The sequence below is a fragment of the Kribbella orskensis genome, assembly GCF_004342085.1.
Classification (GTDB): Bacteria; Actinomycetota; Actinomycetes; order Propionibacteriales; family Kribbellaceae; genus Kribbella; species Kribbella orskensis.
Genome location: NZ_SLWM01000020.1, coordinates 1 through 57,671, shown reverse-complemented (window position 1 = coordinate 57,671; position 57,671 = coordinate 1). Strand labels below are relative to the sequence as shown.

At 68.5% G+C, this 57,671-nt stretch carries 47 protein-coding genes and 2 pseudogenes (1 of these 49 running past the window's edge); 16 read left to right on the top strand and 33 right to left on the bottom strand.

Annotation, left to right across the window (positions count from 1 at the left end; all coding sequences use genetic code 11):
* Positions 1-570: the 5' portion of a ThuA domain-containing protein gene (locus tag EV644_RS34690; protein ID WP_241999208.1), read on the bottom strand. 72 nt of this gene lie to the left of the window's left edge; 570 of the gene's 642 nt are visible here — the first part of the coding sequence; it begins with the start codon at positions 568-570; its stop codon lies beyond the left edge, outside the window.
* A gap of 310 nt (positions 571-880) precedes the next feature.
* On the opposite strand from EV644_RS34690, the gene EV644_RS34685 reads away from it, so the two are divergent.
* Both EV644_RS34685 and EV644_RS34680 read left to right on the top strand, forming a co-directional pair.
* Positions 881-1,771, top strand: coding sequence for an MBL fold metallo-hydrolase (locus EV644_RS34685; RefSeq protein ID WP_132194272.1), 891 nt, complete (start codon positions 881-883; stop codon positions 1,769-1,771).
* Positions 1,772-1,855: 84 nt separating this feature from the next.
* Entirely contained in the window at positions 1,856-2,218 is a 363-nt protein-coding gene (locus tag EV644_RS34680; RefSeq protein ID WP_255511398.1) for a type II toxin-antitoxin system VapC family toxin, read from the top strand.
* Here the strand turns inward: EV644_RS34680 and EV644_RS44845 are convergent.
* Complete coding sequence (locus EV644_RS44845; protein ID WP_158293009.1) at positions 2,198-2,362, bottom strand: hypothetical protein; 165 nt, start codon at positions 2,360-2,362, stop codon at positions 2,198-2,200. The two genes, EV644_RS34680 and EV644_RS44845, sit on opposite strands and share 21 nt — an antisense overlap.
* A gap of 82 nt (positions 2,363-2,444) precedes the next feature.
* The gene (locus EV644_RS34675) at positions 2,445-2,786 is read right to left on the bottom strand and encodes a hypothetical protein (protein WP_132194276.1); all 342 of its coding nucleotides are present in this window, start codon (positions 2,784-2,786) and stop codon (positions 2,445-2,447) included.
* A gap of 170 nt (positions 2,787-2,956) precedes the next feature.
* Here EV644_RS34675 and EV644_RS34670 point away from each other — a divergent pair, with 170 nt between their 5' ends.
* A complete protein-coding gene (locus tag EV644_RS34670) occupies positions 2,957-7,171 on the top strand; it encodes an nSTAND1 domain-containing NTPase (protein ID WP_132194278.1) in 4,215 nt (1,404 codons plus the stop codon).
* A gap of 728 nt (positions 7,172-7,899) precedes the next feature.
* On the top strand, positions 7,900-8,724 hold the full coding sequence (locus EV644_RS34665) for a DUF3097 domain-containing protein (protein WP_132194280.1): 825 nt from the start codon (positions 7,900-7,902) through the stop codon (positions 8,722-8,724).
* On the opposite strand, the gene EV644_RS34660 is transcribed toward EV644_RS34665, so the two are convergent.
* Complete coding sequence (locus EV644_RS34660) at positions 8,699-11,284, bottom strand: DUF3376 domain-containing protein (RefSeq protein ID WP_132194282.1); 2,586 nt, start codon at positions 11,282-11,284, stop codon at positions 8,699-8,701. The two genes, EV644_RS34665 and EV644_RS34660, sit on opposite strands and share 26 nt — an antisense overlap.
* Positions 11,285-11,428: 144 nt before the next feature.
* Between EV644_RS34660 and EV644_RS34655 the strand changes: the two genes are divergently transcribed.
* Together EV644_RS34655 and EV644_RS34650 are read left to right on the top strand one after the other, a co-directional pair.
* Positions 11,429-12,019, top strand: coding sequence for a hypothetical protein (locus EV644_RS34655; protein WP_132194284.1), 591 nt, complete (start codon positions 11,429-11,431; stop codon positions 12,017-12,019).
* Entirely contained in the window at positions 12,012-12,845 is an 834-nt protein-coding gene (locus tag EV644_RS34650) for a hypothetical protein (protein WP_132194286.1), read from the top strand. The genes EV644_RS34655 and EV644_RS34650 overlap by 8 nt, the downstream gene beginning before the upstream one ends.
* A 7-nt stretch (positions 12,846-12,852) precedes the next feature.
* Here the strand turns inward: EV644_RS34650 and EV644_RS34645 are convergent, their stop codons facing one another.
* From EV644_RS34645 to hemW, 3 genes are all read right to left on the bottom strand, one after another.
* Positions 12,853-13,866 (bottom strand): LacI family DNA-binding transcriptional regulator, encoded by a 1,014-nt coding sequence (locus EV644_RS34645; RefSeq protein WP_132194288.1) that lies wholly within the window; start codon positions 13,864-13,866, stop codon positions 12,853-12,855.
* Between the two features lie 132 nt (positions 13,867-13,998).
* The gene (locus EV644_RS34640; RefSeq protein ID WP_132194290.1) at positions 13,999-15,321 is read right to left on the bottom strand and encodes an ABC transporter substrate-binding protein; all 1,323 of its coding nucleotides are present in this window, start codon (positions 15,319-15,321) and stop codon (positions 13,999-14,001) included.
* A gap of 334 nt (positions 15,322-15,655) precedes the next feature.
* Positions 15,656-16,867: a radical SAM family heme chaperone HemW gene (hemW, locus tag EV644_RS34635; RefSeq protein ID WP_132194292.1), complete on the bottom strand. Its 1,212-nt coding sequence runs from the start codon at positions 16,865-16,867 to the stop codon at positions 15,656-15,658.
* A gap of 47 nt (positions 16,868-16,914) precedes the next feature.
* On the opposite strand from hemW, the gene EV644_RS34630 reads away from it, so the two are divergent.
* Positions 16,915-18,930, top strand: coding sequence for an MDR family MFS transporter (locus EV644_RS34630; RefSeq protein WP_132194294.1), 2,016 nt, complete (start codon positions 16,915-16,917; stop codon positions 18,928-18,930).
* Positions 18,931-18,975: 45 nt separating this feature from the next.
* Here the strand turns inward: EV644_RS34630 and EV644_RS34625 are convergent, their stop codons facing one another.
* Together EV644_RS34625 and EV644_RS34620 are read right to left on the bottom strand one after the other, a co-directional pair.
* Positions 18,976-19,422, bottom strand: a complete 447-nt coding sequence (locus tag EV644_RS34625) for a TIGR03618 family F420-dependent PPOX class oxidoreductase (RefSeq protein ID WP_132194296.1) — start codon at positions 19,420-19,422, stop codon at positions 18,976-18,978.
* 13 nt (positions 19,423-19,435) lie between these two features.
* Positions 19,436-19,789: a UBP-type zinc finger domain-containing protein gene (locus tag EV644_RS34620; RefSeq protein ID WP_132194298.1), complete on the bottom strand. Its 354-nt coding sequence runs from the start codon at positions 19,787-19,789 to the stop codon at positions 19,436-19,438.
* 228 nt (positions 19,790-20,017) lie between these two features.
* Here EV644_RS34620 and EV644_RS34615 point away from each other — a divergent pair, with 228 nt between their 5' ends.
* Entirely contained in the window at positions 20,018-21,157 is a 1,140-nt protein-coding gene (locus EV644_RS34615; protein WP_132194300.1) for an alpha/beta fold hydrolase, read from the top strand.
* On the opposite strand, the gene EV644_RS34610 is transcribed toward EV644_RS34615, so the two are convergent.
* Positions 21,154-22,989, bottom strand: a complete 1,836-nt coding sequence (locus tag EV644_RS34610; protein WP_132194302.1) for an AMP-dependent synthetase/ligase — start codon at positions 22,987-22,989, stop codon at positions 21,154-21,156. The genes EV644_RS34615 and EV644_RS34610 overlap by 4 nt on opposite strands.
* Before the next feature lie 107 nt (positions 22,990-23,096).
* Between EV644_RS34610 and EV644_RS34605 the strand changes: the two genes are divergently transcribed.
* On the top strand, positions 23,097-24,722 hold the full coding sequence (locus EV644_RS34605; RefSeq protein WP_132194304.1) for a peptide-N4-asparagine amidase: 1,626 nt from the start codon (positions 23,097-23,099) through the stop codon (positions 24,720-24,722).
* On the opposite strand, the gene EV644_RS34600 is transcribed toward EV644_RS34605, so the two are convergent.
* From EV644_RS34600 to EV644_RS34590, 3 genes are all read right to left on the bottom strand, one after another.
* A complete protein-coding gene (locus tag EV644_RS34600; protein WP_132194306.1) occupies positions 24,710-25,309 on the bottom strand; it encodes a class I SAM-dependent methyltransferase in 600 nt (199 codons plus the stop codon). The two genes, EV644_RS34605 and EV644_RS34600, sit on opposite strands and share 13 nt — an antisense overlap.
* A gap of 57 nt (positions 25,310-25,366) precedes the next feature.
* The gene (locus tag EV644_RS34595) at positions 25,367-26,392 is read right to left on the bottom strand and encodes an aspartate-semialdehyde dehydrogenase (protein WP_132194308.1); all 1,026 of its coding nucleotides are present in this window, start codon (positions 26,390-26,392) and stop codon (positions 25,367-25,369) included.
* 126 nt (positions 26,393-26,518) lie between these two features.
* Positions 26,519-26,704 carry a tautomerase family protein gene (locus tag EV644_RS34590; protein ID WP_132194310.1) on the bottom strand — a complete coding sequence of 62 codons (186 nt, stop codon included), beginning with the start codon at positions 26,702-26,704 and terminating at the stop codon, positions 26,519-26,521.
* Between EV644_RS34590 and EV644_RS46805 the strand changes: the two are divergent.
* The 3 genes and pseudogenes from EV644_RS46805 to EV644_RS34575 all read left to right on the top strand — a co-directional run.
* Positions 26,619-27,020 (top strand): annotated as a pseudogene (locus tag EV644_RS46805) (5-deoxy-glucuronate isomerase); the annotation flags it as partial. The gene EV644_RS34590 and the pseudogene EV644_RS46805 overlap by 86 nt on opposite strands.
* Positions 27,021-27,171: 151 nt before the next feature.
* Entirely contained in the window at positions 27,172-27,963 is a 792-nt protein-coding gene (locus EV644_RS34580) for an SDR family oxidoreductase (RefSeq protein WP_132194312.1), read from the top strand.
* Positions 27,964-28,037: 74 nt separating this feature from the next.
* Positions 28,038-28,793: an IclR family transcriptional regulator gene (locus EV644_RS34575; RefSeq protein ID WP_132194314.1), complete on the top strand. Its 756-nt coding sequence runs from the start codon at positions 28,038-28,040 to the stop codon at positions 28,791-28,793.
* Between the two features lie 31 nt (positions 28,794-28,824).
* Here the strand turns inward: EV644_RS34575 and EV644_RS34570 are convergent, their stop codons facing one another.
* The 4 genes from EV644_RS34570 to lepA form a co-directional block, all read right to left on the bottom strand.
* Positions 28,825-30,045 carry an MFS transporter gene (locus EV644_RS34570; protein ID WP_255511401.1) on the bottom strand — a complete coding sequence of 407 codons (1,221 nt, stop codon included), beginning with the start codon at positions 30,043-30,045 and terminating at the stop codon, positions 28,825-28,827.
* 46 nt (positions 30,046-30,091) lie between these two features.
* Positions 30,092-30,718 (bottom strand): MOSC domain-containing protein, encoded by a 627-nt coding sequence (locus EV644_RS34565; RefSeq protein ID WP_132194318.1) that lies wholly within the window; start codon positions 30,716-30,718, stop codon positions 30,092-30,094.
* A 135-nt stretch (positions 30,719-30,853) separates the two neighbouring features.
* Positions 30,854-31,765, bottom strand: a complete 912-nt coding sequence (locus EV644_RS34560) for an aminoglycoside phosphotransferase family protein (protein ID WP_132194320.1) — start codon at positions 31,763-31,765, stop codon at positions 30,854-30,856.
* The gene (gene lepA, locus EV644_RS34555; RefSeq protein WP_199240160.1) at positions 31,765-33,654 is read right to left on the bottom strand and encodes a translation elongation factor 4; all 1,890 of its coding nucleotides are present in this window, start codon (positions 33,652-33,654) and stop codon (positions 31,765-31,767) included. The genes EV644_RS34560 and lepA overlap by 1 nt, the downstream gene beginning before the upstream one ends.
* A gap of 194 nt (positions 33,655-33,848) precedes the next feature.
* Between lepA and EV644_RS34550 the strand changes: the two genes are divergently transcribed.
* Positions 33,849-34,751, top strand: a complete 903-nt coding sequence (locus tag EV644_RS34550; protein WP_132194322.1) for an aminoglycoside phosphotransferase family protein — start codon at positions 33,849-33,851, stop codon at positions 34,749-34,751.
* 59 nt (positions 34,752-34,810) lie between these two features.
* Here the strand turns inward: EV644_RS34550 and EV644_RS34545 are convergent, their stop codons facing one another.
* The gene (locus EV644_RS34545) at positions 34,811-37,858 is read right to left on the bottom strand and encodes a S8 family peptidase (RefSeq protein WP_132194324.1); all 3,048 of its coding nucleotides are present in this window, start codon (positions 37,856-37,858) and stop codon (positions 34,811-34,813) included.
* Between the two features lie 348 nt (positions 37,859-38,206).
* Between EV644_RS34545 and rpsT the strand changes: the two genes are divergently transcribed.
* Complete coding sequence (gene rpsT, locus EV644_RS34540) at positions 38,207-38,467, top strand: 30S ribosomal protein S20 (protein ID WP_132194326.1); 261 nt, start codon at positions 38,207-38,209, stop codon at positions 38,465-38,467.
* Positions 38,468-38,588: 121 nt separating this feature from the next.
* On the opposite strand, the gene EV644_RS34535 is transcribed toward rpsT, so the two are convergent.
* Complete coding sequence (locus EV644_RS34535; RefSeq protein ID WP_132194328.1) at positions 38,589-39,230, bottom strand: SCO6745 family protein; 642 nt, start codon at positions 39,228-39,230, stop codon at positions 38,589-38,591.
* A gap of 172 nt (positions 39,231-39,402) precedes the next feature.
* On the opposite strand from EV644_RS34535, the gene EV644_RS34530 reads away from it, so the two are divergent.
* Entirely contained in the window at positions 39,403-40,188 is a 786-nt protein-coding gene (locus tag EV644_RS34530) for a phytanoyl-CoA dioxygenase family protein (RefSeq protein ID WP_132194330.1), read from the top strand.
* A gap of 103 nt (positions 40,189-40,291) precedes the next feature.
* On the opposite strand, the gene EV644_RS34525 is transcribed toward EV644_RS34530, so the two are convergent.
* The 5 genes from EV644_RS34525 to EV644_RS34505 form a co-directional block, all read right to left on the bottom strand.
* The gene (locus tag EV644_RS34525; protein ID WP_158293007.1) at positions 40,292-41,218 is read right to left on the bottom strand and encodes a DNA glycosylase AlkZ-like family protein; all 927 of its coding nucleotides are present in this window, start codon (positions 41,216-41,218) and stop codon (positions 40,292-40,294) included.
* A gap of 47 nt (positions 41,219-41,265) precedes the next feature.
* Positions 41,266-42,264 carry a DNA polymerase III subunit delta gene (gene holA / locus EV644_RS34520; RefSeq protein WP_241999211.1) on the bottom strand — a complete coding sequence of 333 codons (999 nt, stop codon included), beginning with the start codon at positions 42,262-42,264 and terminating at the stop codon, positions 41,266-41,268.
* Between the two features lie 91 nt (positions 42,265-42,355).
* Complete coding sequence (locus tag EV644_RS34515; protein WP_241999212.1) at positions 42,356-44,416, bottom strand: ComEC/Rec2 family competence protein; 2,061 nt, start codon at positions 44,414-44,416, stop codon at positions 42,356-42,358.
* A 397-nt stretch (positions 44,417-44,813) separates the two neighbouring features.
* Complete coding sequence (locus tag EV644_RS34510) at positions 44,814-45,554, bottom strand: ComEA family DNA-binding protein (RefSeq protein ID WP_241999213.1); 741 nt, start codon at positions 45,552-45,554, stop codon at positions 44,814-44,816.
* Positions 45,555-45,787: 233 nt separating this feature from the next.
* Positions 45,788-46,630: a DegV family protein gene (locus EV644_RS34505; protein WP_132194336.1), complete on the bottom strand. Its 843-nt coding sequence runs from the start codon at positions 46,628-46,630 to the stop codon at positions 45,788-45,790.
* Positions 46,631-46,682: 52 nt separating this feature from the next.
* Here EV644_RS34505 and EV644_RS34500 point away from each other — a divergent pair, with 52 nt between their 5' ends.
* On the top strand, positions 46,683-47,195 hold the full coding sequence (locus tag EV644_RS34500; protein WP_132194338.1) for a pyridoxamine 5'-phosphate oxidase family protein: 513 nt from the start codon (positions 46,683-46,685) through the stop codon (positions 47,193-47,195).
* Positions 47,196-48,006: 811 nt separating this feature from the next.
* Here the strand turns inward: EV644_RS34500 and EV644_RS34495 are convergent.
* The 9 genes and pseudogenes from EV644_RS34495 to EV644_RS34455 form a co-directional block, all read right to left on the bottom strand.
* Positions 48,007-50,568, bottom strand: coding sequence for an ATP-binding protein (locus EV644_RS34495; RefSeq protein ID WP_132194340.1), 2,562 nt, complete (start codon positions 50,566-50,568; stop codon positions 48,007-48,009).
* A gap of 195 nt (positions 50,569-50,763) precedes the next feature.
* Entirely contained in the window at positions 50,764-51,003 is a 240-nt protein-coding gene (locus EV644_RS34490) for a hypothetical protein (protein WP_132194342.1), read from the bottom strand.
* 117 nt (positions 51,004-51,120) lie between these two features.
* Positions 51,121-51,540, bottom strand: a complete 420-nt coding sequence (locus EV644_RS34485) for a YjbQ family protein (RefSeq protein WP_132194344.1) — start codon at positions 51,538-51,540, stop codon at positions 51,121-51,123.
* Positions 51,541-51,552: 12 nt separating this feature from the next.
* Entirely contained in the window at positions 51,553-54,042 is a 2,490-nt protein-coding gene (gene leuS / locus EV644_RS34480) for a leucine--tRNA ligase (RefSeq protein ID WP_132194346.1), read from the bottom strand.
* A 308-nt stretch (positions 54,043-54,350) separates the two neighbouring features.
* The gene (locus EV644_RS34475) at positions 54,351-55,208 is read right to left on the bottom strand and encodes a trypsin-like serine protease (protein WP_132194348.1); all 858 of its coding nucleotides are present in this window, start codon (positions 55,206-55,208) and stop codon (positions 54,351-54,353) included.
* 90 nt (positions 55,209-55,298) lie between these two features.
* Positions 55,299-56,207: a helix-turn-helix domain-containing protein gene (locus EV644_RS34470; RefSeq protein WP_132194350.1), complete on the bottom strand. Its 909-nt coding sequence runs from the start codon at positions 56,205-56,207 to the stop codon at positions 55,299-55,301.
* Positions 56,204-56,968, bottom strand: a complete 765-nt coding sequence (locus tag EV644_RS34465) for a phytanoyl-CoA dioxygenase family protein (RefSeq protein ID WP_132194352.1) — start codon at positions 56,966-56,968, stop codon at positions 56,204-56,206. The genes EV644_RS34470 and EV644_RS34465 overlap by 4 nt, the downstream gene beginning before the upstream one ends.
* A gap of 99 nt (positions 56,969-57,067) precedes the next feature.
* Positions 57,068-57,331, bottom strand: coding sequence for a hypothetical protein (locus tag EV644_RS34460; RefSeq protein WP_199240159.1), 264 nt, complete (start codon positions 57,329-57,331; stop codon positions 57,068-57,070).
* A 152-nt stretch (positions 57,332-57,483) separates the two neighbouring features.
* Positions 57,484-57,671 (bottom strand): annotated as a pseudogene (locus EV644_RS34455) (hypothetical protein); the annotation flags it as partial.

Here is a 57,671-nt window from a genome sequence, read left to right as displayed (position 1 = left end):
GTGGCCCGGCGTGCAGACGAACACCCTGCCCTCGCCCCAGGTGCGGGTCCAGACGGCCGGCATCGTCGCGCCCTCGATCCACGGGAAGTCCGGGTGCGCCCGGAAGGTGGTGGTCGCGAGCACGTTGTTGGTCGGGTCCGCGTGCACGTAGTACTGCTCGGTGTGCAGGTCGAAACCGGTGATGCCCTCGACGATCGGGTCGTCGGCGACGACCTCGATCCGGTGGTCCACGAAACCGTCCGGGTGCGAGACGAACTGGCCGCCGGTCATGAAGCTGTAGTCGCTGTTGCTGCGGAACGAGTCGACGATGCCGCCGTGCCAGCCGGCCAGCCCGGTGCCCGCGCGCACCGCGGCCTCGAGTCCCTTGACCTGCTCGTTGGTGATCTCGCCCATGCTGATGCACTGCAGCACCAGGTCGGTGCCGGCCAGGTCGAGGTAGCTCTCGGTGCTCTCGGAGACCTCGACCGCGAAGCCGTTGTCCCGCAGGAACGGGATGAACAGTTCGGTCGCCTCGGCCGGCTTGTGCCCTTCCCAGCCGCCTCGTACCACCAGTGCCCGTCGTGTCGTCACGCCGTCCGCCCTTCGCGTCGTTCCGGAAGATGAGCCCGGCGATCTCAGAGATCGGATGAATCACTGTCGCCTAGGCGACCCTAGGCGGCCGGACCGGGCCCTTCAAGTCCCGTCCCGACGACTGGATTGGGCTTACCGGCGGGACCACCGGGTCGCGGCGGTCCGCTGGGGTCGGCCGCCGCGGGCACGATCAGGATCGGCGACCAGGTGCTGATCACCCGGGCCGGGTGCTCGTCCGCGGCGACACCATCACCAACTGACCACTCTCCCGCTGGAGGAGGCTCGTGGGGCGGCGGTTAAGGTCGGGGACATGAGTGCATGGGCCGAGCTGGGCGATCGGTGCTGGGTCCGTCGGTATCCGGAGTGGGACCTGAACGTCGGCCTCGTCGTCGGCTCAGCGGGTGCCCTGGTGATCGACACCCGCGCCACCACCGCGCAGGCCGAGGAACTGCTGGCCGAGATCCGCGAACTCACCGACGCCCCGGTCCGCTGGGTGGTCAACACCCACGCGCACTTCGACCACACCTTCGGCAACGGCGTCTTCACCGACGCCACCAGCTACGCCCAGGAGAACGCCGCGGCCGCGCTGGCCGAGCGAGGACCCGCACTCCAGCAGCACTACCGCGACAACCCCGGCCCGGACCCGCGGTACCCGGAGATCGCCGCCGAGGTGCTCGCCGAGCTCGCGGCCACCAAACTGGTTGCCATCGACAACACCTTCGCGGTGGCCAAGGTGATCGACCTGGGCGATCGCCGGGTGGAACTCCTGCACCTGGGGAACGCGCACACCGACGGCGACCTGGTGGTCGTCGTACCGGATGCCGACGTGTACTTCGTGGGCGATCTGCTCGAGGAGTCGGCGCCACCGTCGTACGGCGACGACTCGTTCCCGCTGGAGTGGCCGGACACGCTCGACCGGCTGATCGGGCTGCTGACGGCGACCTCGAAGGTCGTCCCCGGGCACGGCGCGGTGGTCGACGCGGAGTTCGCGCGGGACCAGGCCGGCGACCTCGGCACCGTCGCGAACACGATCTCCGGCCTGCACCACAACGGCACGTCGCTCGAGGCCGCGCTCGCGCACACCGACGACTGGCCCTGGCCGACGGCGCACGTCGAGCGCGCCGTACGGCGCGGTTACGCGGTACTGGGGACTCCGCGCCGCCCGACCCTTCCGCTGCTCGGACCCGGCAAGTCGGAGTAGTCGCCCCGAGCCACCTGCACCGATTGTGACGCTGCGGGGTTATCCGTTGACATAGCGTCCCGTTCCCGCACCTTGGTCCGAAACGTGGACACCCATGTCCTGTTGTGGTGGCTGACCGACGGTCCAGAGCTGTCCGACGATCTCAAGAACCAGATCGACACCGAACTGGAGGTCTGCGTCAGCGCAGCCACCATCTGGGAGATCTCCATCAAGGCCTCAGCAGGCAAGCTGAGCATCCCGTCCGAGTTTCCTGAGGTGATGCGGGACAGCGGCGTCGGCGAGCTACCCATCCGCTATCACCACGCCTACGCGGCAGGCCGGCTTCCGCTGCTTCATCGCGATCCCTTCGATCGCATGCTGATCGCCCAGGCGCTGACCGATCGACTCACTCTGGTCACGCGCGACGCCGCTATTCACCAGTACGACCTACCGCTCATCAAGGCCTGAAGGATCACCGGCTCGCGTCGGCGGGTAAGCGAGGATGTGGAGGAGGGCGACTTGGGAGGCTGAGGGACGGCGTCTGGTGTCGTCGACGACCCGTTCGCCGTGGATCTTCCAGCGGGTGAGTTCCTGGCTGTCCTCGGCGGTCATTCCGCAGAGGCTACCGGCGAAGGGCTGAGCCGTACGTCGCCTGCCCCGGGGCCCCTCCTGCTCGGGGCGGGCGGCGTACGGGCTAGAGGGTTGTCGGGCGGGAGACGACGTGGCCGCGGCGGTGGCCGGCGATGAGGGCGATGCCCAGCGCTGCGGTGCCGACGGCGATGCCGCCGAGAGCGATGGAGGTGGCGCCGAGTCCACCGCTGGCCTGGGTGGTGGCGACCGGATGGACCTCGTACTGCGGCGCGTAGTTCGGGTAGTTGGGTGGGTCCGGGTACATCGCGGTTGCTGCCAGCTCGGCAGGGCGGGCGGATTCGGTCGCGCTCGCCGGCATCGTGGTCGCCATCAGGAGCAGACAGGTTCCTGCGCCGCCGACTGCCAGGGTTGCCAGGGACTTCCTTGCGGTGGTGTGTGCGGACATGATCCCGGTGCTCCTGTTCTCGCGCCCGGCGGAGCCATCGTTGGTGGTGACCCGGTGACGCCTGGCGCTGATCCCTTTGTCGCGCGACCGGGTATCGCCCCGGTCTGCCCCGGTATCGCCGCGGTATCACCGCCGTTGACGGACTGCCTGCGGTGGCCGACAGTCGAGACGTGGGTATCGCCGTTCTCGGCCCGCTCACGATCGAGGGAGACCAGGGGCAACCGCAGGTTCTCGGTCGACGCGACCGGGTCGTGCTCGCAGCACTGGTTGTTCGTCCTGGACACGTGGTCAGCTCCGAAGAGCTGGCCGCTGTGGTCTGGGGGGAACACCTCCCTTCGTCATGGCCGAAAGTGATCCAGGGCTGCGTCGTGCGGCTCCGCAAGATCCTCGGCGTCCACTCAATCGAGACGCTGCCGCTCGGCTACCGGCTCGCCGTACCGCTGGACGAGATCGACGCCCAGCGGTTCGAGCGGGCGATGGGCCGGGCCCGTGCGCTGTTCGCGGCCGACGAGGCCGAGCGGGCGGCGGTGGTTCTCGCGGACGCGTTGACGTTGTGGCGCGGCCGCCCGCTGACCGAGCTGGACGGCTGGGACATCGCCCGGATCGAAGTGGAACGACTGGGTGAGCTGCGGAACGCGGCGGAGGAGTTGTACGTCGAGGCCGCGCTGAGTTCCGGGCAGCACGACAAGGTGCTGGCGAAGGCCCGGGCGCTGGTGAACGAGGAGCCGCTCCGCGAACGGCGGTGGATCCTGCTCGCCACCGCGCAGTACCAGGCGGGTCAGCAGAGTGAGGCGCTGCGGACGATCCACCGGCTGCGCGGCGTACTGAGCAGGGATCTCGGCCTGGACCCGACTCCGGAGATCGACGCGCTGGAGCAGGCGATCCTTCGTCAGGACCCTTCTCTCGTGGCCGAGCACGCCATGCCGGAGCCCGACCGCATCTGCCCGTACCCAGGGCTGAAGGCGTACGACCTGGACGACGCCGACACGTTCTTCGGCCGCGACGCCGACATCGCCGCCTGTCTGCGCAAGCTGGCCGACACCTCGGTGCTGGCGGTCATCGGGCCGTCCGGCTGTGGCAAGTCCTCGCTGGTACGCGCCGGAGTAGCGGCCTCGTTGCGGCGAGACGGGCAGCGCGTCGTCGTGATGACCCCAGGCATCCACCCGGTCGCCGCACTGGCTGCGACCATGCCGACGACCGGCCCCGCGCCGGCTCTAGTCGTGGACCAGTGCGAAGAGGTTTTCTCGCTGTGCGGTGATGCAGCGGAGCGGGACACCTTCCTGACCGCGCTGACCGCCCATCAAGCGATGGCTCCGCTGATCCTGTCGGTCCGCGCCGACCGCATCGCCGACATCTCCGCCCATCCGGTCTTCGCCCGCACAATCGAGCCCGGCCTCTATCTGCTCTCCGGGATGACGCAGACCGACCTGCGCGCCGCCATCGAGAAGCCCGCCCGGCTCGCCTCGCTGATCGTGGAACCCGGACTGGTCGACCTGCTGGTCAACGAGGTGGCCGACCAGCCGGGCGCCCTGCCGCTGATGTCCCACGCACTCGGCGAGACCTGGCAGCGTCGCGAAGGCCGCACCCTCACCGTGGCCGGCTACAACGCCTCGGGCGGGATCCGCGGCGCGGTCGCCCAGTCGGCCGAGCAGGTCTACGAACACACCCTGCCAGAGCAACGGCCGGTACTGCGGGACCTGCTGCTGCGGCTGGTCACGCCAGGGCCGGAGGGTGAACCGATCCGCAGCAGGTTGCCGCGGCGGCTCGTGATCACCGGCGCCGAGGACGACGCGATGGTGGACCGGCTCGTCGGTTCGCGACTGGTGACCAGTGACGACGGCGTGGTCGGGCTCGCGCACGAGTCACTAGCACGGGCCTGGCCACGACTGCGCGGCTGGCTCGAGGACGACCTCGAAGGTCAGCGGATCCTGCATCACCTGGCCGTCGCCGCCGACTCCTGGGACAGCCTCGGCCGCCCCGACAGCGAGCTGTACCGCGGTGTCCGGCTGGCGAAGGCCTCGGACTGGCAGGAACGTAGGACTTCAACGCTGACGCCGACCGAAGAGGAGTTCCTGGCCGCGAGCAAGCGAGCGTCGCAAGGAGAACTGCGAGCAGCCGAGGAGCGCACCCGCCAGCAGGTCCGAGTCAATCGGCGGCTTCGTGGCGCCCTCGCCACCGGCGCGCTACTGCTGGTCGGCGCCCTGATAGCCGGCTTCGCGGCAGTCCGCCAGACCGACCGGGCAGAGCAGGCGGTGGTCAGCGAGCTGGCCCGTCAGGTCGGAGCTCGCGCACTGCTGACCGAGGGCATCAGCCACTCGATCCTCCTCGCCGCCCACGGCGTCCAGCTGGAGGACTCCCCGGAGACCCGAGCCAACCTGTTTGCCGCGATCAACAAACGCCCGAACCTCCTCCGATCGATGCCCGCCCCCTTGGGCCGCACCGAGAACCTCGAGCTCTCGCCCGACGGTCGGCGAATAGTGGCCGGCGACGACAACTCGACCTTCCACGTGTACGACGCCCAGTCGGGCCAGGTACTCGACTCGTACACCTTCGGGGAAGCGCCCGAGGGCCGGCAGATCTACACCTGGCCACGGTTCAGCCCGGACGGCCGATTCGTCGCCGCGATCGCGGGCAGCGCCGTGTGGCATCTCGACGATCCGCAATGGCCGATCCAGTTGCTGCGCGCCGACAACTTGGAACCGGTGACTCCACAGCCAACAATCCCCACGGAGACAGGGACCGCGAACACCTGGTTCAACAGTCTCTCCTTCAGCGCGGATGGGCGCTACCTGGCTGCAAGCCTGCACACAGATGTGTCTGCTCGGGCGCCGTTCGCGCTGATCTGGGATCTGCGGGCGACTGATCGTGCACCACGCAAGGTCGCACTCTCAGGTGACTACCAAGGGGTGGCTCTTAGTCCCGACGGCAGCACCCTCTACGCCACCTGGCCGCTCTCTGCGATCGACGTAGCCACCGGCAAGCAGAAGTGGCAACACGCCGGACTGCGCGGGGACAACTCGCTCGAGGTCAGCAGATCAGGCGATGTGCTGGCGGTCCAGCAACTGAGGCTGAACCGGCTGGACAGTGCGCCCCTTTCACTGATCGATGCGCGCACCGGGAGGACCCTCAAGGTGCTGCCCGGTCAGTTCGGTTTCACCCGCGGCTTCGCCTTCTCCGCGGACGACAAACTGTTGGCCACGGCTGAACAAGATGGCGAGGTCGTCATCTGGGATCTGGCCACAGGTACTCGACGCGAGAGCATCGAGACCTCAGAGGTGTCCTGGGGCGTCGCCTTCAGCTCGGACGGACGGACGCTCTACACCGCCGGCGATGAAGGGATCCTGCGAGCCTACGACCTGGCCGGTCAGCGCCGCTATCTCCGTGCGACGCCTGGCGTTGAAGCCCGCCAGTACCTCCACGTCCTCCCCTCTGCTGACGGCAAGACGACCGCCTACTTGTGGCGGGACGCCAACGGCTCGTGGGTGAACTTCGCCGACACAGCCACCGGACGCAGTACGACGCCCACACGTCTCGGCGTCGATCTCGCAAGAGGACCGTGGTCGCCCGCCGCCTGGCACCCGGACGGCCGGAAGTTCGCCGTCCACGACTCCGATGCGATCACCACCGTGGACGCCCAGACCGCCAAGGTGCTCGAGCTCAAGGAGAACCTGGACGTCCTCTCGATCAGCTATGTCGACAACGGCGCGCGCCTCCTGATCGGCAGCACGAACGGCATCGTCTTCTACGACCACGATCTCTGGCCCGAGGGACAGGACGTCTGGTGGCCGGCGGACTGCTGCCTGGCGACGTCTGCCGACGGCCAGTCCGCGGTGCTCTTCGAGGACTTCCCGGACGGCGCCGGCGAGCACTGGCGGATCATCAGCACCGACACCGGTCTGGTCGACCTGGAAGGTGATCTGCCCATCGATCTCAACCACTCGGCCTTTTCGCCGGACGGAAAGCTCGTCGCCGGTGTCGGAGCCAGCGGCGAGGTGGTCACGATCGACGTACAGCGCGGTCTGATCAAGCGGGCGCCGAAGGTCGGGCACAGCGACGAGGGGTTGTTCGTCCAGTTCTCCCCCGACGGGTCACGGCTGGTGTCGGGAGCCGAGGACGGCACCGTCAGCCTCTGGGACGCGCACACCCTCGACCTGCTCGGTACGGTCTCCATCTCCCCCGAGGACAAGCCGGTCGCCGCCATCCCGCACTTCACCGACGGCAGCGACATCGTGACGATCGCGGGGTACGACGGGAAGACCTACCGGTGGGACACCCGGATCGAACAGACCCTCGCCTACGCCTGCGAGATGGCCGGCCGCAACCTCACCCACGACGAGTGGATCCAGGCCTTCGGCAGCCGCCCGTACGAGAAGACCTGCCCCTAACCCTCTCCGCTTTCAGCGTGGCCTCCCCCTGAACGCCGGTCAGCCGCTCCACCTCCAAGCCGCGACGCTTGTCGCATCACACTCTGGCATCCACGGTCCCCACCCCTCGCGTGGGCACAACCCCTCGAACGGTGGTTAGCCCACCCACCTCCCAGCAGGCAAACCCCACCTTCGGGGGTCAACCCCTACAGCGGTGGGTCAGCCCCTCCGGATCCGAGCAGGCAACCCAAGTCAGGGGTAGCCCGAGCAGCTCTGCCGGCCCATGCCACGAACCACCGCGGCCACACCCCTGAAACGCCGGTCAGCGGCTCCACCTCCAAGCCGCGACGCTTGTCGCATCACACTCTGGCATCCACCGTCCCCACCCCTTCGCGTGGGGATAACCCCTCGAAGGGTGGTTAGCCCACCCACCTCCCAGCAGGCAAACCCCACCTTCGGGGGTCAACCCCTACAGCGGTGGGTCAGCCCCTCCGGATCCGAGCAGGCAACCCACCCTCTCAGAGACCCCCGAGCGGCTGTGCCGACCCGCTCTGGAGTCGGCGTACCGGCGGCGTCGGCGAACTGGTGTCTGCGTGTCGTCGTGCCGGCGGTGTCGCGGGCGACGGTAGAGCAGGGGTACAAGGGGTGCTGTGACGACGGGGGTCGAGATGACGGTGGATCGGGGTGGTGGGTTGTTGGGGGGTGTGTGGTTGAGCGGGAAGGGACGGCGGGCGGATTACGGTGTGGGGGTGGCTGATCGGTATGGGAATGACGTGTTGGCTGGGGACTGGCGGAAGCCCAAGAACGGGCGGACCGTCGAGGTCGAGCTGGAGAAGGGGATGGTCGTCGAGGAGCCGTCGTCGGGGTTCGTCGGCGCGGTGGTGCGGTGGGAGCACGGCGTGGTCGATCTCGAGGATCGGCACGGGAAGATCCGCACCTACCCACTCGGCCCCGGGTTCTGGGTGGACGGGAAGCCCGTCGCGCTGAAGCCTCCCAAGAAGGCGGCGCCGGCCAAGAACACCCGTACCGCGTCAGGCTCGGTGGCGGTGTCGAACATCAGGGCCAAGGTCGCCCGGGCCAGCCGCATCTACGTCGAGGGCCGGCACGACGCGGAGCTCGTGGAGCGGGTCTGGGGTGACGACCTGCGGATCGAGGGCGTGGTGGTGGAGTACCTCGAGGGTGTCGACGACCTCCCAGCGATCGTGAACCGCTTCCAGCCGGGACCGGGCCGGCGGCTGGGTGTCCTGGTGGACCACCTGGTCGACGGGTCGAAGGAGTCGAAGATCGCGGCGCAGGTGACGAACCGGCACGTGCTCGTCGTCGGCCACCCGTTCATCGACATCTGGGAGGCCGTCAAGCCGTCCTCGCTCGGGATCGCGGCCTGGCCGAAGATCCCGCACGGGCAGGACTGGAAGAAGGGCGTGCTGCAGACGTTCGGCTGGCCCGCCACCGACCAGGCCGACGTGGCCGCGGCCTGGAAGCACATCCTGTCGAAGGTGAAGAGCTACGCCGACCTCGAGCCGCAGTTGCTCGGCCGGGTCGAGGAGCTCATCGATTTCGTGACGATGGACTGATCGGCGACATCTGCTTCTCGATCCAGTCGCGGATCCGCCGCCGCTGGCGGCGGACGTACCACGAACCGGCGAACAGGGCGGCTCCGACGGTCAGGACGAGCCCGGCGAGCAGCGACGCGATGATCCGCACCCCGGCGGCGTCGACCACCCCCGCGACGACCAGGAGCAGAACGCCCGCACCGACGAACGCCATCGGCAACCACTGCTGGAAGAGCAGTGGCCGGGCCGCGGGTTTGAGGTCGACGTTCTTCACCAGCCGATGCCAGAGGCTGTAGCGGGCCGGTTCGGTGAGCCAGCGAGCCATCTTGAGCAGCCAGGAGCCGGGCTCGTTCTTCCGCGCCGCCATCGCCTTGACCCAGTCACCGACCTGCGGGCTCAACCCGCCGGACACGTCGACCATCCGGTCGGCGAGACCCTTGGTCGTCGCGATGCCTTCCTTGGTGGTGTTCAGCTCGTTCCGCATCGTCGTCAGCGCGCCCAGCCCGGCCTCCACCGGGAAGTCCACGGCCAGCCGCTGCACCCGCTCGGCGATCTTCTCGACCTTCCACTCCTCGGCCTCGAGCACCTGCCGCTGGGTCTCGCGGATCCAGTCCGGGTCGGCGCCGAGCATCGCGCCGAGGTGGGCGACGCAGTGCAACCGGCCCATCAGCCAGTCCCAGCGCCGCCAGTCCGCCGCGCCGAAGGCGCCGAAGTGGCCGACCTGGGTGCCGTAGAGGATGCGGTCCTTCAGGTCGTTGGCGATCGACCCCTCCGGCAGGTCGTCGAGCAACGTCAGCGGGATGTCCGGTCCCAGCCGCAGGAACTGGAACGGAGCACTGCGCTGCTGCGGAGTCCGCGCCGACGTGCACCGCGACACGATCTCCACCTCGAGCGCGGTCTCCACCACGTCCGAGCCGACGACCTTGATCAACGCGTCCAGTTCGTCGCCGAGCGCGCGCCGCACCTGGAGCGCTTCGAAGATGTCGTTCAGCGCAACCGCGACCGCCTCGGCCCCACCGGCGGGCTGCAGGTCGAGGTCCGCTTCGGCGAGCTTCTCGGACAGGGCGTCCCGGACCGCCAGCACCTTCTGCAGGCTGTCGCTGGTCGCCGTCAGCCGCCGCTCCAGCTCCGGCCGGTCCTCTGGCTGAGCTCTGTCGATCCGCGTGCGCAGCGACCGGAGCACGAGCCGCACTACGCGCTCGCCCGCGCCCGTCCCCCAGTCCCAGCAGGGGTTACCGTCGATGTTGGTCCGCAGCGGCGCGGTGGAGCCGTCCGGCCCCGGCACCCAAGGGTGGTCGGTGTCGAGGATGTCGTCGATCTCGGACTCGGACAACGCGGTGGCGGCGTCGAGCACGGTCGACTGGTCGTGCGTCGCGATCGTCACAGCCTCCCAGACGCCACCGGCCGCCCGGCCGCGCGAGTACGCCGGTTGCAGCAGCTCGGCGGCCTTCCGCAGCCGGTCCCGCTCGACTGGTTGCTCGACGCAACGATCGAAGAGGCGCTGCGAGTCGGACCAGGACGCGTCCGCCTCCAGCAGCAGCCGCTCGAGCTGCTCCACGTCGGACCGGAAGTCCACCTCGCGCGGGAACTGCACGGCCGACAGCGCCGCCACCCGCCACTTGGGCTCGGTCGCGTCCACCAGCCGCGTTTCGGCGGACCCGATGCCGGCCGACGGTACGACGTACAGGACGTACCGGCTGGCGCGACCCGTCACAGGGCGCCGGGCGACGACGTCGAGCACCGGGCCGAACGGCGCGTTGTCCAGGACGCCGCCGTCGACGAGCCAGGCGCCGGAGTCCGCCTGGTAGGGACCGGGCTGAATCCGCGGCGGCGAAGCGGCCAGCCTCGGCGTCTCCAGTACCGGCCCGAACGCGGCCGGGAACGACGCGGACGCGCGAGCCGCCCGGGCGAGCAGCTTGGTGTCCTTCAGCCCGTTCTTCTCCGAGACCGAGAACTTCCGCGTCGCGCCGTCGTACACGGCGGCCTTCTCACTCGTGAAGGCGAACAGGTACCGATGGTCTGGTACGACGAACCGCTGGCCGGCCGCGTCCTTCGCCTCGAACTGCTGGACTCCGAGGCCCGAGGCGGTCACGAACAACGTCACCGGCTCGGAGGCCTCCGACTTGCCCGCGTCGGCGACACCCTCCAGCAGGTTGTTCAGCTCGTTCAGGAAGTACTTGCCGTCGAGGACCGAGGTGGACGGCACGCCGACGGCCGGAACCAGCTTGCCGACCTCGAGCGAGCCGAGGCCGACCCAGCGCTGCCGCAGCCACGGTCCGTGGTCGCCGTCCGGGTCGAGGGTCGAGCCGTGCGCGATCGCGGTCGCGAGGAGTGACCCGTTGAGACCACCCGCGCTGGTCCCGGCGATCACGTCGACGACGACCCGGCGACGTTCGCCGCCGCGATGGCAGAGCTCGCGCCACCTCTTGGCGAGCACCTCGTCGTACGGTTGGGCGGACGCCGTACCGGAGCCGGACGCGCGGCGGATCAGGTCGAGCTCGTGCGTGACCCCGCCCATCCAGACGGCGAGGCTGACACCACCGTTCAGCACCAGCGCGATCCGGATCTCATGGTCGGACATGCAGAAAGCCCCCCTTGTCAGGCCTCACAGATATCACGGGGGTGACCGGCTCCGACAGTCATCGCAGCGGAGAGTGAACAAAGAGGCAGCCGAACTGTTGTCGGGACAAGCACGCAGCGTCATCCTGTGGTGGGGGTGGTCGTCATGAATTCGTGGCGGACAGCAGCGCCGATCTGCGTGGTGCTGTTGACGCTGTTGGTGGGTTGCGGCGGGTCGAACGACGAGGCCGATCCAGGGACCACGTTGACGCCGTCGGAGACGTCGACGACGGATCCGACCGGCGAGCCGTCGGTGGAGCCGACCGATCCGGAGTCGACCCAGGCGACCCGGGACAAACCCTCCATCCAGATCGCGTCCGCGCCGATCGGCGGCAACGTCCAGACCGATGGCGCGGACCAGTGCGCCGAGGTCAACTGGCTGGGCCGCAACCCGATCCCGGCCGGCACGACCATCCAGCTCGGCGAGGCGAGCCTGGACCCCACCGACCTCTTCGATCTCTACCAGGACGCGTGCGACACGGATCTGCGGCCGTGCACGGAGGTGATGTGGCAGACGACCAGCTTCATGCCCTGCTACGTCGGCGCCCGCCAGGTCGCCCGGGGCGACCGGGCCGCCAAGCTGATGATCGCCGTGACCGCGACCTGCGAGACCGAGGCGGACTGCCGGAGCCTGGCCGGCGACGTTCCCGGCAGCCAGATCTCCTTCGCACCGGGCGATCTCGTGTCGAATGGCTGATGAGCGGTCCCAGGCCGAACGCTGGGTGAGTTTCGCCGCCGGCATCGTGGCGCCGGTAACGCTGATCAGCGGCCTGCTGTTCTACTTCGGCTACGTCTCCGCGCGGTCGCAGTACGAGTACTTCGGGATCGACGTCGACACCATCGGCCTGAGTACCCAGGACTACGTGATGCGCAGCCCGCAGCCGCTGCTGGTTCCGTTGCTCGTGTTCGCCCTGATGGCGGTCGCCGTGGTCCTGTTGCACAACGCGATCCAGCCGACGTTGACGGGCATCACCCGTGCCCGCCGGGTGGCGGTCGTCGTCCTGCTGCTCGGAGTGGTCGGCCTCCTCGGCTATCCGTTGCTCGGCGACGTCCCGTACTACGCGCTCGTCGTACCGGTGGTCATTGGACTGGCGGCGGCCGCGCTCGCCTACCTCTCGTACCTCACCACCAAGCTGGAGCAGCGCAGACCGCACGTCGTCCTGCTCGGGCTGCTCGCGCTGGTGACCATCACCTGCGCGTTCTGGGCGACCGCGACCACCGCCCAGTACTCCGGACGCGGGCTGGCCAAGTCGGATGCGGAGAACCTCGACCAGTTCCCGGTCGTCATCCTCGACACCAAGGAGAAACTGCAACTCCGCTCGCCCGGGCTCGAGGAGACCGCGCTCCGGCCGGGATCCGGGCAGACCTTCCACTACCGGTACCGCGGACTCCGGTTGCTCGTGGTCGGGCAGAACCGGTTGTTCCTGGTGCCGCAGAAGTGGAATGCCTCGAACACCACTTTCGTCGTACCGCTGGACAACTCGATCCGGGTGCAGTTCCAGTTCGAGAACGACCCGCCGTAGATCAAGGTCAGGCGGAGCCGCGGATGATCAGTTCGGTGTTGAAGATCTCCGGGCTGGTCAACTGGGCGCCGCCGATCTTGGCGAGCAGGATCTCGGCCAGCCGGGCGCCCAGCAGTTCCACCGGCTGCCGCACGGTCGTCAGCTTCGGCGTGGTCGTGGTCGCCACCACCGAGTCGTCGAACCCGACCACCGCGACGTCGTCCGGCACCCGCCGTCCGAGCTGGGACAGCACCCGCAGCGCGGCGGTCGCCATCAGGTCGTTCGCCACGAACACGCCGTCAAGGTCGGGGTGCTCGTCGAACAACTGCATGGCTGCCTGCTCCCCGCCGTCCGCGGTGAAGTCGCCGAAGGCAATGGCCTCGGACACTCCGGCCTCGGCAGCGGCCTCCTTGTACCCGGTCAGGCGATCGATGCCGGCGGTCATGTCCAGCGGCCCGGCGATCGTGCCGATCTTGCGCCGCCCGATGGACACCAGGTACTCGACCGCGGTACGCGCGCCGGCGACGTTGTCGACGTCGACGCTCGCGACCGGTACTTCGACGCCGAGCGGGCGTGCGCTGAACACGATCGGCAGCGGCAACTGGGCGAGCTCCTGCAGCACGTTGTCGCGACCGTGGTGACTGACGATGATCGCGCCGTCGACGTGCCCGCCGCGCAGGTACCGCAACAGGCGCTGGTCGTCACCCTCCGCGGGCTCGATCAACAGCACCAACTGCGACGAAGTGGGAGCCAGGGTCATGCTGACGCCGCGAAGGATCCCGGCGAAGAAAGGGTCCGAGAACACCCGGCTGTCCGGCTCCGGAACCACCAGCGCGACCGAGTCCGTCCGGCGAGTCACCAGAGCGCGGGCGGCGCGGTTCGGCACGTACCCGAGCTCGCCGATCGCCCGCTCCACCGCGGCCACCGTCTCGGGCAGAACCTTCGGCGACCCGTTCACCACCCGCGACACGGTCGCCCGCGAAACCCCGGCGAGTGCGGCCACCTGCTCCAGCGTCGGAGATCCACTGTCCTGACCTCGCATAGACAACGGACCTCCCGAGCTGATTGTGACGTTCACACCGTAGTACCAAGATGCCGCCGACCGCGCCCAACACCACACCGGGGCAACGAGTTCCGCGCCGGCTGAACTCGTTGCCCGTCGATGGTTGCCCGGTCAGCCGCCCTTGCGGGTGTTGGCGGCTTTGTCGCTGGCGTCGAGGGCCTGTCTCCAGGCGTCCTCGGGCTTCTGCTTGCCTTCGTCCACTCGGGCCAGGGCCTCGGTGAAGACCTGGTTGATCTCGCCGTCGCGAGGGCCCTTGTGCTGTTTGAGGATCACGCTCTTCGCGCGGTCGATGAAGATCTTGCCGACCGGCGCGTTGTTGAAGTACGGATTCACCTCGCTCTTCACCTGCGGCGCGTCGTACGCGTCGACGGTGGAGGGGAACGAGCCGACCTTCTTGAAGACCTTGATCTGCTGCTCGGGCGCGGTCAGCCAGGCGGCCAGTTTCGCGGCCTCCTCGGGCTGCGGCGACTGGGTCGGGACGGTCAGGTACGAGCCGCCCCAGTTGCCACCGCCGCCGGGGAAGACGTTGGCGACGTCCCACTTGCCCTTGCCGTAGCTGCCGGCGTTGTCCGCGATCACGCCGAGCAGCCAGCCGGGGCAGGCCATCGTCGCGAACGCATCGGTGCGGAAGGCCTTGGTCCAGGCCGGGCTCCAGGCCGGCAGCTTCGCGGACAGCCCGTCGTCGGTACCGCGGACGATCTGGTCCCAGGTCTTCTTCAGCAGCGGGTTCTCCTCGCCCAGGTACCGGTCCTGGTTGGAGTAGTAGGCCTGGATCAACTGGTTGCGCATCGCTTCCCAGGTGAGCACCGCGGAGTCGTACCAGGCGGAGTTCGGCACCTTCGACTTGAACCGCCGGCCGACGGCGAAGTACGAGTCCCAGTCGGGGAACAGCGCGGCGACATTGGCCCGGTCGGTCGGCAGGCCGGCCTTGGCGAACAGGTCCTTGCGGTAGCAGATCGCCTCCGGCCCGATGTCGGTGCCGTACCCGATGATCTTGCCCTCACTGGTGGTGGCGCCGGCCACCTTCCAGTCCAGCCAGCGCTCCTTCAGGTCGTCGGCGCCGTACTGCCGCAGGTCGACGAACTTGTCGGCCTTGGCCAGGTACTTGTAGATCCAGCTGACCTCCATCGCCTCGATGTCGGCCATCCCGGAACCGGCGGCCAGATTCGTCTCGAGGTTCTTGACGTGGTCGTCGACCGTCTCGGCCCGGCGCTCGGTGATCTTGACGTTGGGGTGCAGGCCCTCGTACTCCCGGTAGAGGTCGCTGTACCCGAACTCGTTGAAGGTCGCGATGGTGAGCTCGACCCTCGGGCCGTCGTCGTCGCCGGACCCGGCGGAGCTCTCCTGATCGTTTCCACCGCAGCCGGCTGCCAGCAGAGTGAGGCTGCAAGCAAGGGCAATGACGGCACTGCATTGGCGGGCACTGGGCCGCATTGGAATGCTCCCTGTTACTGAGGACGGGTTGAGAGCGCTCTGATGATGTAAAAGACCTGAGTTTCGAGCGTTTCAACGGAGTGTGTCAAGGACCACATCGTCACTCTGGGACACGACACCGACTAGGTCAGTACATAGCAGCCCTGATTGTCACGGTGTGAACCACGCCGGTGACACAGGGCTGTATTTGCTGCTCTTTTCCTGAATTGACCCTGACGAAGTCAGCAACTTACGAACCTCGGGCGGCCGTCCCGCGAGCACAGGCAGTGAGCAGTTGGCGCCGAAACTTTCCGGGAATCGCCGATAAGCGATACCCGATCGTTTCGGACGAGTGTCAGGGCAGCAGGTCGCGGACGACGGCGTCGGCGAGGAGACGGCCGCGCTGGGTCAGGACCAGGCGGTCCCCGGATTCCACCAGCAGTTCGTCGGCGATGGCGAGGCGTGCCGCGCCCTGGCCGGGCTTGTCGAGTACGTCGACCGGCAGCCCGGCCGACAACCGGATCTCCAGCAGCACCCGCTCCACCCGGCGAGTCTCCTCGTCGAGCACCTCCCGCGCGTACGCCGGGCTGTCCCCCGCGGCCAGGCGATCGGCGTACGCGCTGGGGTGCTTCACGTTCCACCAGCGGACGCCGCCGACATGGCTGTGCGCGCCCGGGCCGATGCCCCACCAGGTGTCACCGCGCCAGTAGAGCTCGTTGTGCCGGCAACGGGCGTCCGCAGTACGGGCCCAGTTCGAGACTTCGTACCAGTCGAGGCCGCCGCCGCTGAGCAGTTCGTCGGCGAGCAGGTACTTGTCGGCGAGGTCGTCGTCATCGGGCATCGGCAACTCGCCGCGGCGGACGCGCCGGGCCAACTGGGTCCCGTCCTCGACGATCAACGCGTACGCGCTCACGTGGTCGGGCTCGGCGGACAGCGCAGACTCCAGCGACGTCCGCCAATCGTCGAGCGACTCCCCCGGCGTGCCGTAGATGAGGTCGAGGTTCACGTGCTCGAAGCCCGCGGCTGTCGCCTCCTTCGCCGCCTGCAGCGCCCGGCCCGGGGTGTGCTTGCGGTCCAGGATCTGCAGCACGTGCGGCGTCGCGCTCTGCATCCCGAACGAGACCCGATTGAACCCGGCCTCCCGGATCGCGGCCAGATAAGCCGGATCGACGGACTCGGGATTGGCTTCGGTGGTCACCTCGGCGTCCGCAGCCAGCCCGAACTCGTCCCGTACTGCGGCCAGCATCCGGCCGAGGTCCTCCGCGGGGAGCAGCGTCGGCGTACCTCCGCCGAAGAACACCGTGTCCACCGGCCGGTCCAGGTCGCCGAGAACCCGCCGGGCCATCCGGACCTCCTCCACCGCGGTCTGCGCGTACGACGCCTGCGAACCGCCGCCACCGAGTTCCTTGGCGGTGTAGGTGTTGAAGTCGCAGTAGCCGCAGCGCGCGGCGCAGAACGGAACGTGCAGGTAGAAGCCGAATGGCCGGGTCGCCGCTTCGAGGACGGCCGGCTCCGGCAGCGACCCGTCCCGGGGCGCAACCTCCCCCTCGGGCAGTGTCGATGGCACCCACCCATCGTACGTTCCACGCAATCCGGGGTCGCTACATTCAGGTGATGGAGACCGAGGCTCAGCCTGTCGGCCGTGCCACGCAGAACGCCGTGGTGGTCGCGATCATGCTCGGAATGCTGCTCGCTGCCCTCGACCAGACGATCGTGGCGACCGCGCTGCCGACGATCGTGAGCGAGCTGGGCGGGGCCAATCACCTGTCCTGGGTGGTCACGTCGTACCTGCTGGCCGAGACGATCATGACCGCGCTGGTCGGCAAGTTCGGCGACCTTTACGGGCGCAAGCGGATGTTCCTGATCAGCGTCGTGCTGTTCCTGGTCGGCTCGGCGCTGTGCGGCATGGCGGACTCGATGCTCTGGCTGGTCGGCTCGCGCGCGATCCAGGGTCTCGGCGCCGGCGGCCTGATGGTGACCGCGATGGCGGTGATCGCGGACGTCGTACCGCTGAGCGAGCGCGGCAAGTACCAGGGCTTCATCGGCGCGGTCTTCGGCGTCTCGACGGTCGCCGGTCCGCTGCTCGGCGGGCTGTTCGTGGACCAGCTGAGCTGGCGGTGGGCGTTCTACGTCAACATCCCGCTCGGCATCGTCGTGCTGGTCGTCGCCGCGTTCGCGCTGCCCTCGGTGAAGGCCGCGGTGAAACCGGCGATCGACTACCTCGGCATCCTGCTGATCGGCCTGGCGGCGACGGGACTGACCCTCGTCACCACCTGGGGCGGCAACCAGTACGACTGGACGTCGCCGATCATCATCGCGATGGCGGTGGGCTCCGTGATCGCGCTGATCCTCTTCGTGCTGGTGGAGCAGCGCGCCGCCGAGCCGCTGCTGCCGATCCGTCTCTTCCGGTCGCGGGTGTTCTCGGTCTGCACGTCGCTGAGCTTCATCATCGGCTTCGCGATGCTCGGCGGGGTCACCTTCCTGCCGACCTACCTGCAGTACGTGCACGGCGCCTCGGCGACGGAGTCCGGGTTGCAGATGCTGCCACTGGTCGCTGGTCTGCTCGTCGCGTCGGTGGCGGTCGGCCAGACCATCAGCAAGACGGGCCGCTACCGGATCTTCCCGATCGTCGGCACGGTGATGATCGCGGGCGGGCTGTACCTGCTGTCGTTGATGGGCAACCAGACGAGCTACCTCCAGACAGCTGTATCGATGCTGGTGCTCGGGCTCGGCGTCGGTCTTTGCATGCCTGTACCGACGGTGGTCGTCCAGAGCACGGTGGACTACTCGGATCTCGGAGTCGCGACGTCCGGGGTGAGCTTCCTCCGGACACTGGGCAGCTCCTTCGGGGTCGCGGTGTTCGGCTCGGTCTACGCTGCGCAGTTGCCCGAGCGGTTGGCGGGCGCAATTCCTCCTGGTGTCGATCCACGCGCCGCCCAGTCGGTCGAAGGTGTGCACTCGTTGCCCCCGGCGGCGCGTGACGCGATCACCGCCGCGTATGCCGACGCGCTGCACGTGGTGTTCCTGGCCGCAGTGCCGGTGGCTGCTCTCGGGTTCGTGGTCGCCCTGCTGCTGAAGGAGGTTCCGCTGCGCGACACCGTCCGGACATCGGTGAGCGGGAACTCCAGCGTGGGCGACAGCTTCGCCGTACCGGCCTCGGCAGATTCCGAGCAGGAACTGCAGAAACTGTTCGCCTTCGTCGTCCAGAACCACAAACGCAACCCCGGCCCCGAAGTACTGGCCGAGTCAGGTATCCCACTGTCGCTCGCGCAGGCCTGGATGATCCTGCGCGTCTTCCGCGGCGGCGCCGAATCCGGATCGGCCACCCTGCAGGAGATCACCGGCGACCTCAAAGTCCCACCGGGCGTCTTCGAACCGCTCGCCGCCCAGCTGGTTGCCGACGGCTACCTGTCCGAAACCCTCGGCCACTACCGCTTCACCACCCGCGGCCTGGAGATGTTCCAGCGCTTCGTCGGCGCCTACCGGGTCTGGATCCTGGCGCGGTTGGAGGACTGGGACGCCGAGAGCGCGCCTGCCTTCTCGGCCGCGGTAGACCGGATCGCCGAACAAATGATCGACCGAGGCCAGTCCCTGACCACCGGCAAACACGCCGCCCTCACAGGAGCCTGAGGCCGTACGCCGCAACCTCTCCGCCGCCCTTGCCTGGGATGGGGGTCAGGAAGGGTTGGTGTAGATGCGGGTTGGCCGGACCAGTACTGCGGTTCGGCCTTCTGCCTTCATCACGCGGTCGTACTCGTTCCAGTTGTCGTGTGTGCCACCGGCTGCGGTGAAGATGTCGCGGAGCAGCAGGCGCAGTACGTCGTCGTCCGTCAGCCACTCGGGCCGGTCGTCCGGACCCGCGAGTTCGGCGGTGCCCTCGACCGTGGCCCACTGCCATCCGCGCCGGAAGGTCACCGCCAGCTCCGGGCGGGCTCGCAGATTCTTGAGCTTCACCTGGCCGTAGGTGACGAAGGCGAGCACCTGCTCACCATCGGTCGGGTGACCCATGGCCCCGACGTTCACCACCGACGACTGGATGGTCCCATCGGCACGCCGCGTCGCGACAACCGCGAGCCCGTGGTCCTCGCTCGCTAGAGCAGCCGCCTCCGACAACGTGGTCACGACAGGCTCTCCCCTACTGGTGCAACTTCGAGGGCCAGTTCGGAGGGACGCGACCCTCTGGACCCGGCGCAGGCTGGTCCTCTGGGTGGTGGTTCGGCGGCGCCAGGGTGGGGCCTTCCACGAAGGTCTTGTTCGTGTAGTCCCAGTACCAGTCCTCGCCCGGCTCGAAGCTCTGGATCACCGGGTGACCGGTCTGCTCGGCATGGCCGGTCGCGTGCTGCGCAGGCGAGTCGTCACAGCACCCGATGTGTCCACAGGCCGCACAGCGCCGCAGATGGAACCACCAGCCGCCACCCTGCTCACACTCGACGCACCCCGTCCCACTCGGCGGGACCGTCGGATCGATGGCCTGGGATTCCTGGTTCATGGGTACCTCCGTCAGTGGCAGGGGTTCTCGGTGCCGCGCCAGAAGTCCAGCACGGTTCCGCCAAACTTGCGAGCCTCATCGCTGAGAGCGAAGTTACCGGCCGTCATACACCGTGAGAACTCCGGCACTGCCGGCAACGGCCCGTACTGCGACCCGCACCGGCCGTACTGCGACCCGCTCCGGGCTCGGCCGGCTGCGGACGGCCCGGGACGTTCGTACGATGACCCGATGGACGACAGCCCCGAATCGGACCACGAGGATCACGAGGACGACGGCGGCGATGCGCGCGAGATCATCGCCGATCTGAACCGCATCACGAGTCCGCGCGGAGTGCAGGAGTCCTACCTGGCCCGCATCGGTGGAATCGACCAGTGGATCTGCGTGCGCGGTCAGGACCTGGGCAACCCGATCATCCTGTTCGTTCACGGCGGGCCCGCTTCGCCGCTGAGTCCTACCCTGTGGCAGTTCCAGCGGCCTCTGGAGGAGTACTTCACCGTCGTCAACTACGACCAGCGGGGTGCGGGCAAGACGTACCGTGCCTCCGACCCGGAGTCGATCGCGGCGACCATCCACATTGCGCAGTACGTGAGCGACGCCATCGAGATCGCCGAGTCGATCGTCGCGAAGTACGGAGGGCGGAAGCTCGTGCTGATGGGGCACAGCTGGGGAACGGTCATCGGATTCCACGCCGCGCTCGCCCGGCCGGATCTCTTCCACGCCTATGTCGGCATCGGCCAGATCATCAACACGAGGACCAACGAGCAGCTCAGTTTCACCTACGGACTCGAACAGGCCCGGCAGACGAACAACTCGGAGGCCGTCCGGGAAATGGAGTCGATCGCGCCGTACCCCGGCGAGACGCCGGTCACCCGCGAGCGGATCATCATCGCCCGGAAGTGGCCGCAGTACTACGGCGGCCTGACCGCCTACCGCGACAACTCCGACTACTACTTCTACGCACCCCTGCTGTCCCCCGAGTACGCGGCTGAGGACATCGACGCCATTGACGAAGGCAACGAATTCACCCTGGCAAAGATCCTGCCGGAATTCCTGGACGTCGACTTCACCGGTGTGCTGGAGTTCCCGATCCCGGTGCTGATGTTCATGGGCCGGCACGACTACACCACCCCGTCAGCCCCGACAGCGGCCTGGCTCGAGGCGGTCGACGCGCCGTACAAGCGTGGCGTGTGGTTCGAGAACTCGGCCCACATGATCCCGTTCGAGGAACCCGGCAAGACACTCGTCAGCCTCGTGACCTACGTCAGACCACTCACCGATCCTCCCAGTGAGGTCGCCGCCGACTCGATGACCAGCGCAACGCGGGTTGGCGCGACGCGGGAGCGACCGCCCGAGCAGGGCGTGGGCTAGTCGTACATCTTGTCCAGGAGATCGCCGTACGTCGTCTCCACGTGCTTGCGCTTGAGCTTCAGACTCGGCGTCATCTCACCCGACTCCACGGTGAGATCCCGGTCGAGGATGGTGAACTTCTTGATGGTCTCCCAGCGGTTCAGCCCGGCGTTCAGCTCGTCCACATAACCCTGCACCAGCTTCTGCGCCTCGTCCGATGTGACGATCTCGGCGTACGACTTCCGACCGAGACCGCTCTGCTCGGCCCAGCCCTGGATCGCGTCCGGGTCGAGCGTGACCAGGGCGCTCACGAAGTTCCGCTGATTGCCGTGCACGAGGAACTGGCTGGCGTACGGGCAGATCATCTTGAAGCGTCCCTCGATCACCTGCGGCGCGACGTACTTGCCGCCGGAGGTCTTGAAGAGGTCCTTCTTCCGGTCGGTGATGAAGAGGAACTCGTCCTCGAAGTGACCGATGTCGCCGGTGTGGAACCAGCCGTCGGCGTCGATCACCTCGGCGGTCTGCTCCGGCAGGTTGTGGTACCCGCTCATCACGCCGGGACCCTTGATCAGGATCTCGCCGTCCTCGGCGATCTTGAACTCGGACGCAGGGAAGATCGGCCCGACGCTCCCGAGCCGGTACTGGTCGGGCCGGTTCAGCGTCGATCCCGCGGCGGTCTCGGACAGCCCGTAGCCCTCGAGGATCAGCAGCCCGGCCGCGTGGAACCACTCGTTGAGGTGCTTGTCCAGCGCGGCCGATCCGGACACGAAGAAGCGGATCCGGCCGCCGAAGCGCGCGCGAATCTTCGACAGCACCAGTTTGTCAGCCACCGAGTACTGCGCTGCCAGTACTCCGCTGGGCTCCTTGCCTTGCTGGCGCAACTTGGAGACCTGCGTGCCGATCCCGAAGGCCCAGTGGAACAGCTTCGCCTTGACGCCGCCCTCGGCCTCCATCATCGTCACGATCCGGCCGTGCGCCTTCTCGAAGACGCGGGGCGCGGCAGCCATGAAGGTGGGCTGCACGACAGCGGCGTTCTCCACGATCTTGTCCACCCGGCCGTCGATCGCCGTCGCGAAGCCGATCTGGAACTGCACCGCCAGCAACACCTGGCCGAACACGTGCGACAACGGCAGCCACAACAGTTGCAGGTCGTCCGGGCTGAGCACCCGGATCCCTTCCACCGCGGCGCCCTCGTACGTCCACACCGAGTGCGGCAACCGCACCCCCTTGGGTCGCCCGGTCGTGCCTGAGGTGTAGACCAGCGTGCAGAGGTGCTCGGGCCGGATCTGCGCGATCCGGTCGTCGATCGCCGCCGGGTTCTCGTCCAGGTGTTTGGCGCCGAGGTCGTCGAGGGTGGCGAGGCTGATCACCCAGTCGCCGTCGCGCTCCTCCGGCTCACCGTCGATCAGCACGACCTTGTGCAGCGATGGGGTCTCCGACTTGTGCTGCCGCAGCTTGTCGACCTGGCTGGCGTCCTCGGCGAACACCATCTGCACCGCGGCGTCCGCGACGATGTAGGAGACGTCCGCGGCCATCGTGGTCGGGTAGATCGTGGTCGTCGCGGCAGCCGCGAGCACCGCCGACAGGTAGCACTGGACCCACTCGAGCCTGGTGCTCGCCGCGACTCCCACCCGCTGCTCGGGCTGGACTCCCAGCGCGATCAGGCCGGCGGCGCGACGGCGTACGAGCTCTTCGGTCTGCTGCCAGGTCACCGACTTCCACTCGGAGCCGGTCGGATACCTGAACGCCTCCCGGTTCGGCGTCGCGGCGACGCGGTCGAGAAACATCTGCGCGAGGTGCTCTTTGCGGTTGCTCAGCAACGCGAGCTGGGGACCGTCGGCAACGGGCTTCATGTCTGGCCTCCATGGGGGGTCAAGTAACCGAACAGTAATGGGCTGAGGCAGCCGTGGCCATGGTCCTCGCTTGCCCGTCCGCACCATCTCGATTACGTTTCCGCAACATGCGCGCACGGTCTGTGGCACTCGTCTCACTGTCCGTTCTACTCCTCGGTTGGCTGACCCCTGCGGCAGCCGCGCCGCCGCCTCCCGAGTTCGGCTCGGACTACGCCGATCCACGGACTCCGGCTCCTCCGGTGGCGGTGCCGAACACCCGGCACTGCTCCGTCGAGATCGTCAGGCACGGCTTCAGGAACTTCGACCCGTACACCTCCACCTACACGCCGCCGGCGAACTGCCGCGGTCCCTGGTCGAAGGTCGTCCTGCGGATGAACGGTTCGGTGAAGGGCGTCCAGTTCGACCGCCTCGGGCACATCACTATCGGTGGCGTCGGCGTCTTCCGGACGTCGACCCCCGAGCCCAGCACGGACGGGATCAACTGGCAGGTGGAGAAGGACATCAGCTCCTACAGCCCCTTGCTGCGTTCGCCCCAGCCCGTCGTGATGGAGCTCGGCAACGTCGTGAACGACACCTACACCGGCGTCCTCGACATCACCGTGACCCTTGACTTCTACGTGACCGGCCGCGGCGCACCAGCCGCCCGTACTGCGTCCGCGGTGCTCCCGCTGCAGGACCAACGACGCGAGGACTCCGACCTGGTCGGTACTGCGACGCTGCCGCGCAACACCACCCGCCTGCTCGGGGAGATCTACGTGACCGGCTCGGGTGGCGGCTGCGAGGAGTTCTGGGACACCTCGGCCCCGGCCTCGACGGGCTACTCGTGCCCCGACGGCTTGCCGTACCGGGAGGTCGAGGTGCTCGTCGACGGCAAGGTCGCCGGGATCGCGCTGCCGTACCCGTACATCTACACAGGCGGCTGGTCGAACCCGTACTCGTGGCGCCCGTCCCCCGCGCCCCGCGCCTTCGACATCAAACCGCTGATGTACGACCTGACGCCGTTCGCCGGACTGGTCAGCGACGGCAAGCCGCACGAGTTCCGCGTCCACGTCGCCGGCGTACCGGCCGGGCAGAGCGGCTGGTTCACCGTGCCCAACCTCCACGTCTGGACCGACGCACACCTGAAGCAGACCCGCGGCGCGCTCACCTCGTACGCCGTGGCGCCTCTGACCAAGTCCGACGAGGTCACCGGGTCGAGCGGCGCGCCGGGATCCGTGCGGACCAAGGCGTCCCGCTCGCTCAAGATCAGCGGGTACGTCGAGACCTCGGCCGGGCGGATCCGGACGACGGTCGAGCGGTCCCTGGCGAACACCTCCGACCACACCTGGGAGGCGGGCGAGTCCCGCGACACCCTGGACGCCACCTGGCGCGACGTCTCCACCGTCACCACCGGACCTCGGGTGGAGCGGGTCGAGCTGAACTACAGCAAGAACGGCTACCTCAGCTTCTTGCCTAACGCAACGATCCCGGACGGCTACGACGTCATCACCGATCTCGCCCTGGCCGACCGCAGCCGCACCACCACCCGCCTCGGCCCGCTCGTGCTGGCAGACCGCCAGACCGAGGAGACCTACGACGGCCGCGCCACCTGGATCTACAACGTCCCGCGCGACCAGCGCCACGCCACCGGCACCCAGACAGTCCGCTACCGCGCCCACGGCACCGGCGGCTGCTACGACCACACCTTGTCCGCCGTCAACGGCACCTACACCGAGGACTACTACCGCTGCTGAGGCTTACGGGCGATCACCCGATGGATCGTCTTCCCGGAACTGCTGCTGGTCACCTCTTCGTCCAGCAGCAGTTCCGCTGGGGCAAGCGCGGTCCTGACGCCGGCCGCGTCGACCACGGCGTACCGACGGCCCGAGTCGTCGCGCTGGTCCTCGCCTTCGGTGACTCGCCAGGTTAGGTAGAGAGTCCCGCCCGGCTTGACGATGTCGATCAGCCTCGAGGCCGCTTCTATGGCGCTGCGCGGGTCCAGGTGCATGATCACCGTCTCGCACAGCACGTTGTCGAACGACTCCGCCGGGATGTTCGCCAACTCCGGCAACGCGGCCGACTGGAACTCGACCTCCGGATGCCGCCGGCGCGCCTCAGCCAGCAATCGGGCCGAAGGCTCGAACCCGACCACGTCGAACCCGTTCGCCGACAGCCAGGCCGCATCCCGTCCACTCCCGCACCCGATGTCCGCGACCAACCCTGGCCGGCGGAAGTGGCGCAGTACGAGTTCCTGCAGGTCGGTGCCGGCAGGCTGGCTGTCCCAGTCGTCCGCGAAGGCTGTCGCGGCGTGGTCGTAGGCGTGCAGCGTCAGGTCGTCCATGCCCGCATCCTGCTGTGGCAGGTCTCTCTATGTCAACTTTCTTGACATCGAGAGATATCAGCGCTGCTGGAGGAGTTCGGCGATCTGTACTGCGTTGAGGGCGGCACCCTTGCGGAGGTTGTCGTTGGACACGAAGAGGACGAGGCCGCGGTTGCCGGGGACGGACTGGTCCTGGCGGATGCGACCGACGTACGACGGGTCCTTGCCGGCGGCATGCAACGGGGTCGGGATGTCGGCCAGTTCCACGCCGGGGGCCTTCGCGAGGAGTTCAGTCGCGCGCTCGGGAGTGATCGGGTCGGCGAACTCCGCGTGGATGCTCAGCGAGTGGCCGGTGAAGACCGGGACGCGGACGCAGGTGCCCGCCACCAGGAGGTCCGGGATGTGCAGGATCTTGCGGCTCTCGTTGCGGAGCTTCTGCTCCTCGTCGGTCTCACCGGCGCCGTCGGCAACGATCGAGCCGGCCAGCGGGAGCACGTTGAACGCGATCGGACCGGCGTACACCTGGGGCTGCGGGAGGGTGATGCCCTCGGTCCCGTGCGCGAGCCGGCCGGACCCGTCGGCCAGGGCGTTGGTCTGCTCCTCCAACTCCCGTACGCCGACGCCACCCGAGCCGGAGACGGCCTGGTAGGTGGAGACGATCAGGCGGGTCAGGCCGGCTTCCTGGTGGAGCGGGCCGAGGACCGGCATCGCGGCCATCGTGGTGCAGTTCGGGTTCGCGACGATGCCCTTGGGCAGGTGGTCGAGGTCGGAAGGGTTGACCTCGGCAACTACCAGCGGGACGTCGGGGTCCATCCGCCAGCCGGAGGAGTTGTCGACGACGATCGCGCCGGCCGCGGCGACCTTGGGGGCGAACTCCTTGGAAGCCGTTTTGCCGTTGGAGAAGAGGGCCAGGTCGAGGCCCTTGAAGTCGGCGGTGGCGGAGTCCTCGACGGTGATCTTCTCGTCGCCGAACGGGAGTTGGCTGCCCGCCGAGCGCGCGGACGCGAAGTACCGGATCTCGTCGATGGGGAACTCACGGTCGATCAACAACTGGCGCATGACGCCACCGACCTGGCCAGTGGCTCCGAACACTCCTACTCGCATGGAACAAGCCTAGTTGCAGGGTTCTGCCCCTCAAGCCCCCTGTCCACCACCCGGTACCGCGCCCACCCGCTGCCACCCGTCCCCTCCCTGGGGCGGGAGCGGGGCGGGCCGGCGGGGAGAGTGACGTCAGGAGTCGGAGACGAGGACTCCGCCGTTGGCTACGTCGGACTTCTCGATTTCCTGGAAGACGATGCGGACGGCTTCGCGCTTGGCGCCGAGGATGGCGATGGCGGAGTCGGTGACGGCGGCGACGAACTCGCGGCGCTGGTCGAGGGTGCGGCCGGACAGGAGTTCGACGGTGATGTTGGGCATCTCAGAGGCTCCTCAGCGGGGAATCGGGTTCTGTGAGGTGGAACATTGTTCCATGACCGCGGCCACGCTGGTCCAGCCGGGCGAGGGAAACCGGCTGGAGCTCGGCGACCAGCAGACCGCGAACCGCCGGACCATCGACCAGTACATCCACGCCGACGGAGTCCGGAGCTGCCAGATCGTCCTCGGCGTCACCACGCTCCACCCCGGCAGCACCTGGAACACGATGCCCGCGCACACCCACGACCGCCGTACCGAGTGCTATCTGTACTTCGGCCTGCCGGAGACCGAGCGGATCGTCCACCTACTCGGGGAACCCGACGAGACGCGGCACCTGCTGGTCTCGGATCGCCAGGCGGTGATCTCCCCCAGTTGGTCGCCGGCACCTCGGCGTACAGCTTCGTGTGGGCGATGGCCGGCGAGAACCAGGCGTTCGGCGACATGGACGGCGTCGACGTTAAGGACCTGCGGTGACGTCCAGCCCACCAGGGCCGACCGTTGCCCCGCAGTCGCAGGGGTTCTCGCTCGAGGGTCGCACCGCGCTGGTCACCGGGGCGCGGCGCGGGATCGGGGCCGCGATCGCCGCGGGGTTCGCGGCAGCCGGGGCCGACCTGGTCCTGATGGCTCGCGACGCCGCGCTCGAGGACACCCGCGAGGCGATCAAAAAGAGCGGTGGCGAGGCGACGGTGATCACTGCGGACTTCGCCGATCCCGCCGCCGTCGAGGCGGCCGCGACGGAGATCGCCAACAGCCGGACCATCGACATCCTGGTCAACAACGCCGGTACGATCCGGCGCGCGCCGGCGGCCTCGACCAGCCCGTCCGACTGGCATCACGTGATCGACGTGAACCTGAACTCCACCTGGGCCGTGACCCGGCCGGTCGGCGCCGCGATGGTCGCGCGCGGCGAGGGCAAGATCATCACGATCGCCTCGCTGCTCAGCTTCCAGGGCGGTATCTCCGTTCCGGCCTACACTGCCAGCAAGCACGCGGTCGCCGGCCTCACCAAGGCCCTCGCCAACGAGTGGGGGCCGTCCGGTGTGCAGGTGAACGCGATCGCCCCCGGCTACATCAGTACGGACAACACCACCGACCTGCGGGCGGACCCGGAGCGGGAGGCGGCCATTCGCGATCGCACCCCGGCCGGGCGCTGGGGCAGGCCGGAGGACCTGGTCGGTGCTGCGGTCTTCCTGGCCTCGGCAGCCTCGGCGTACGTCAACGGGCATGTGCTCGCCGTCGACGGTGGCTGGCTCGCCCGATAGGCGAGTAGGAGACGGACGGCACGTGACGAGTGAGTGGGAACGGCGCGAACGGGACAAGTGACAGGATGAGCGACATGAGTTCGCCCTCGGCCATCGACAAGACTCTGATGGTGCTCGACGCCGTCCTCGAGCACTCGCGGTTCACGGACGTGGTGACGGCGACCGGGCTGGCCAAGTCGACCGTGCACCGGATCATGGCGTCGCTGGTCGAGCACGAGTTCGTCGCGCAGGCCGAGGACGGTTCGTACCACCCCGGCCCGAAGGCACTGCGGCTCGCCGGGCACGCGCTCACCAACGTGGATCTCGCCACCGTCGCCCGTCCAGTGCTGGCCGACCTGGTCGCGCAGACGCGCTGCACCGTACATGTCGGTCTGCTCAACGGCGACGAGGCGATCTATGTCGCACGGCTCGACGGGCCCAAGCCGTACCGGATGCCTTCGCGGGTCGGCAAAGCCTTCTGGCTGCACTGCACGGGAATTGGCAAGGCGCTGCTGGCGGAGATGGATGACGAAGCCCTCGATGCACTCGTCACCCGCACCGGGCTGCCTGCCCGGACGCCGCTCACCCACACCACCGCGGCCGCTTTGAAGGCGGACCTCGCGCAGGTGAAGGCGCGCGGCTACGCGCTGGACGACGAGGAGAACGAGCCCGGCATCCGCTGCGTCGCCGCCGTCATCCACGACCACACCGGTACTGCGATCGCCGCCGTCAGCATCTCGACGCTGTCCCTCGAGCAGTCGATCGCCCAGGTCGCCCTGATGGCCCCCGCCGCCATCGAAGCCGCCCGCAAGATCTCCGCCGCCCTCGGCTACATGGAGCCGACCAACTGAGCTGAGCCGCTTTGGGTTTGGGCGGCCTGCTTCAGGCGGCCGGCACCAGGGTCGCAGTACGGCGGGCTGCGGCCCAGCGCACTACTGGCACGAACAGGACGCCGACCACTGCGAACCAGACGCCGAGGATGATCCAGCCCGGAACTCCGAGTCCGAGTGGGAGCAGCGCGAGCACTGTCGGCGCGACCATGGTGCTGATCGACATGCTGGTGTTCCAGACCCCCTGGTACTGCCCTTGCGCCTCGTCAGCCGCCAGATCGAAGCCGAGCAAGAACGAACCCGAGGACTGCAGCAACTCCCCGATGACCTGGACGAGCGCGCCCACCGCGAGCAGGGCAATGGCAACGACTACGCCGCCTCCGGATGCACCGGCGAACAGCACCATCGATGCCAGCAGCAACAATCCTGCGGTCCTGGTCGCCCGGGCGGCACTCGCCGGGTCAGCAATGCCCCGGCTCGATCTGACCTGGAACAGCGCGATCACGACGGTGTTGATGATGAGCAGCAGCGCGACCGTCCAGCGAGGTGCCTCGGTGTGATCGACCACCCAGAGCGGGATCGCCACATCGAGTACGGCGTAGTGGATCGACATCCCCGCGTTGAGCGCCGCGACGGCCAGGTAGCCCCGATCTCGCAGAGCGATCCAGACCGGGCCATCCTCCTTCTTCGGCTGCGGTTCCACCCGCGGTACGGCGAACACGACGAACGCGGCGACGATGCTGAGGAACGAGTCCAGCACGAACATCACCCGGTACGCCGTACCGGTGTCGAAGTGCAACGCCAGGGCACCGATTCCGGCGCCGAGCATGATCCCGATGTTGGTGATCGCCCGGAGGTAGGCGCGGGCGGCGACCCGGCCCGCGGCGCCCTGGGTGACTGCGGCGATCAGTGCGGCGCGGACAGCACCGGCGCCGCGGTCGATCACGGTCAGCACGATCGCGACGGCGAGAAACTGCCAGAACGTGTCGACGAGCAAGTAGAGCAGCGAGAGGCCGGAGACGAGCAGGCTCAGGATGACGAACAGGGTGCGCGGTCCCCGGCGGTCGGCAAGGTGACCGAGCGGCACCGCCGAGAGGAGCCCGAACAGGCCGGCGATGGTGAGCCCGACGCCGATCTGTGCGATGGACAAGCCGACGATCCGATTGAAGTAGAGCACACTGACAGTCATCAGCAACCCGTTGCCGACACGGCTGAGCAACGTTGCCAAGGCCAACGGTCTCAGGGGTCCGGGCGCAGGTAGCAGCCCCTTCACAGCCGGATGTCCGACGGCTTCGATGGCGTGGTCGACTTCAGCGTTCTCATGCGCGCGCGGCGATGCGCTGGGCTTCGTCCCTGAGTTCGTCCACCAGATCCGCGTCGGAGTCGAGCATGCCTCGCATCTTGGCCGAGTCCTGCGCGGCGAACATGACGCCGATGGTGACCTCGTGGTCCGGCCTGCTGATCACGTCGATCTGATCGCCGGCGCCGATCGTCCCGGTCTTCAACACCTTGAGGTAGGCACCGGGCCTGCCCTCTTGGTGGAACCGCTTCACCCAGCGAGGAATCCCCATCCGCGCCTGGAACGTGACGCACGGGATCCGCGGCGCCCGCACCATCACCTCGACCTCGTCCCCCAGCCGCCAGACCTCGCCGATCAGCGCGTTGGTGATGTCGAGCCCCTCGGTCGACAGATTCTCCCCGAACAACCCTGCCGGAATCTCCCGCCCGAGCTGCTCGGCCCACCACGCGGAGTCCTCCCGCGCATACGCGTACAGCGCCTGATCAGGCCCACCGTGGCTCTCGGTGTCACAAACCCGATCCCCTTCGAGCCCAAGCAACCCGACCGGCACCCGCCGCCCCTGAGGCCGCTTGTCGATGGCCGTCAGCCCGCTCTCCTTCGGTCCAGGGATCAGCTCTTCAACAACATTCACCGTCAACACCCGCATACCCGGCATCCTCCCCCGGTCCCGGCGCCGGGTGCCACTGGGTTTCTGCCGGTGCGGCTCCGCTCCGGGAACCAAGTACTGCGGGGAACAGGCGCCGCGCTCGATGGGCACGACGCCGCGAACCGAAAGTTCTGATCAGTCCTGGATTGCCTTGGTGATGGAAATGTTGCGGGTGAGCCAGTCGTGGGGCAGGACCTCGTCGGTGCCGGCGTCGGCGATCGCGCCTTTGACGTTGACCATCTGCCGGACGATCACCCAGTCGCGGGCCCGGTCCTCGTCGAGGCCGGCGGCGTCGACGATCGCGTAGAACCGCTGCCGCAACGCGAACCGCAGGTCACGCGCCCCCGCGATCTCCTCCCACCGGTTCCACAGCAGCGGCGCGACCTCATGATGCGGATCGCCGGAGAGCGGCTTCGGGTCGATCACCAGCCAGGGTTCACGTTCCGCCGCGAGCACGTTGAAGTAGTGCAGATCCGTGTGGATCAGCCGCCCGTCCGTCTCCGGATCGGCCGCGAAGTCCCGCGCCAACGACGCCGCCTGCTCGACGTACCGCCGCGGTACCGGAGCCGAAGCCGGCAGTTCCAGCAGCTCCGCCGCCCACCGCTTCGACTCACCCGACAGCGTCCGGAACTGCGGCCCGGCCGGCACGTGCAACCGCTTGTACAGCGACGCGATGATCTCGCTCGCCTCGATCGCGTCGAGCCCCATCAGGTCCTGCGGCAGCGCCCGCTCCAGCAGCAGCGCGAACCGCCGCGGATCCGCCCGCAGCAGCCGGATCGCGCCGTTGCCGTCCCAGATCCGCAGCGCGAGATGCTCGGTCTCGGCCTCCCAGTGCGGGAACTGGACCTTGAGCATCGCCGGCGCCCCGTCCGCGGTACGGACCGGGACGACGAGGGAGCAGTTCCCGTACGCCGATGCACCGTCGACCCGCAGATCCCACTCGGACAGCAGATCGCGCGCCAGGCGGGGCAATCCGTCGAGCCAGGCGGCCCAGTCGGCGCCACGCGAGGCGACCTTGCGGAACTCCTCGGGGATCTCGACCGGCACTACTTCTTGGCCTTCTCCCCCGGAGCGTCACTGGTCTTGAGGGCGGCGATGAAGGCTTCCTGCGGGACCTCGACCCGGCCCACCATCTTCATCCGCTTCTTGCCCTCCTTCTGCTTCTCGAGCAGCTTGCGCTTCCGGGTGATGTCACCGCCGTAGCACTTCGCCAGCACGTCCTTGCGGATCGCGCGGATCGACTCGCGGGCGATGATCCGGGACCCGATCGCGGCCTGGATCGGTACTTCGAACTGTTGCCTGGGGATGAGTTCCTTCAGCTTGCCGGCCAGCGCGACCCCGTAGGAGTACGCGTTGTCGCGGTGCACGATCGCCGAGAACGCGTCGACCGTCTCGCCCTGCAGCAGGATGTCCACCTTGACCAGCGCCGCGGCCTGCTCGCCGGTCGGTTCGTAGTCCAGCGACGCGTAGCCCTTGGTCTTCGACTTCAACTGGTCGAAGAAGTCGAACACGATCTCGGCCAGCGGCAGCGTGTAGCGCAGTTCGACCCGGTCCTCGGACAGGTACTCCATCCCCTGCAGGTTGCCCCGCTTGGTCTGGCACAGCTCCATGATGACGCCGATGTAGTCCTTCGGGCTGAGGATCGTCGCGCGCACCACCGGCTCGTAGATCTCGGCGATCTTGCCGTCCGGGAACTCGCTCGGGTTGGTGACGACGTGCTCCTTGCCGTCCTCCATCTCGACCCGGTAGACCACGTTCGGCGCGGTCGAGATCAGGTCCAGGTCGAACTCGCGCTCGAGCCGCTCCCGGACGATCTCCATGTGCAGCAGGCCGAGGAAGCCGCAGCGGAACCCGAACCCGAGGGCGCCCGAGCTCTCCGGCTCGTACTGCAGGGCCGCGTCGTTCAGCTGCAGCCGCTCCAACGCGTCGCGCAGCGTCGGGTAGTCGTCGCCGTCGATCGGGAACAGCCCGGAGTACACCATCGGCTGCGGGTGCTTGTAGCCGCCGAGGGCCTCGGTCGCGCCGCGCACGGACGAGGTGACGGTGTCACCGACCCGGGACTGGCGGACGTCCTTCACACCGGTGATCAGGTAGCCGACCTCGCCGACCCCGATGCTGGGCGACTTCATCGGCTCGGGCGAGATGACCCCGACCTCGAGCATCTCGTGCACCGCGCCGGTCGACATCATCTTGATCTTGTCGCGGTGGGTCAGCTCGCCGTCGACCACCCGGACGTAGGTGACGACGCCGCGGTACGTGTCGTACACCGAGTCGAAGATCAGCGCCCGCGGCGGAGCGTCCTTGACGCCCTTCGGCGGGTCGACCTGCGCGACGATCTCGCTCAGCAGGTCCTCGACGCCCTGCCCGGTCTTCGCCGAGACGCGCAGTACGTCGGACTCCTTGCAGCCGATGATGTGCGCAAGCTCCGCGGCGTACTTCTCCGGCTGGGCGCCCGGCAGGTCGATCTTGTTCAGCACCGGGATGACGTGCAGGTCCGCGTTCAGCGCGAGGTACAGGTTCGCCAGCGTCTGCGCCTCGATGCCCTGGGCCGCGTCGACCAGCAGTACGGCGCCCTCGCACGCCTCCAGCGACCGCGACACCTCGTAGGTGAAGTCGACGTGGCCGGGGGTGTCGATCATGTTCAGGATGTACGTCGTGCCGTCGGGCGCGAGCAGTCCGCCGGGGGTGTCGGGCTTCGGCGCGAACGGCAGCCGGACCGCCTGCGACTTGATCGTGATGCCGCGCTCACGCTCGATGTCCATCCGGTCCAGGTACTGGGCCCGCATCTGACGGCCGTCGACGACACCGGTGATCTGCAGCATCCGATCGGCCAGCGTCGACTTCCCGTGGTCGATGTGGGCGATGATGCAGAAGTTCCGGATCAGCGACGGGTCGGTGCGACCCGGCTGCGGCACGGTCGTGGGGCCTACGGGCACGGAGGGTTCCAGTTCGTCTCAGGGTGGCTCACCGGGAGCGGGGCAACTCCTCAATCATCCCATGGCCCGCCACACCTTTCCGCATCCATCGTCCGACTGCTCCGTCCTGCGGCAGGAAGTGGTCTAGGCCACTCTTGCTCGGTAGGCGAAACTGGCTGCGGTTCCGGGCGGGTCCACCTCTACCCTCGGGAGGTATGGCGCACGCTGCTGGGGTTCGGCTGGCTTACGAGAAGGTGCCCGCGCGGGTGCGGGCCTGGGTGGAGCGCTCGCTCGGCTCTTCGGTCTCCGCCTCGACGCAGCAGGGCGGCTTCTCCCCCGGCGTCGCGGCGCGGCTGGTCGCCACGTCCGGCCGGCGCGCGTTCGTCAAGGCGGTCGGCTCGGAGCTGAACCCGGACACGCCTCGCCTCTTCCGCAACGAGATCGCCGCGATGCAGGGCCTGTCCGCGCACTCGCTGCCGCACACGCCTTTCCTGTACGACGTGTACGACGACGGGGACTGGGTGGCTCTCCTGCTCGAGGACATCGAGGGATACCTGCCGCCGCATCCGTGGCATCCAGTCGACGCGGCCCGGGTGCTCGATGCCCTGGCGGAGCTGACGGAGTCCCTGCAGCCGTCGCCGTGGCCGGAGGCACCTGTGGCCGCAGTACGGAGTGAGGCGTTTCTGAGCCGGTGGGACAACGTGATCGCCGATGGGCTCGCAGTACCGGCTTGGGCGGCTGGGCGGCAGCAGGAGTTCGCGGAGTTGGCGCGGATCGGGCTGGACGCGCTCGCCAAGGGCGACGGGCTCGCGCACTGGGATCTGCGCGCCGACAACATCCTGCTGACCGAGGCACGCGTCGTCTTTGTCGACTGGGCTCACGCGGCACAGGCAGCCTCGTGGGCCGACACGGTCATCCTGCATGCCGACATGCGCGGCTCGGTGGACCTGCCTGACCTCCCGGAGGATGACGGCATCACCGGCTTCCTCGCGGGCATCGCCGGCGGTCTCTGGTGGGGCGCGAGCCAGCCCGCACCTCCTGGCCTCCCCACGATCCGCGACTGGCAGCGGAAGTCAGCACTGGTCCACCTCGACTGGCTGCGCGAACGCCTGTCTTGATGGCTGGTGCCACTGCCGGGAGCCCGTTGGATGCGGGGTCCCGGCAGTCAGCGTTTCTGTTAGCTGTCTACACGGACGATCGTGGAGCCGGAGCCGTCGGCGCCGTCCGAGTAGCCCAGACGGCCCAGGTAGCGGGTGCCGGCGCTCAGACCGGACCAGGCTGCGGTGACGGACACCTGACCGGCCGCTGTCACCGCTTGCGAGGCCGGGGTCGCCGTGAGGTTGCCTGTCGCGTCGCCGAGCTCCCAGTGGTTCAGCTTGACGGCCTGCTCGGCTGCACCGGAGAACAGGTCAACGTAGACGTCATACGAACCACCTGCAGGCGTCGGGAGGTTGACCTCTTCCTCTGCCGAACCACCCGTGCTGCTGCCGAGCACAGCCGTAGTACCGGCCTTGTAGACGAACACGTCGAGGTCTGTGCCCGCCGGGTAGTCCGCGTCGAAGGTGGAGAACCGGGCGTGCTTGGTCCCCGCCGGTACGGTGACGGTGAACTTGGCGACGTGCTCGTTGGCCGCCGGGTTGGTGGTCGGGAAGGACACCCCGCCCGGGTTCCGCAGAGTGGCCTCGCCGACGGTCGCGGCCGTCAGCCCGCTCACAGTTGTCGAGAGAGTGCCGCTGTAGCCGGCGGTGATCGGCACCGAGACCGAGCCGCTCGTGCCGCTCCCGTTGACCTGGACCGGCGCCTTGACCGTCAGCGGCCGGATTGCCAGCGTGCTGCTCACCACGTGCCGGGCGGAACGCCAGGTGAGCTTGCCGAACGAGTACTGCTCGAGCGGCGCCCCGTTGTGCTCGAAGGTCACCCGGTACGTCGCCGTACGGCCCGGCAGTACGACGAGCAGCTTCGGCGTGACGGTGACCTTGACCCCGGCCAGACCCTCGACGTTCGGGACGTACACCTCCGGGAGCTTGCCGACGTTCCGCACGGTCCGCTTGACCGTCTGCCTGCCGGCCAGATCCCCGATGGCGATGGTCGGGTAGTTCAGGTCACTCGGGTCGACCTTGCCCTTCGCGCACAGCTCGTGGGTCTCGGCGACCTGACCCGAGGCGCAGACGAACCTGGCCCAGTCGTCGTACGACGAGTCGTACACGAGGCCCGGGTCCATCGCCGGCTTCGGCTGGACCAGGCCGGCGCCGTACCCGAACGGGCTGCCCGGCGAGCCGGAGTCGTTCCGGATCGGCTTGCCGCTGGTGTCGAGCGAGGTGCCGGTGGTGAGCAGGGCGGACTTGATCGCCATCGGGGACCAGGTCGGGTACTTGCTCTTGAGCACCGCCGCGGCGCCGGCGATGTGCGGAGACGCCATCGAAGTACCGCTCATGAACGCGTACTGACCACCCGCGGCGCTGAAGGCGCTGGTCGCGGCGAGCACGTTCGTGCCCGGTGCCATCACATCGGGCTTGAGCAGGTCGCCGTTGCCGGCCGGCGACGGGCCGCGGCTCGAGCTGCTCGCGACCTTCGGCGCGTTCACCCGCACCGTCTGCGCTGCGCCGATCTGCGCGGTCGGGGACGCGGCGCCCGCGACGTACGCCTTGATCTCGGGGGCGGCGACGTGGTCCAGGTGGACGGTCGGCACGGAGTGCAGGTCGGAGTCGAGCGTGCCCGGGGTCGGGTTGACCAGGATCAGGCCGATACCGCCGGCGTTCTTCACCTGCAGGCTCTTGTCGACGCGAGCGTTGACACCGCGATCGCAGACGACGATCTTCCCAGTCACCTTCGCCGGGTCGAGCGTGTTCGGCATGCAGAGCACGAGGTTGGTCGGGTTGGCACCCGGCAGGCCCGCGTCCTTCGCCAGGATCACCGGCGCGCTCGGCGTACCTGCTCCGATGCCCGCACCCGTGTAGGACTTGCCGTTGCCGAGGGTGACGGTGGTCTGGACCTCGCGGTCATGGGTGCCGTTGGCAACCGTCGTGACCCAGGGGAAGTTCTTGCCGACCGTGCTGACGCCGGGGCCGGTGTTGCCCGCGCTGGTCGCCACGAAGACGCCGGCCTTGGCCGCCCGGAGAAAGGCCAGGCCGGTCGCGTTCACGAAGGTCGAGCCGGAGCCGGAGATCGAGTAGTTGATGACGTCCACGCCATCGGCGACCGCCGCGTCGATGCCCGCGACGATGTCGGCGTCCGTGCCGGAGCCGCCGCCGGTGGCGTCGACCGCCCAGAGCACCTTGTAGATGGCGAGCCTGGCGTGCGGCGCGATCCCCGAACCCTTGCCGTAGTCCCGGCCGAGCACGTTCATGTCGACGCCGTAGTTGCCGGCGGCAGTACTGGCCGTGTGGGTGCCGTGGCCGCCGTAGTCCCGCGGCGAGCGGTACTCCTCGGGGATCGGGCGGTTGCCGATGCCGGCGTCGAAGTACCGGGCGCCGATGACCTTGTTGTTGCAGGCGACCGGTGCCTCGGTGCCGACCTGGCAGGTGCCCTTCCACTTCTTGGCGATCAGGGCGTCCGACTCCCTGGTGGTCTTCAGCGGCGCGAAACTGGCCCGCTCCGGGACGTACCCAGAGTCGATCATGCCGATGATCACGCCGTCACCGGCCTTGTCGATCCCGCCCGCCTGCTGCCAAGCGCCGCCGTTGCCGGAGAGGCCGAGGTACCGCGGGGTGTCGACCGTGTCCTGATGCTGCATCTCGCTCGGCTCGACGCTCTTTACGCCGGACGACTTGGCGAGCCTGACCGCCTCGTCGTGCGACATCTGCGCGGAGAAGCCGGCGTACGTGTAGTTGTAGTCGTACAGCTTCTTCACGTCCGGGACCGCGTCGAGCAGCCGGCTCCGCTCGCGGCCGAGATGCTGCAGGTAGGAGACCACCTGACCTGCGCTGCGGATCAACTTGCTGCCCGGGAGAACGCGGGTGGCAGGGAGGCCCGCGATATCACCGTCGTACTCCGCTACGGGTGCGTCGTCGAGCTGGACGATGTACGCGCCGGTGGGTGATTCCTTGACCTCGTTCGCGGCAGGGTTGCCTTCCCCTGTCGCGGCTCGTGTCGTTGCCGAGGCTTTCGCGGTTTCGGTGGCGCTCGTGCTGGCGGTGGCTTGGTTGCCGAGGGCGACCACCAGGGCGGTGGCCGTCGCGGTAGCGACGGCGAGCACCCTGAAGCGGCGGCGGGCGGGAGCTGACACGAAGTTCCTCCAGGCGGGACGGAGCTGGGTGACCGGTGTGACGACCGCACACACCCCCACGGTGATCGGCGCCACGAGGGCCCGAGTATGCCGTCCCCCTCCCGCGATGTCACGCTCAGTCCTACCCGTGTCACCAGGAATCACCGCGATACCGGGAGGAACAGGTGGAAGGTCAGTTGAAGCACCCCACAGAGCAGCTTCAGAGCAGTTGTTCCGGCAATCTCTCGGTTTGGTGCTGACGGGGGCTTGTTGCTAATCTGTCTGTTCGCGCGTGTGCGTTGGTACTCACCCGTGCACGCACCACCCTTTCCTGTACTGATCCCAATCTCTGATCGAGGCTCTGCATCCGTGGCGAACATCAAGTCCCAGATCAAGCGCAACCGCCAGAACGAGGCTGCGCGGCTTCGCAACAAGTCGGTCAAGTCGACCCTCAAGACGGCTGTTCGCAGCTTCCGTGAGGCTGCCGACGCCGGCGAAACCGCGAAGGCTCAGGAGCAGGCCCGCGTCGCCGCCCGCCTGCTCGACAAGGCTGCCAGCAAGGGCGTCATCCACGCCAACCAGGCCGCCAACCGGAAGTCGTCCATCTTCAAGAAGGCCGCTTCCCTCTGACACCGCCCAAACGATCGGCCAGTCCCCCGGGACCCGGCCGATCGTTTTCGCGTACCCGGAACCTGACTCAGTAGCCCCCCGCTACTCTCAGCCCCGCCCCTTCCCGAACGTCGACGTGGCGTCACCAGACACACTGGAACCGGCCGCAGCGTGACCAGGTACGTCTAGTAGCCGACAGAGTCGATCGTTGCCGCCGCGGCTCGAGGTCGGCGATGAGCTGGGCCACCTCGCCCGGCTCCAGGCTGTCGTACGCGGGAGCGGCGAGGGCGTCGGTGACCGACTCGATGCGGTCCTTGGTCTCGCGCCCGGCGGCGGTGAGCGCAGCCGAGGCGTCGACGAGACCGCGAGCGCACAGACCGTCCACGATCGCGGCCAGCTGCATCGGCGTGAGGGGGTTCAGCCTCCCGTACTCCTCCGGTGTCATGCCCAGGGAGAGCGCGTGGAGCACGTGAGCCTCCTGCCCGCCGATGCCGGCGGAGACCAGCGCGGCAAGGTGGCCGTCGCCTCGGTGCTCGCGCAGCAGCGTCGCCGCGTGCCAGAGCCGGGCGACCGGCTCGCCAGGCACGGGGAGCGACCGCAGGCCGGCGTACAGGATCCGTCCCTCCATCGGCGCGCTGGTCGCCACCCGGGTGGCGAAATAGCCCGGCCAGTAGCCCTTGAAGCCGAGGGCCTGGAGCGCCTCGGTCGGCTCGTCGGACATGTAGCTGACGAGGTGGATAGGTTCCAGCAGTTGCTGACACAGGCGGCGCGCGATCGGTTCCATGTGAGTGACTTTCAGTAGAGGTTGCAGATGACGGGTCAGGCGTCTCTCACCCTGGCTACGAACGGGCTCGACACCGTTCGACAGGTTTCCGAGGGTTCTCGGAGACCGACGCCGCCTTCAGGAGCGTGGGAATTGGGTTGACGGTGAGGGGCGGGTGGCAAAGGGTGCTGGCATGTTGTCGGATGCTGAGGTCGCGGCGTTTGGGCGGGACGGGTTTGTGGTGGTTCGGGGTGCCGTACCCCGCCCTGTGGTGGATGCCTGTGTGGATGTGATCTGGGAGGAGTTGGAGGGGCGAGGCGTCGGGCGGGATGACGCTGGGTCCTGGACGGCACCTGTTGTGCGGATAGACAGTCCCGAGGAAGGCGACAAGGGGCGGCCCTTCGCTGCGGCCGGGACGGCAAAGGTGTTGTGGGAGGCGTACGACCAGCTGATCGGGCCGGACAAGTGGTGGAAGCGCCAAGGGATGGGTGGGACGATTCCCGTTCGCTTCCCGCATCCCGCTGATCCGAACGACGCGGGCTGGCACATCGAGACCAGCTACTGGAACGGCACAGATTGGCGGGCGAACATCCGGAGTCGCGAGCGGGGCCTGCTCGCGATCTTTCTTCTCACCGATGTCGGTCCCGACGATGCTCCGACCCGGATCCGCGTCGGCTCCCACGTCGACGCCGCTCGCGTACTGGCTCCCGCAGGCGACGAGGGGCTCGCTCCGGCCGAGGCCGGCCCGCCGGTGGTACAAGCGAGCGCCGACCGACCGGTCACCGAGGCGACGGGTGCCGCGGGTGACGTCTACCTCTGCCACCCGTTTCTGGTCCACGCAGCCTCCTGGCCGCACCGCGGCACCGGCCCACGGATGATCACCCAGCCGGGCATTCACCTGCTGGAGCCGTTCCCGCTGGCAGACCGAAGCGCCGCCTATCCCGTAGAAGCAGCCATCCTGGACGCCCTCACCGACTGAAGCGCCGCGCTAGGCGTCCAGCCCGGCGCCTTTGTCGGCCAGCTCGGCGTCGGCGTCGGCGGGTCTCCCAGCTGCGCCTCGGGAACGGTCCAGGGAGCTCAGGTCAGCTACGGAATGACTCGGGCGCGGTGGATAGCTGTGGGTTGGGGAGGGGGAAGGTTGCGACTTCGGCGGCCAGGTCGTTGTGCTGGGCGGGAGTGAGGTGTTCGGAGAGCCTGATGTCTACTCGGCTGCCTTTTCGGCCCCAGGCGCCAACGATTCGGCCGTCGACGAGGATGCCGTTGGGGTGAAACGTGTCCGAGGCTGGGGTCAGGGTCCGTCTGCCCGGGGCGATGAAGAGGCCGTCCCGGTCCCGGCCGAGAAGCCGGAGATCCGGCTCGACCAGGAATCGCGTTCCGCGCGGGGTCGTTGCCCCTTCGAAGGACGTCTCCTCGGCTCTCGGTATCCAAGCGCGCGTGCCCTCGAAGTCCACTTCGAGCAGCTCCTCGGACAGGAAATTCCAGATCTGGCGCGCATCGGCGGCGGGGAGCCCGGCCCACCAGGCGAACGCCTTCGGGGCGGTCGGAGCGAACCGGTGAACGTGACGTCGGCAGAGCTCCTTGCGAGCTTCGTCGAGATCGACCTCCGGCCTCGGGACTTCGCGCGCCCACAGCGAGCTGGTCGTCCACCGCAGGGCGATCCTGCCGCTCGCGCAAGCTAGGCGCAGATCGGGAAGCCCTCCGCGCAGCTCGCGTCCGTCCAGCACCTGGCACACGCTTTCTGCCGCCTCTTCGATGGTCCGAACTGCGTCGGCGTCGAGCGGGAGTCTGCCGAGAGTGAAGACGCCGAAGTCCTTGCGGGACAGGACAAACACCGCCGCACGCGGACTGTAGGTCTGGATCAGGGACGGGTGTTCCCAGCCGGATGGCTCGCAGCCCGCGACTCGAGCGTGGAGGCCCAGGAGTGCGTCACGAGGTGCGGTGTCCTGCAGGCCGACGTACGCCGCTTCCTCGTACGAACCCGCCGGCAGCCGGTCCACCAGGTGATTCACGCGCAGTCGGTACGACACCGCCTGCTCGCGGGTGACGCGCAGCCGGGTCAACGGCGGCCGTGGGCGTTGCTGACTGTTATCACCATGCGTTCGAGGGCGTATCCGGCGTCGCCCGAAGCACCCTTTACGTCCGCGTCGGCTTGAGCTACTGCCTTGATGGCGGTCGCCAGGCCGCCGGCGGTCCAGCCCCGGGCCTGTTGTCTGAGCGTTTTGAGCTTCCACGGCGGTACGCCGACCTCGCGGGCCAAGTCTGCTTCGCGAAGACCGGTGGGAGCACTCGTGTACTTCGCCAGTCCGCGGAGGCCGCCAGCCATGGCGCTGGTCACCAGTACTGCGGCTACTCCGCAATCGAGGGCCCAGCGCAACTGCTCGAGGGCGGGCTCGGTACGTCCTGCGATCGCCGCGTCCGCCACGGCGAAGCTGGTCACCTCCGCGCGGCCTCCGAAGTACTGGCCGATGAGGTCGGGGTTGATCGGTTGGCCGCCGGAGTCGGAGACCAGCTGAGAGCAAGCGCCGGAGAGGGCGCGGAGATCGTGGCCGACGGCGTCGACCAGGGCGGCGGCGCCTCGCTCGTCGATGCTGCCGCCGAGGAGACGGATCTCGCCGACGACGAACTGCGGCAGCTCCCAGGTCTTGGGGGCGGTGGCGACCACCTCGTTGACTGAGGCTTTGCGCAGCTTGTCGAGGGTGGCCTTGCCCTTCTGGCCGCCTGAGTGGACCAGGATGACGAGGACGTCGTCGGAGGGTGAGGCCGCGTAGTCGAGCAGGTGCGGCACCATCTCCGACGGGAGGTTCTCGAGGGTTCGCAGGACCATCACTCGTTCGGCCGCGAACAGGGACGGGCCGGTCAGTTCGGCGAACACGCCGACGTCGAGGTCCGCGCCGCCGAGGTCGGTGACCTCGACGTCGGCAGTCCCCTTCGAGACAGCCGCGATCGCAGAACGAACAGCCCGGTCGGCGAGGAACGTCTCCGAACCGGTGACCAGCAGCACGTCGCCGAGCTTGGGCGCAGAGTTCTTTCGAGCAGCCATAACGCCCGCCAGCATGCCATGCCCCTCCGACAATCCCCCACCGCCACCACGACCTACCCACCAGGAGCAGGCACCGGACGCTGAGGTCGCGTGGGTGCGGCGTGGGTCAGGGGGTGGGATGGGTGGTTAGGGCGAGGTGGTTGTCGGGGGTTGACAGGGAGAGGGAGCCGGTGGTGTCGGTGCGGGCGATTTTCATGCCTTGGTGGGTTAGGAGGTCCAGGGTTCGGGGGGCGGGGTGGCCGTAGTCGTTGTCCTGGCCGGCGGAGATTACGGCCAGGCGGGCGTGGGTGGCGGCTAGGAAGGTGGGGTCTTGTTGGGCTGAGCCGTGGTGGGGGACTTTCAGGACGTCGGCGCGGAGGTCGGCGCCACTTGCCAGGACTGCTCGCTGGGACTCGGGTTCCAGGTCTCCGGTGAGGAGGATTCGGAGACCGCTGGTTTCGACCATCATGGCGATGCTGGCGTTGTTCTCCGGGGAGCCTTCATCAGTGGGGGTTGCCGAGGATTTGCCTGATTCCGGGAGAGCCGGGACCTTGGCCGGCCAGAGGGTCGTCCAGGTGACAGGGCCGGCGGTTCGGCGTTCGCCGAGGGTGACTGTGCGGATGGGGATTCGGTGCTGAGTGGCCAGGTCGGTCACGCGCTTGTACTCGGCTGGCGGGGAGAAATACGGGGTCACCTCGATCTCGCCGATCGTTCGTCCGCGGAGTACGCCGGCCAGGCCGCCGGCGTGATCGGCGTGGAAGTGGCTGAGGACTAGTACGGGGATGTACTTGACGCCCAGGTCTTGCAGGCAGCGGTCCATGGCTGTGGGGTCCGGGCCGGTGTCGACTACTACCGCGGAACCCTTGCCGGCGGATAAGGCAAGCCCGTCGCCTTGGCCCACGTCGCAGGCGACCATCAACCAGTCGTCGGGTGGCCAGCCGATTGGGCCGACTGGGCGGAGTACGACTACCGCCAGGATGGTGAGGGTTAGCAGCATGGCGACGGGGCGGGCGAGGATGCGGTGAAGGCTGAAGGTCAGGGCCAGGCATAGGACGGTTAGGACGCCAACGCCGATCACCGTGGCCGGCCAGGCGTTCGTGGCGCCGGGGAGGTCTGCGCCCTGTTGGGCGATGAGGATGATCCAGCGGGCCGGCCAGCCTGCTAGCCAGCCGATGAGTTGGGCCAGATTCGTGCTCAGTAAGGCGATCCCGGCTGCGGCGAAGCCGAGGATTGTTGCTGGGCCGACAGCTGGGCCGGCTAACAGGTTCGCTGCTACGGCAACCAGGGAGACCTGGCCGGAGAGCCACGCAACGACTGGTGTGCAGGCGATCTGGGCGGCCAAGGGGCAGGAGATCGCTTCGGCCAGGCGGTCGGGCATCCAGCGTGCCAAGGCGTCTCGCCAGGCTGGTCCGAGGAGGACGATGCCTGCGGTGGCCAGGACTGAGAGCGCGAATCCTGCGGATCTGGCGAGCGAGGTGTCGAGCAATAGCAGGGCGATAACCGCGACGGAGAGACTTCGGACCGCGCGTCTTCCGCCTCCTGTCATGGCGGCCAGGGCGACCAAACCCATCGCGGCCGCTCGGAGCACGCTTGGTTGAGGCCGAGCGAGGATTACGAAGACCACCACGATCGCGAGGCCCACGACGGTCAGCCCGCGGGACCGTACTCCCAGCAGCCGGGCGAGCGGGAGGACGAACGCCAGCAGCAGGGTCAGGTTCGTCCCGGAGACTGCGGAGAGATGGGTCAGGCCGGTGGTCTTGAAGTCTTCGACCAGCTCCGGTGGCAGGGTGGACTCGTCCCCCATGACCAGCGCGGGTACTAGGCCGCGGACAGCTTCCGGCTCGTTGGCTACTGACTCCCGCAAACCCGCGCGGACCTGCTCGGCGGCTCGCAGCCACCAGGACGGTTCGTCGAGCACGCGCGGGGTCGAACGGGACGACAGCATCGCGGCCACGTCCGAGCCGGCTTCAACCGACTCGAGTTGCCCCGTTGCCTCGACATGTTGGCCGAATCGCAGCCTCTGCCAATTCGTTGAGCCGATCACCAGGACCGGGGTGCGAACCTGGGTTGTCGTGCCTCTGCCGGTCACCTCCTCGATCGTTGCCTTGAGCACCACATAAGGCGGGCGCCGGGTGCCGGATCCGCTGCGGACCGACGGATCGCTGGCGATCTTCAGACGGACCTTCACTGCCGCACCCGACGAAGCCAAGTCCATGACGGGACCGGACCTCAGGCCTTGCACCTGTAGGGCGGCTGCCAAGCCCATGCCCACCACGACAACCCCTACTCCAATCGCCGTCACCCGGCCAGTGGAGGAGGGAGTCGGCCCCTGAGGCCGAGTCCGCTGACGGTGGAGCAGGATCAGGCCAACCGTGGCGGCCAGGGCCACCGCTGCCACAAGGACCGAGGTGACCGGAGCCTGGGAGACGAGCCAGACGGCAGTCAGCCAGCCGGTGACTGCAGGGACGAGCAGCCGCAGGTCGGGCCTCTCGCGAGTCGCCTGCTCCTCGGAAGGCGCCGGCTGGCCGGGGGCAGGTGGGTCGGGGGCGGCTGGGTCGGCGGCGGCTGGGTCGGGGGCGGGTGGGCTAGACGTGGACATGGGGTTTGAGGGATTCGAACTTCTTGGTGCCTACGCCGGTGACCTCCTGGAGTTCGTCTACTGAGGTGAAGCGGCCGTGCTCGGTTCGCCAGTCGAGGATTCGCTGGGCCAGGACCGGGCCGACGCCGGGGAGCGATTCGAGTTGGGCGAGTGTGGCTGTGTTGAGGTTGACGGGTTCTCCGGTCGCGGTGCCGGGTGTCGTGGGTGAGCCGGGTTGGGTGCCGCTGGGTTGAGGGGCACCGGAGACGCCGACGAGGATCTGTTCTCCGTCGGTGACGGGGCGCGCGAGATTGAGGGTGGTCAGGTCTACGCCGGGGAGGGCACCGCCTGCCATCGCGAGGACGTCGGCGACCCGGGAGCCCGGTTTCGCGCGGACCAGGCCGGGCCGCCGTACCTTTCCCGCCACATGAACTACCACCACAGACCCCGATGACGGAGTTGCCGACGGAGAGGCACCTGGTGGAGTGGGGACCGGGGTGCCAGGGACAAGACTGGCGGAGGGCTGCGGGTCGGGGACCACCTGCGGGCGGGCTCGGAGTACTGAGCAGCCGGCCCAGGCCAGGCCGATGACCAGGACGAGGGCGACCACCACGACATGGCGTGGGGACAACGCGAACCTGCTCCCCCGCAACTGATCGGGCAGCATCGTTTCCGGAACCCATCCACCGCGCACCTCCTCATCTCCTCGCACCTCGTCGGCGCCGCCCAGCACCTCCCCGTCCCGCACAACTCCCGGCGGTGAGGCATCACCCAGTGAATTCCCGCCTCGCGCAGTCCGTGGCGAGGCGGCATTGAGCCTCGCCAGGGAGCGCAGGCGATCACCTGGATCGGGCGGTGCTGGTGTACGGCGTGTGACCTTCACGCCAGAGAAAGTACGAGCCTCGGACCCGGCAGAACGGATCCGTCCGACACCCTGTGGACAACCAGGTCCGAAGCAGCAACCAGGTCCGAAGCGGGCAACTAGCGCGGTGCGACGACTACAGCCAGCAGTCCAGGCCCGACATGGGCGCCGATCACCGCGCCGACCTCGCGCAGAACGATCTCCTCAGCCTGCGGCAGCCGTTCCGCCAGACCGTCCGCCAAGGTTTGTGCCTTGTCGAGATTCGCCAGATGGTGCACCGCGATCTGGACCGGACCGTCTCCCGCACGTTGCACCGCGATATCGGCCAGCCTGGCGATCGCGCGGCTCGAAGTACGGACCTTCTCGAGTGGGACGATCCGCCCGCCGCTGATGGTGAGCAGCGGCTTGACCGCGAGCGCAGTACCGAGGAGGGCTTGGGCGGCGCCGATGCGGCCGCCTCGCCGCAGGTACTCGAGCGTGTCCACATAGAAGTACGCCGACATCGAGGCCATCCGCGCCCGGGCGGCGGCCTCCACGCCGGCCATGTCCTCGCCGGCGGCAGCCGCGGCGGCAGCGGCAAGCACCGGGAACCCCAGCCCCATCCCCAGAGACCGGGAGTCGACCACTCGCACCGGCACGGGCGATTCCTTCGCCCCGATCATCGCGGCCTCGAAGGTGCCCGACATGTCCCCGGAGAGATGGATGGACACGATCGCCTCGGCCCCGGCTGCCGCGACCTCGGCATACGTGTCGGCGAACGACTGCGGAGCGGGCCGGCTGGTGGAGACCGGGGTGAACGTCTTGAGCGCGTCCGCGACCGCGTCGGAGCTGGTCGCGCCGTCGTCGTACGACGTGCCGCCGATGACGACCTGGAGCGGAACCACCGTCAGCGGGTGCCGGAGCACCTCGTGCGCCGACAGACCCGCGGTGGAGTCCGTGACGACGTGCACGCGGGCTGACATGAAGCGAGGTTACCGGACAGTTTTCGTCGGCGCCCGGTGTCAGACTCAGCAGATGAAGGAGACCAAGGAGGAAGTCACCGAACTGCAGCGGCTGCTGGACGCGGCCTACGATCGCTCGACCGAGCATCTGCGCGCCATCATCACCGACTCGCGGAAGCTCACCGCGGCGGACCTGGCGGCAGTCCTGACCGGCATGTGCACGCTCAACCTGGCCACCGTCACGGCCAAGGGCGAGCCGCGGATCAGCGCGGTGGACGGTCATTTCCTGCACGCCCGATGGGTGTTCACCACCTCTGGTACGGCGGCCAAGGCGCGCCACCTGCGGGCCCGGCCGGCGGCCAGCATCTCGTACGTCGACGGCGAGCGCATCGGCGTGTTCAGCCACGGCCAGGTGGAGTTCCTCGAGCCGGAGCACCCAGACTTCCCGGCGATCGAGGAGCACCTGGTGGCGCACTACGGCAGCTCCCCGTCGAGCTGGGGCGACGACATCGTCTACTGCCGGCTCGAACCGAGCTGGATGGTCGGCTATGCCTTCGACAAGGCGGAGGTGCTGAGCAAGACGTAGAGCCGCAAGAACGTCGCGCTGGGCAACCTGCAGCACCAGCGCGACGGGTGCGGCAAAGCGCGTGCGCATGGCGAGGTGGTGGCCAACCCCTCCGCTGGCCTCCACCTCGCCGGTGGAGCTGACTCCCCCTCGGTGTCAGCTCACTGCGCTTGGTACCGGCATGGCGACGAGCCGTCCCCCTGTGCGGCTCACCACCGATCCCCCCGGGAGGCCCCAGCGGCTGACCCACCGGCGGGTGACCAGACCCGCCGGCTTTCCCGTGTCAACCGGACCGGCACTCGTCCCCTGTGTCGTGTGCCTGATCGCTGCTGGGGCCCCTCCCCGGGTCGCGTGCCCTGACGGTGCACGGCCCCCGGTGTGAGGTAGGACAGACCCGCGCGTGGCAGCACCCCGGAGATCTCGACAGCTGTTCGGCGCCCCCACCGTCCGGCCGTCGGATGTCCTCCGCGTCGCCTGCTCCGGGCTCGAAGTGTTTCCCGGCAGTCCGGTGCATCGTGTCTGCCTCGTCACGATCACCGCCCCCATTCTCTGCCCTTGTTACTCGAACCCGGTCTCGGATCTCTGTCTCGTGGAACCTGTCCTACGGCTGTAATTCTGGTTCCGCCGGGTATGTCCGGACGAGGCAGAAAGCCCGGCAGCTTCCCGGCAGCTTCCGCCGATCGGCGTCACGAAAGGTCACCTCAACGGTCGGCCCGAGCCGGGCAGACGATGGCAGGAAGAGGCCGCTCGGCCCACCACAGCATCAGCCCCGCCGCAGAATCACCGGGCAGGCAGAGACCACCCCGGTACGGCGTACGCGGGGCGGGCGGGGTCAGGAAAGGGCGGCGAGGACGTCGTCGGCGAGGCGGCGCACGGCCTCGGCAGGATCGGGCTGCGGCCAGCCCTCTGCCACCTCGGCGCTTTCGCAGGATTCCTGCAGTACCGCCCAGGCCGTCGGAAGCATGGGCGGGTCCATCGTCCGCTGCCAGGCCAAGAGCTTCCCGCAGAGCTCGTCCGCCTGCTCCGACTTCCCCAGCCCGTGCAGCACCGCCACAGCCTCAGGGAGCACGTCCAGCAGGTACACCACGCGTCCCTCGACCTGGAGCCGGTGCACCGCGTCCCGGATCGAGAGCCCGGCCTGCTCGAGATCACCGGTACGCCGGGCCAGGCGGCTCCGGTACAGCATCACCAGATAGTCGAAGTAGCCGCGATGGCCCCGGATGTCTGCGTCGGCCTCATCGAGCAGTTCCCCGGCCAACTCGTAGTTGCCCGCCTGGAACTCCACCATCGCCAGGCAGCCGGCCACCTTTGTCCGCTCGGGGTCGTCCGACGCCTGGGCTTCCCGGGCCAGTTCCGCCCAGCGGCGGGCCTCCTCCAGGTTGCCGAGCTCCAGCTCGACCCGGCTGAGCGCCATGTAAGCAATCTCGTCGGGGTAGACGCCCGGGTTCACCAGAGCGGCCTCCCAGGCGAGCAGCAGCTCCTTTGCCTCGGGCAACCGCCCCCAGCGCGCCAGCGCCAGCCCGGAGATCGCCTGGACCGTGGCAGACCGCTGCACGTCGCCGTGCCCGCGGGCATCGGCCACCAGAGTCGGGATCTCCGCCAGGCTCTGGGTATCGAGCAGCAGCGAGCCGGACGACACCCAGCCGCCACGAGCCATCAGGCCCATCTCCGACTCGGGTGCGACCAGCGTCCGGGCCTCGCCGTAGTGCCGCCGAGCTGCCCGGACGTCGCCGGTCAGGTTGGAGAGCCGCCCGGCGATAGCCAGCAGCCGGCCGCTGATCTCCTTGTCCTGGACGTTCTCCGCGCAGACGCTCGCCCACTGGATGCCACTCTCGGCAACGCTCGCCTGGTACTGCCAGGCGATCCGGAACCCGAGCACGATCTGCGCAGCCGTGTCCCACTCGCCCAGCTCCGCCGCGCGCTCCAGGGCCACCTCGAAGGTGGCCGAGTTCGCGTTGGCAGCCCTGTACCGCCGGTCCCGGTCCGGGCTGGACCAGGCGCCGTCCAGGCCCACCACGTACTTCGCGCACCAGGCGACCGTGCGGTCCCGGTACTCGGTGAGGTCACTCCCCTGCGAGGACAGCCCGGCATACGCGTGCTCGCGGATCGTCTCCAGCATCTTGTACCGCGCGCCGTAGAGCGCCTCGAACTCCAGCACCGGCTGCAACAGGGACTTGTCGACCAGTTCGGCCAACAGCATCGGCACGTCCGCGGCCTCGATCGGCGCACCGGTACACACCCCGACCACCGCGTCCAGGGTGAACGGCGACCCGAGCATCGACGCGCGGTACAGCAACTGCCGAGCCGGGTCGGACAGCGCGTCCACGCTCCAGGCGATGGTGTCGGCCAACGTGCGCTGGTGCGGAGCCCCGAACCGCCGCGGCCCGGACAACAGCCGGAACCGGTCGTCCAGAGCCGCCAGGATCGTCTCGACCGAGAGTGACCCCGCGCGGGCGGCCGCGAGCTCCAGGGCCAGCGGCAACCCGTCCAGCCGCTGGCAGAGCCGCGCCACGATCGCCGCGTTCTCCGGAGTCAGCTCGAAGCCCGGCCGGACCCGCGCTGCCCGCCGGCAGAACATCTCGACCGCGGGGCTCGCCGCGATGTCGGTGAAATCCGTGTCGTTCGCCGGTACGCCGAGCACCTGGACGCGGCGTACGACCTCGTCCGGCAGGCCGAGCGGGATCCGGGAGGTGACGAGCACGCCGATCCCCGGAAAGCTCCGCACCATCCGGTTGGCGACGGCGGCGACCCCGTCGAGGACGTGCTCGGCGTTGTCCTCCACGATCACCAGATCACCGGGCTTACGGCCGGACAATACGTCGTCGAGGTCCGAAGTACCGGGGGCTGTTCCGAAGGCGTCGAGGATCGCGGACGGTACTGCGGCGTCGCGTTGGACCGTGGTCAGGTCCACGACCACCACGGAGGTGTCGACGCTGGAGACCCGGTCGGCTGCCGCCAGGGCGAGCTCGGTCTTACCGACGCCACCGGGACCGACCAGGGTCACGAGCCGGTTCTGCCGCAGCAGCATCTCGAGCTCGAGGAGTTCCTTCTCGCGGCCGACCAGCCCGTCCGGGATCGGCCGGGTCCCGCGCCAGCGCAGACCGGTCGGGGCCGGGTCGGCGACCGCGATGACAGGTCGCACGGTCGCGTGGCCGGCCGCCGCCAGGAACTTGCCGGCGTCGCCGTCGCGCAGCCCGAGTCCTTCGGAGAGCAGCCGGACGGAGTCCTTCCGCGGCCGGGCGACCCGGCCCGCCTCGAGCTCACGGATCGTGCGCACGCTCAACCCGGCCCGGTCGGCCAACTCCTCCTGGGAGAGCCCCGCCTGGACCCTCAGGTCGAGCAGGAGATCGGCAAACCCACGCCGTCCCTCAGCCTGGCCATCCGCGTCCGACAAGCCCGCCACCCCTTCAGAGCCTCACAGGTCCTCGCACAAGATAGCGTGACAGCTCCATGGATACCGTACGCACCCAGTGACCGCAGTACGGGACAGGCTCCGCCACGGGCTGGACAAACAGCTGATTCTAGCCTGGCAAAGGGTTACCGGGGAGGGATTCCCCGATGAATTCCTGAGAGCGCAAGAATGGCGGCGTCAGGCGCTGGCGCGAACCGCCAGCGACTCATTCTGCGGATCGAAATGCGACGCGTCGTAAAGCGGGGCGGACTCGTAAAGGGAGAGGACACCGACCCAGTCCTCGATCCGCGCGCTGGTGACGGCGCGCCCGGTCTCCGCGTTCAGCAGGCTGCCGTCACAGATGCTCCGGGTCGCGCGGACGATCAACTCGGTACCGAGACCGAGCCAGCGTTCACGCAGGATGTCGAGGGCTGCCATGCGAAGTATTCAAGCGGAGACGTGTTTCGCATGCGTAACGCAATCGGCAACATCGCGATAAGTCACCAAAATGCGGAATTCACTGGCTACCCGGTAGTCCCTTAACCGCTTCGTCTTTCAACTAGGCAGCCAGGAGAGCCGGACCTGCCGGCGCGGGTTGTCGACGTTGGTGTCCACCAGGCAGATCGACTGCCACGTCCCGAGCGTGAGTCGGCCGCCGATCACCGGGATCGAGGCGTGCGGCGGGATCAGGGCCGGCAGCACGTGGTCGCGGCCGTGGCCCGGCGTACCGTGCTTGTGGTGCCAGCGGAAGTCGCGTGGCAGCAACTCCTCGAGCACGGCCAGCAGATCTGTGTCGCTCCCGGCGCCGGTCTCCAGGATCGCGATCCCGGCGGTCGCGTGCGGTACGAACACGTGCAGCAATCCGTCACCCTGGGCCTGGTGGGCCTCAGCGGCGACGAACTGCTCGCACCTGCTCGTCAGGTCGAAGACGACTTCACGCGAACCGGTCCCGACGTCGATCAGCTCTGAGCGCATCGGGTCAGCGTCTCAGGCCGGGACGATGTTGACCAGTTTCGGCGCGCGGACGATCACCTTGCGTGTGCCGCGGCCGTCCAGGGCCTTCTGCACCGCGTCGGAGGCCAGCGCCAGCTGCTCCAGCTCGGCGTCGGTGATGTCGGGCGACACCTCCAGCCGGTCCTTCACCTTGCCGGCGATCTGGACCACGCAGGTGACCGAGTCCTGGACCAGCAGCGCCGGGTCGACCTTCGGCCAGCCGGCCTTGGCCACCGTGGGCTCGTGTCCCAGGTTCTCCCACATGTCCTCGGCCGTGTACGGCGCGACCAGGCTCAGCAGGATCGCCACCGTCTCGACGGCCTCGCGCACCGCCGGGTCGGCCGCACCCGGGCCGGAGTCGATCGCCTTGCGGGTGGCGTTCACCAGCTCCATCACCCGGGCGACCATCACGTTGAACCGGTACGACTCCAGCAGCTCGGTCGCGTCGGCCACCGTGCGGTGGGTGATCTTGCGCAGCGCCAGGTCGCCGGTGCTGAAGTCCACGCCGGCCGGAGCCTCGACCGCACCGCTCAGCCGCCAGGCACGCTGCAGGAACTTCAGCGAACCACCCGGCGACAGGTCGGCCCAGTCGATGTCGTCGTCCGGAGGGCCGGCGAAGACCATGGTCAGCCGGATCGCGTCGACGCCGAAGCTGTCCAGCTGGTCGCCCAGGTTCACCCCGTTGCCCAGCGACTTGCTCATCGCCTTGCCCTCGTTGATCACCTGGCCCTGGTTCAGCAGCCGGGTGAAGGGCTCGACCGCGTCCAGCATGCCCATGTCGTGCAGCACCTTGGTGAAGAAGCGCGCGTACAGCAGGTGCAGGACCGCGTGCTCCTTGCCACCGACGTACTGGTACGCCGGCATCCAGCGGCGGGCGGCCTCGGGATCGAACGGGCCCTCGGTGTACTCCGGCGAGACGTAGCGCAGGAAGTACCACGACGAGTCGACGAAGGTGTCCATCGTGTCGGTGTCCCGCTCGGCGGGTCCGTCGCACTTCGGGCAGGCGACATCGACCCAGTCACGGGCCGACGCCAGGGGCGAGATACCCCGGGGAGCGAGAGCGGCGCCCCGCAGGTCGGGCAGCTCCACCGGCAGTTGGTCGTCCGGCACCGGCACCTCGCCGCAAGACGGGCAGTGGATGATCGGGATCGGCGCACCCCAGTAGCGCTGCCGGCTCAGCAGCCAGTCGCGCAGCCGGTAGTTGATCGTCCGCTCGCCCAGGCTCTTGTCCTGCAGCCAGTCGATGATCCGGGCCTTGGCCTCGGGGATCGGCAGACCGTTCAGGTCGACCTCGGCGTTGGCGCTGTTGATCGCCGGTCCGTCACCGGTGTAGGCCTTGCCGTCGAAGCCCTCTTCCGGCTGTACCGTCCGCACGATCGGCAGGCCGAACTTCTCCGCGAACTCCCAGTCCCGCGAGTCCTGCCCGGGCACGGCCATGATCGCGCCGGTTCCGTAGTCGGACAGCACGTAGTCGGCCGCCCAGACCGGGATCCGCTCGCCGGTCACCGGGTTGGTCGCGTACGCGCCCAGGAACACACCCGTCTTCTCCCGGTCGGTGCTCAGCCGCTCGATCTCGGTCGACGCCTTGACCGCGGTCAGGTACTCGTCGAACGCGCCGCGCTGCTCGGGCGTGACCAGTTCCTCGGCCAGCTTCGAGTCCGGCGCGACCACCATGAAGGTGGCGCCGAACAGCGTGTCCGGCCGGGTGGTGAAGACCTTGATCGGCTCGTCGCGTCCCTCGATCTGGAAGTCGGCGAACGCGCCCTCGGACCGGCCGATCCAGTTCCGCTGCTGCAGCAGGATCTCTTCCGGCCACTGCAGCAGGTCCATGTCGTCCAGCAGGCGCTGCGCGTAGTCGGTGGTCTTGAAGTACCACTGGGTCAGCTCGCGCTTGGTCACCTCGTGCCCGCAGCGCTCACAGCGGCCCTGGACGACCTGCTCGTTGGCCAGCACAGTCTGGTCGTTCGGGCACCAGTTCACGTACGACGCCTTGCGGTAGGCCAGGCCGCGCTCGAAGAAGCGCAGGAACAGCCACTGCGTCCACCGGTAGTACTCCGGGTCGGACGTGTGCAGGCGACGCGACCAGTCGAAGCTCAGCGCGTACCGCCGGATCGACTCCGCCTGCGTCTCGATGTTGGCGTAGGTGTAGGTCGCCGGGTGCTCGTTGCGCTTGATCGCGGCGTTCTCGGCGGGCAGCCCGAAGGAGTCCCAGCCGATCGGGTTCAGCACGTCGTAGCCCTGCTGGAACCAGAACCGGGCCAGCACGTCGTGCAGCGCGAAGACCTCGCCGTGACCCATGTGCAGGTCACCGGACGGGTAGGAGAACATCGTCAGCGCGTAGCGGCGCTCCGCGGACCCGTCGTCGCGGGCCTTGAACGGGTCGAGCTTCTCCCAGACCGGCCGCCACTTCGCCTGCATGGCATGGAAGTCGTAGCCGCCCCGGTCGATCGGGGCGTCCGCCTCGTGCTCCACCTGCTCGCTCACCGTCGTGCTCCTGCGTTCTAGAGATGTCATGGGAACCCTGCCAGAAGGTGCTGCCAAATGAAAAAACCCCTCACACAGGAGGGGTCGCCGCACTGACCGGCGCAGAGGCGCCTGGTTGCCAGTACGGCTAGATAAGGAGCAGGGTCACTCGCATATCACCAGATTAGCGCATCCTGCCAGCTGACCGTGACCGGGTTCCTACCGGAACGACGTGCTCCCGGTCTGGGAAGCGGACGCCGGCGGACGGACCGAACTGCTCCCCGCGGCGGTCAGGCGCCGCGAGGAGCAGTTCAGAAGAGGCCGAGCCTTCAGCCGAAGGTGACGCCGAACGTCGCCAACCAGTTCTGCACGACCGGGATGTCCACCCGCTGCAGGCCGCCGAGGTAGCGACAGTTGCCGGTGTAGCCGTAACTGGTCACGGTCACCACGTAACCGCCGTGGAACGTCGGCCCGCCGGAGTCACCGAAGCAGGTGCCGCCGGTACCGCGGTTGTCGTTGAGGTTGCCGTTCACCTGCAGGATCTGGTCGGTCAGCTTCTGGCCGGGCTCCTCGGCGAACCGGCGCAGCAGCGGGTACGTCATCGGCTGCGGCTTCTGCGGGCCCGACTCGGGCTTGCGGACCTCGGTGCCGTAGCCGACCGAGGTGAAGATGGTCTTGTTCAGTGTCGGCTGGCCGAAGTCGTCGAGGTAGGTCGCCGGTGCGATCCGCGCGGGCGTGATCGTCGTCAGCGGCCGGTCCAGGACGATCACGCCGACGTCATTCCAGTTGTCCAGGTCGGTGAAGTTCGAGTACGCCGGGTGCGTGTACGCGGTGCCGGACAGGTAACCGGCCGCCTCCAACTCGGCCTGGGTGTAGCCGGCAGCCGGGTTGGCCGCGACCGGGAAGGGCGACGGCGGCTGCTCGGCGATCACCGACTGGAAGGTCACCAGGGTCTTGCCGAGGGTGCCGTCGGTGCAGTGGGCCGCGGTGAGCACTACCGTCGGCGAGACGAGCGTCGCGCTGCAGCGGAAGCGTCCATCCGGTGAGTAGAAGAGGATCAGTCCGACGTTCGGATGCCCGTTGCCGTCCGGTTCACCGCCGGTGATCGCGCTGGCCGGCAGCGCCGGCAACAGAGCCACCACGAGAGCCAGTAGGGCAATGCCGAGCGTGCGGCTTATTCGACTCATGTCATCTCCAGGGGATGGTCACAGTTCTTGAGCAACCGCATTGCAGCACCAGGCAGGCAGGCGGTCCAGAGGTCGCGCAGAAGGCGAGGGTCATCCTTCGGAAGCGAGGTGATGGGTGCCCCCGGCTGCCCGGAAGGCAGTCGGCGACTGACCGTGACGGCTCCGGAACGCTGTGCTGAACGGACGGACATCGGAGTAGCCGCACGCCCGCGCCACCTCGGTCACCGTTGCGCTTCCCTCCAGCAGCAACTGCGCTGCCAGGTCGAGCCGCATCAGCCGCAGTGTGGCCATCAGTGAAGCGCCGGTCTTCTGCCGGAACAGCCGCTCGGCGTGCCGTTCGGACAGGTGGACTGCCGACGCCACCTCCCGGACCGCCACCGGCCGGGACAGGTTGTCCAGCAGATGCCGCTGCATCGCCTCGACGACGTACGAGCCTCGATCGCGGGCCGGGCGTTCCACCTCCAGGTCCTCGTCCAGCGCGAAGGCCCGGGCCGTCTCCAGAACGAGCGCGGACCCGAGCGCCGTGATAGACGACCGGTATCCCGACTGCGGGGCCTCCGCCTCGGCAGCAAGCGCAGCCACCATGGACGGCAGTCCCCCGAGCCGCCGGGAGAGCACTGGCCCCTCAGAGCGGGTCAACCCCGACCACCAGCCGCTGCCCGAGACACCTGCCACCGGCCGGAAGGTGAACCCCCAGAAGGCGATCCCCAGCGGCTCCGAGTGACTCGACTCGATCTCGTGGACGTCACCCGGGCGGGCCAGGAACAGATCCCCCGCGGCCACGTCGTACTCCGCCGTACCGAGGTTGAAGCGGCCCTCGCCGGAGAAGGCCAGGCAGACCTCGTGGAAGGAGTGGTGGTGCCAGTAGTTCCGCCAGTACTCCGGGCGGTAGTGCCCCCAGCTGACGAAGTCGGCGCGGAAGCCGTCGACCTCGCAGGACTCCAGGAGCCCCGCAAGGTCGACGAAGTGATCCGCTGTCGCTACGGACGCGAGGCTCAAATGCCACTCCTGCCGGTCGGGTCCACTCCCCTCAGCATCATGCCCTGACCGAGCGAGTGGTCGTGGGTCTTCACCGTGGGCGGGTCGGCAGGGTCGCGGTACTGCACGAGCCAGGTGGTCCGGGGCTCGTTGCTGACGTTCACCCCTGAGCCGTGCACGGTCAGGTAGGTGAAGAACAGCACGTCACCCGCCTCGGCCGGCTGCGGCACGGCGGAGTCGAACGGTACGTCGGGCAGGTGGTACGAGCCGGCCGGGTCGTGCTCCCGCGGACCGGCCAGGTGGCTGCCCGGGATCACCCGCACGCAGCCCTTCTCCTCGGGAGCGTCGTCGAAGTGGAAGATCGCCGCGCCGACCCGGTGGTCCCGGTGCGGGAAGAACGGGTAGTCCTGGTGCAGCGGGAACGGCGACCCGTTCTCCGGCGGCTTCACGAACAGCTTCGTGTGGTGCAGCTGGACGTTCTCCACCCCCATCACCGCGGCGGCCACGTCGGTGAACCGCGGGTCCACCAGCAACCGGGAGAAGGCCGCGTCGTAGAACTGCGCGTCGTGCAGGTGCTGCAGCCGGGTCTTCGCGTCGGACATCCCCATCGCGGACTGCCAGGTGGGGTCGTCGTCCCGGTTGAGCTGGGCCAGCAGGCGGTGGCTCGTCTCCCGGTACGACGCCGCCTCCTCCTTGCTGAGTAGGCCTTTCACCAGCACGAACCCGTGCTCGGCGTACTGTCCGGCCAGTTCCGACAACTCCGTCGTACTGGTGATCGTCATCGTTTTCCTCCAGGTCGAGTGGACACCATCGAGCCTAGGAAGAGCGGCGCCCGGGTGGCAGGACCAACCCGGACGCCGATGTTCGTCAGACGGACACGTTCAGAGCCCGAGCTGCCCCAACCGCACGCTGATCCGCGGGTCGGTGGACGCCACCGGCGACCCCGTCCGCACCCACGGGTCGCCGCCGAAGTACGTCTCGCAGATCTTCTCCGCGGTCCGGGTGGCCAGTGCCTGGCTGGTCAGCGTCGGGTTCGGCCGCCGAGGCCGTTCGGCAGGGCGGAGTTGTCGGCGATGAACAGTCCCTTCACCGCGCGGGTCTTCGCCGCTCGCGGCCGTTCCGATCGCGACGATCGTGCCGGCCACGGTCAGCCAGCGTCCGGTCCGCAGGCTCAGCCGCGGGGACCACCATGTTGCTCGCCGCCTGGTTGACCGGGACTCCCGGCACGCCTGCCTCAGCCGGCTCGGCTGGTTCGTCTGCCTGTACCGAGCGACAGACATCCCTGGTGTTAGGGGTGTCAAGCGGCGGTGGTTTGGGTGCGGTGGGCCCAGGCGGTGTGGGGGTTGTAGGGGGTGTGGGTTTTGAGGCAGCCGTGGAGGATGCCGACGAGGCGGTTGGCGATCTGGCGCAGCGCTGCGTGGTGGCCGAGGCCGCGGCCGCGGAGTTGGTTGTAGTAGGTCTTGATGTGGGGGTCGTGCAGGGTGG

Bases quoted from the DNA above. Each gene is read 5' to 3' on its own strand.
- EV644_RS34685 (WP_132194272.1), top strand. From the start codon at position 881: ATGAGTGCATGGGCCGAGCTGGGCGATCGGTGCTGGGTCCGTCGGTAT.
- EV644_RS44845 (WP_158293009.1), bottom strand. From the start codon at position 2,362: ATGACCGCCGAGGACAGCCAGGAACTCACCCGCTGGAAGATCCACGGC.
- EV644_RS34675 (WP_132194276.1), bottom strand. From the start codon at position 2,786: ATGTCCGCACACACCACCGCAAGGAAGTCCCTGGCAACCCTGGCAGTC.
- EV644_RS34660 (WP_132194282.1), bottom strand. From the start codon at position 11,284: ATGTCCGACCATGAGATCCGGATCGCGCTGGTGCTGAACGGTGGTGTC.
- EV644_RS34655 (WP_132194284.1), top strand. From the start codon at position 11,429: ATGAATTCGTGGCGGACAGCAGCGCCGATCTGCGTGGTGCTGTTGACG.
- EV644_RS34650 (WP_132194286.1), top strand. From the start codon at position 12,012: ATGGCTGATGAGCGGTCCCAGGCCGAACGCTGGGTGAGTTTCGCCGCC.
- EV644_RS34645 (WP_132194288.1), bottom strand. From the start codon at position 13,866: ATGCGAGGTCAGGACAGTGGATCTCCGACGCTGGAGCAGGTGGCCGCA.
- EV644_RS34640 (WP_132194290.1), bottom strand. From the start codon at position 15,321: ATGCGGCCCAGTGCCCGCCAATGCAGTGCCGTCATTGCCCTTGCTTGC.
- EV644_RS34630 (WP_132194294.1), top strand. From the start codon at position 16,915: ATGGAGACCGAGGCTCAGCCTGTCGGCCGTGCCACGCAGAACGCCGTG.
- EV644_RS34620 (WP_132194298.1), bottom strand. From the start codon at position 19,789: ATGAACCAGGAATCCCAGGCCATCGATCCGACGGTCCCGCCGAGTGGG.
- EV644_RS34615 (WP_132194300.1), top strand. From the start codon at position 20,018: ATGGACGACAGCCCCGAATCGGACCACGAGGATCACGAGGACGACGGC.
- EV644_RS34610 (WP_132194302.1), bottom strand. From the start codon at position 22,989: ATGAAGCCCGTTGCCGACGGTCCCCAGCTCGCGTTGCTGAGCAACCGC.
- EV644_RS34605 (WP_132194304.1), top strand. From the start codon at position 23,097: ATGCGCGCACGGTCTGTGGCACTCGTCTCACTGTCCGTTCTACTCCTC.
- EV644_RS34600 (WP_132194306.1), bottom strand. From the start codon at position 25,309: ATGGACGACCTGACGCTGCACGCCTACGACCACGCCGCGACAGCCTTC.
- EV644_RS34595 (WP_132194308.1), bottom strand. From the start codon at position 26,392: ATGCGAGTAGGAGTGTTCGGAGCCACTGGCCAGGTCGGTGGCGTCATG.
- EV644_RS34590 (WP_132194310.1), bottom strand. From the start codon at position 26,704: ATGCCCAACATCACCGTCGAACTCCTGTCCGGCCGCACCCTCGACCAG.
- EV644_RS34575 (WP_132194314.1), top strand. From the start codon at position 28,038: ATGAGTTCGCCCTCGGCCATCGACAAGACTCTGATGGTGCTCGACGCC.
- EV644_RS34565 (WP_132194318.1), bottom strand. From the start codon at position 30,718: ATGCGGGTGTTGACGGTGAATGTTGTTGAAGAGCTGATCCCTGGACCG.
- EV644_RS34550 (WP_132194322.1), top strand. From the start codon at position 33,849: ATGGCGCACGCTGCTGGGGTTCGGCTGGCTTACGAGAAGGTGCCCGCG.
- EV644_RS34535 (WP_132194328.1), bottom strand. From the start codon at position 39,230: ATGGAACCGATCGCGCGCCGCCTGTGTCAGCAACTGCTGGAACCTATC.
- EV644_RS34530 (WP_132194330.1), top strand. From the start codon at position 39,403: ATGTTGTCGGATGCTGAGGTCGCGGCGTTTGGGCGGGACGGGTTTGTG.
- holA (WP_241999211.1), bottom strand. From the start codon at position 42,264: ATGCTGGCGGGCGTTATGGCTGCTCGAAAGAACTCTGCGCCCAAGCTC.
- EV644_RS34505 (WP_132194336.1), bottom strand. From the start codon at position 46,630: ATGTCAGCCCGCGTGCACGTCGTCACGGACTCCACCGCGGGTCTGTCG.
- EV644_RS34500 (WP_132194338.1), top strand. From the start codon at position 46,683: ATGAAGGAGACCAAGGAGGAAGTCACCGAACTGCAGCGGCTGCTGGAC.
- EV644_RS34490 (WP_132194342.1), bottom strand. From the start codon at position 51,003: ATGGCAGCCCTCGACATCCTGCGTGAACGCTGGCTCGGTCTCGGTACC.
- EV644_RS34485 (WP_132194344.1), bottom strand. From the start codon at position 51,540: ATGCGCTCAGAGCTGATCGACGTCGGGACCGGTTCGCGTGAAGTCGTC.
- EV644_RS34475 (WP_132194348.1), bottom strand. From the start codon at position 55,208: ATGAGTCGAATAAGCCGCACGCTCGGCATTGCCCTACTGGCTCTCGTG.
- EV644_RS34465 (WP_132194352.1), bottom strand. From the start codon at position 56,968: ATGACGATCACCAGTACGACGGAGTTGTCGGAACTGGCCGGACAGTAC.